The following is a 42,599-nucleotide window of genomic DNA, read 5'->3' on the forward strand; positions in this document are numbered from 1 at the left end:
AGACCTGGGAGCGGCTGCACTCCCTCGGAGTGGACGCGGTGCAGGGCTGGCTGGTCTCCGCCGCCCTCCCGGCGGACCAGGCCACCGCCTGGCTGATGGTCCATCGGACCGGTGCCCCCGAGGTCGAACTGCTCTAGCGGCACGGGGCGCCCGGGCCGGGACGAGCCCGGGCGCCCGGCGCTGCCCATAGGATGGGCCTGGAAAGATGGGCCGTCACACATGTCTCGTGGCGGTCTGACCAGAACTCACCCTTGAGGATCGCTGCATGCCTGGCATCACGCGCGAGGAGGTCGCCCACCTCGCCCGGCTGTCGCGTCTGGAGCTGCAGGCCGAAGAGTTGGACCACTTCGCCGAGCAGCTCGACGTGATCATCGGCGCGGTCGCCCGCGTTTCCGAGGTCGCCGGACAGGACGTCCCGCCGACCTCCCACCCGCTTCCGCTGACCAACGTCATGCGGGCGGACGAGGTGCGCCCGTCGCTCACCCCGGAGCAGGCCCTGGCCGGTGCGCCGGCCGCCGAGGAGCAGCGTTTCCGCGTCCCCCAGATCCTCGGGGAGGACTGATCCCGTGACCGAGCTCATCAAGAAGACCGCAGCCGAGACCGCCGCCGCCATCGCGGCCGGAGAGGTCTCCGCCGTCGAGGTCGCCCAGGCCCACCTGGACCGGATCGAGGCCACCGACAAGAAGGTCAACGCCTTCCTGCACGTGGACACCGAGGGCGCCCTGGCGGCCGCCCGCCGGGTGGACGCCAAGCGCGCGGCCGGCGAGCAGCTGAGCCCGCTGGCCGGCGTGCCGCTGGCGCTCAAGGACGTCTTCACCACCGAGGGCATCCCGACCACCTGCGGGTCGAAGATCCTCGAGGGCTGGGTGCCGCCGTACGACGCCACCCTGACGGCCCGTCTGAAGAACGCCGACGTGGTCATCCTCGGCAAGACCAACATGGACGAGTTCGCGATGGGCTCCTCCACCGAGAACTCCGCCTACGGCGTGACCGGGAACCCGTGGGACCTGTCCCGCATCCCCGGCGGCTCCGGCGGCGGCTCGGCCGCGGCGCTGGCCGCGTACCAGGCCCCGCTGGCCATCGGCACCGACACCGGCGGCTCGATCCGCCAGCCCGGCGCCGTCACCGGCACCGTGGGGGTGAAGCCGACCTACGGCTCGGTCTCCCGCTACGGCCTGATCGCGTTCTCCTCCTCGCTGGACCAGGGCGGCCCGTGCGCCCGCACCGTGCTGGACGCGGCGCTGCTGCACGAGGCCATCGCCGGGTACGACCCGCTGGACTCCACCTCCATCAACGCCCCGGTCCCGGCCGTGGTCGAGGCCGCCAAGCGGCGCGACGTCCGCGGCATGCGGATCGGCGTGGTCAAGGAGTTCGCCGGCGAGGGCTACCAGGCCGGCGTGATGCAGCGGTTCAACGAGTCCGTGGAGCTGCTCCGCGAGCTCGGCGCCGAGGTGGTCGAGGTCTCCTGCCCGTCCTTCACCCTCGCGCTCCCGGCCTACTACCTGATCGCCCCGAGCGAGGCCTCCTCCAACCTGGCCCGCTTCGACGCGATGCGGTACGGCCTGCGGGTCGGCGACGACGGCACCCGCTCGGCCGAGGAGGTCACCGCCCTCACCCGCGAGGCCGGCTTCGGCCCCGAGGTGAAGCGCCGCATCATCCTCGGCACCTACGCCCTCTCCTCGGGCTACTACGACGCCTACTACGGCTCGGCCCAGAAGGTCCGGACCCTGATCTCGCGCGACTTCGACGCGGCCTTCGCCGGCGTCGACGTGCTGGTCTCGCCGACCACCCCCACCACCGCCTTCCCGATCGGCGAGCGCGCCGACGACCCGATGGCGATGTACCTGGCCGACCTGTGCACCATCCCGTCCAACCTCGCCGGCAACGCGGCCATGTCGCTGCCCTGCGGCCTGGCCCCGGAGGACAATCTCCCGGTCGGCCTGCAGATCATCGCTCCCGCGATGGCGGACGACCGCCTGTACCGCGTGGGCGGCGCCGTCGAGGCCGCGCTCAACGACAAGTGGGGACACCCCCTGCTCGAGGAGGCACCGGTTCTGTGAGCAGCATCGCGAAGGCCAAGGGCTTCAAGAAGTCCAAGCCCGGTCTCTGGCTGTCCATCGGGACGAGCGCGTTCGGCGCGATCTCGATCTCCAAGGACATCCGCAAGGCCCGGACCGAGAACGACAACCTCCTGCTCCTCAACGCCCTGGTCGGTGCCGCCGCGCTGATCACCGGCACCGCGCTCCTCGTCCGTGAGCTCAAGCGGCTCGGGGACGACGACGTGCTGCTGGGCTGACGGACCGCCAAGACTCAAGTGAAGGGGACGCTGTGAGCGTCATTAGCCTGGTCTCGTACGAGGACGCACTCGCCTCGTACGACCCGGTGATGGGCCTTGAGGTCCATGTCGAGCTGGGTACCAAGACCAAGATGTTCTGCGGCTGCTCGACCGAGCTGGGCGCGGAGCCGAACACCCAGACCTGCCCGACCTGCCTCGGCCTGCCCGGCTCGCTGCCGGTGGTCAACGCCATCGGCGTGGAGTCGGCGATCAAGATCGGTCTCGCGCTGAACTGCGAGATCGCCGAGTGGTGCCGGTTCGCCCGGAAGAACTACTTCTACCCGGACATGCCGAAGAACTTCCAGACCTCGCAGTACGACGAGCCGATCGCCTTCAACGGCTACCTCGACGTGCAGCTGGAGGACGGCTCGACCTTCCGGGTGGAGATCGAGCGCGCCCACATGGAGGAGGACACCGGCAAGTCCAGCCACGTCGGTGGCGCGACCGGCCGCATCCACGGTGCGACCCACTCGCTGCTGGACTACAACCGGGCCGGCATCCCGCTGATCGAGATCGTCACCAAGCCGATCGAGGGCGCCGGCGAGCGCGCCCCCGAGGTGGCCAAGGCGTACGTGGCCGAGCTGCGCGAGCTGATCCGGGCGCTGGGCGTCTCCGAGGCCCGGATGGACAAGGGCCAGATGCGCTGCGACGTGAACCTGTCGCTGCGTCCGAACGGCACCGAGAAGTTCGGCACCCGCTCGGAGACCAAGAACGTCAACTCCCTGCGCAGCGTGGAGCGGGCCGCCCGGTTCGAGATCCAGCGGCACGCCACGGTGCTCACCGACGGCGGGACGATCGTCCAGGAGACCCGGCACTTCCACGAGGACAACGGCTCCACCACCTCGGGCCGGATCAAGGACAACGCCGAGGACTACCGGTACTTCCCGGAGCCCGACCTGGTCCCGATCGCCCCGAGCCGCGAGTGGGTCGAGGAGCTGCGGGCCGCTCTGCCCGAGCTGCCCCGGGTCCGCCGGGCCCGGCTGCAGGCCGAGTGGGGCGTGTCCGACCAGGACATGCAGTCCATCCTCAACGCCGGTGCGGTCGAGCCGATCCTGGACACCATCGCGGCCGGTGCGCCGGCCGACCAGGCCCGCAAGTGGTGGCTGGGCGAGCTGGCCCGCCGGGCCAACGAGACCGGCACCGAGCTGGCCGACCAGCCGATCACCCCGGCCCAGGTGGCCCGGGTCTGCGCGCTCGTCGCCGAGGGCAAGCTCAACGACAAGCTGGCCCGTCAGGTGATCGAGGCCGTGCTGGCCGGCGAGGGCGAGCCGGACGCCGTGATCGAGGCCCGCGGCCTCGCCGTGGTCTCCGACGACTCCGCGCTCAGCGCGGCGATCGACCAGGCCCTGGCGGACAACGCCGGCGTCGCGGACAAGATCCGCGGCGGCAAGGTGGCCGCCGTCGGCGCCCTGGTGGGCGCGGTCATGAAGGCCACCCGCGGCCAGGCCGACGCCGCGAAGGTCAAGGACATGATCTTCGAGAAGCTCGGCGTCTCGCCCGAGTAGGACGCCCTAGGCACGACGAGGACCGCCCGCTCCGTCCCTACGGAGCGGGCGGTCCTCGTCTAAGGACCTGACGCCCCGGGAGATGCGGCATGCTCCCGATGTGGCCACCCCCCTTACCGGAGGAAGCTCTTACCCAGGACGAAGAGCCCGCAAGGGAAAACAAGGGGAGACCACGATGTTCGAGTACGAGCTCATCCAGGCCCGCTCGCAGGAGCTGCAGCGCCAGGCCCGCCACGACGCGCTGGTCCGGGAGGCCCTGGAGGCCGACCGGGAGGCCGCCCCGGCGCTGCGCCTGGGCCTGCTGAGGGCGCTGCGACAGCGCCGGGTACGGGCCCTGAGTCCGCGCCCGCAGCTCAAGCACAGCTGAGCCAGTGCAAATGCTGACAGACCGTCACAGGCCGCCGGGGCCCGGTCCGAACCGCGAGATACTCGCTCGGACCGCGTCGGCGGCCTGTGGCATGCTCGGCGCCATGGAGCAGACATCGGTGAGCCCGGTCTTCGTCGGTCGCGGCACCGAGGTCGGTGCGCTGGAGGCCGCGCTGCGCCGGGCCGACGCCGGCCAGCCCCAGGCGGTGCTGATCGGCGGCGAGGCCGGGGTCGGCAAGACCCGGCTGATCGAGGAGTTCCTGGGCACCGCCTGCCGGGGCGGCGCGGTGACCACCATGGGCGGCTGCCTGGAGGTCGGCGCCGAGGGTCTGCCGTTCGCCCCGCTGGCCACCGCGCTGCGCCGGCTGCACCGCGGGCTGGGGGCCGAACTCGAACGGGCCGCCGAGGGGATGGAGGGCCACCTCACCCGCCTGCTGCCGGAGTTCGGGGCCGACGACGCCGAGCCCAACGACGAGTTCGGCCGGGCCCGGCTCTTCGAGCACACCGCCCGGCTGTTCGAGCGGCTGTCCGACGGGCAGACCATCGTGCTGGCGGTCGAGGACCTGCACTGGTCCGACCGCTCCACCCGCGAGCTGCTCGCCTACCTGATCCGCACCCTGCACCGGGCCCGGGTGCTGATCGTCGCCACCTACCGCACCGACGACCTGCACCGCCGTCACCCGCTGCGCCCGTTCCTGGCCGAGCTGGACCGGCTGCGCACCGTGCAGCGGCTGGAGCTGGCCCGGTTCGGCCGGGCCGAGGTGGCCGCCCAGCTGGCCGGCATCCTCGGCACCGAGGCCCCCGGCCGCTCGCTGGTGGACCGCATCCACGAACGCTCCGAGGGGAACCCGTTCTTCGTCGAGGAGCTGGCCACCGCCCACCAGGAGGGCTGCCACACCGGCCTCACCGAATCGCTGCGCGACCTGCTGCTGGTCCGGGTGGAGGCGCTGCCGGACGAGACCCAGCGCGTGCTGCGGATCGCCGCCGAGGGCGGCAGCTACGTCGAGCACGGCCTGCTGGAGGCGGTGCTGGACGAGGGGGAGGAGTCGCTCACCGAGGCGCTGCGCACGGCCGTCGGCGCCAACGTGCTCCGCCCGGACACCGACGGCGAGGGGTACCGCTTCCGGCACGCGCTGGTCCGCGAGGCGGTCTCCGACGACCTGCTGCCCGGCGAGCGCTACCGGATCAACCGCCGCTACGCCACCGTGCTGGAGCAGCAGGGCGAGCTGGTCTGCGGGAACGGGCTGGACGCCCGGCTGGCCAACTACTGGTACCACGCGCACGAGCCCGCCAAGGCCCTGCCGACCGCGCTGGAGGCGGCCCGGGCGGCCCGCCGCCGCAACGCCTTCGCCGAGCAACTGCGGATGCTGGAGCGCGCCCTGGAGCTCTGGGACGAGGTGCCGGAGGAGATCCGCGACACCAGCGTCCGGCCGCACGACTGGGCGGGCACCTTCCCGGCCTGCGGCTGCGACGGCGCGCACTGCGCCGGGCTGTACCTGGTCGACGTGCTGGCCGAGGCGGTCACCGCCGCCCGCCGCAGCGGGGACCGGGACCGCGGCCTGAGCCTGGCCAAGCGGGCGCTGAAGCTGGTGGACGAGGAGGCCGAGCCGGAGCGGGCCGCCTGGTTCATGATCCAGCGCGCGCAGATGTTCGGTCACCTGCGGCGCGGGGGAGCGCAGGAGGAGATCGACCGGGCCCAGCAGTTGGTGGCCGGGCTGCGGCCCTCACCGGTGCAGGCCGAGGTGCTGGCGCTGGCGGTGGGTCACGTGATGCTGCTGGACCCGTCGGCGGGGGACATGGCGATGGCCGAGCGGGCCGTCGAGCTGGCCCGGGAGGTGGACGCCCCGATGGTCGAGCTGCACGCGCTCACCACGCTCGGCACCCTGCGGGCCAACCTGGGTGACCCGGAGGCCGGGCTGGCGCTGCTGCACGAGGCGGTCGAGCGGGCCCGGCCGGCCGGTGTGGTGGACGTGCTCTGCCGGGCGCTCAACAACCTCTCCAGCATGGAGCTCAGCCTCGGCCGGGCCGAGGAGGCCGCGGCGCTGGCCCGGGAGGGCCTGGCGGTGGCGCAGGGCAACGGCCTGCTGGCCAACACCGGCGCCATCCTGGCGGGGAACCTGGTGGAGGCGCTGCTGGTGCTCGGCCGCCGCCAGGAGGCCGAGGAGCTGCTGGCCGAGTGGGACGACTCCCGGGCCGGCACCTTCCACGCCTTCCTGGACCGACTGCGCAGTGAACTCGCGCTGGACCGGGGCGACTTGGCGGCTGCCGAGGAGCACTTCCAGCGCGCTCGGCAGGCCGGGAAGGTGGTCCAGCAGCCGCAGCACGACCTGCCGGTGGCCCGGCTGGCGATCCGGCTGGCGATGCGCGCCGGGCGTCCGCTCGACGCCAGGGCCGAACTGCTCGCCGTGCTCGACGGCTTGGCCGACCGCCCGGCCGGGGACGGACTCTCCGACGGCTGCGTCAACGGACTGCTGCCGGTGCTGGTCGAGGGGGCGGCCGCGGAGGCCGACTCGCGCGGGGTCCCGAGCGCCGACCTCGGCCGCCCGGTGGTGCTGCGGCGGATCGCCGAGGTGGCCGCCGGGCTGCGGCCCGGCACCGAGCTGCACCGGGCCTGGAGCGAGCTGCTGGCGGCCGAACTCGCCCGCGCCGAGGGCGTCGACAGCCCCGGTCAGTGGGCGGCGGCGGTCGGTTCGCTGCGCGCGCTCGGGCTGGGCTGCCCGCTCGGCCAGGCGCTCTACCGGCAGGCCGAGGCGCTGCTGGCGGAGGGCCGCCGGGAGGAGGCCGCCGGGCTGCTGCGCGAGGTGGACGAACTGGTCACCTCCGGCCGCTACCTGCGGCAGGACGCGGCCCTGCTCACCGCCCGGGCCGGCCTGGCCGCCGCCCGCCCGGCCCCGGCTCCCCGGGCCGCCGAACCGGCCGACCCGGCCGAGGAGTTCGGTCTCACCCCGCGCGAGCGCGACGTGCTGGACCGGCTCGCGCTCGGCCGGACGAACCGTCAGATCGCCGAGGAGCTCTACATCTCGCCCAAGACCGCCAGCGTGCACGTCTCGAACATCCTGGCCAAGCTCTCGGTCGGCAGCCGCGGCGAGGCCGCCGCGCTGGCCCACCGGCTCCAACTCCTCGGCCAGGGGGCCTGAGAGGCGCTCCGGGCACCCGGGCGCACGGGGGCGCGGGGCTCAGTGCGCCCCCGTGCGCTGCGGCCAACCGGGGCGATCCGTCCCGAAACGAGACACGTCGTCACCCGCCACCATTACTCTAAGTGGAGTGTGCGTGTCATTGAGTGACGGAATTGGTGTAGGGTCCGGACCGGGAACACCGGTACGGCGTGGGGGAGAGGTCGAGTGAGCTTCCGCGCGGTCCGTCTCCCCGGAGCCCTGCTGGCGGTGCTCTGCCTCGGGTACGGGGTGGGTGCCGCCCTCGGCTGGGGCTCTCCCCGACTCGCCCAGTTCATGGGGGACTTCGGCCTGGCCGGCGCCGCCCTGGCCGCCGCGCTCTCCTGCCTGCTGCACGCCTGCACCACGGCCGGCCCGGCCCGCCCGGCCTGGCTGCTGTTCGGCCTCTCCTCCTCGATGGTCGCCCTCGGGAACGGCACCTGGGGCTGGTACGAGGTGGTGCTCCGCACCGACCTGCCGCAGGACTCCCCGGCCGAGTACGCCTTCCTGCTCTTCGCCCCGCTCGCCATCACCGGCCTGCTGGTGCTGGCCCAGCGCCCGCGCACCGCCGCCGGCTGGCTCTGCCTGCTGCTGGACGGCTGGCTGGTGGCCGGCTCGCTGTTCACCCTCAGCTGGAGCCTGGCGCTCGGCCGGGTCGCGGCGGGGGAGGGGGACGACCCGCTCCGGCTGGCCCTCGGCCTCGCCTACCCCGTGCTGGACATCCTGCTGGTCAGCCTGGTGGTCGGGCTGCGCTTCCGCCGCCGGGACGGCAACCGCGCGGCGGTGCACACCGCGATGGTCGGCCTGGCCGTCACGGTGGTCTGCGACGCCCTGTTCACCTCGCCCGAGCTGCGCAGCAGTTACCACTCCGGCGGTCTGCTGGACGCCGGCTGGTTCGCCGGCAGCGTGCTGCTCGCCTGGGCCCCCTGGGCACCCCGGGCCGCCAGCGCGCCCAGCCGCCAGCACCCCTCGGTCGGCGGCGCCCCGCGCCGCCGGGTCTCCACCACCTTCAGCGCGCTCACCCCGTACGTGGCGGCCGCCGTCTGCACCGTCGGCATCCTCTACAACGCGCTCGGGGGCCACCACCTGGACCGGGTGGTGGTGGCGGCGGCCTGCACCGTCGGCCTGGCGCTGATCCTCCGTCAGGGCGTCACCCTGCTGGACAACCTCTCGCTGGCCCAGGAGCTGGCCCAGAAGGAGGCGCACTTCCGCTCGCTGGTGCAGGGCTCCAGCGACGTCATCATGATCTCCGGCGGCACCGGGGTGCTCTCCTACGTCTCCCCGGCCGCGCTCGGCGTCTACGGCCGCGACCCGGAGGACCTGGTCGGCGGGAACCTGCTCAACCTGGTCCACCCGGAGGACGTCGACCGGGTACTGGCCGAGGTCAAGCGGCTGATGAAGGGCCTGCCGGACGGCATCGGCGAGCCCTCGGCCCGGGTCGAGTGCCGGGTCCGCTCCGGCGGCGGCGAGTGGCTGCACGTCGAGTCCACCGTCAACCGGTACCGGGACGGCCTGATCCTGAACAGCCGGGACGTCACCGAACGGGTCATGCTGCAGGCGCAGTTGCAGCACAACGCGTTCCACGACCCGCTGACCGACCTGCCGAACCGGGCGCTGTTCACCGAGCGCCTGGGTGCCGCCCTGACGGGTGGCCAGGAGGGCGAGACGGTCGCGGTGCTCTTCCTCGACCTGGACGGCTTCAAGGCGGTCAACGACTCCGCCGGGCACCAGGTCGGCGACGAGCTGCTGGTGCAGGCCGCCCGCCGGCTGCAGGGCGCCGTCCGGGCCGGGGACACCGTGGCCCGGTTCGGCGGGGACGAGTTCGCCGCGCTGGTCTCCGGGCGGCTCGGCCGCGTCCAGGTGCAGGAGCTGGCCGACCGGCTGCGCTCGGCGCTCTCCGAGCCGTACTGGATCGGCGGGGCCGAGCTCGGCGTGGCCGCCAGCATCGGCATCGCCTTCGCCTCCCCGTCCCGGGACGGTCGTGACCACGGGCAGGACGGCGCGCGGGCCGACGAGCTGATGCGCGACGCGGACCTCGCGATGTACCGGGCCAAGTCCGAGGGCAAGGGTCGCGTCGTGCTCTACCACCCGGCCATGCGGGCCGAGTTGGAGCGCCGCACCGAGCTGGAGGACCGGCTGCGGCTGGCCGTCCGGGAGGGCACCTTCACCCTGCTCCACCAGCCCCTGGTGGACCTCGCCACCGGCGCCGTGACGGGCGTCGAGGCCCAGGCCAGGTGGCGCTCCGCCCAGGGCCTGCTGCTGACCCCCGCCGAGTTCCTGCGCACCGCCGAGCAGGGCGACGCGGCCACCCGCTTCGCCCGCTGGATGCTGCACGAGACGGTCACCGCGGCGGCCCGCCGGGGCGGCCCCAGGATGGTCGCCGTCCCGGTCTCGGTCCGGCTCTCGGCCGAACGGCTCTGCGCCCCCGGCATGTACGAGGCGGTGGTCGCGGTGCTGCGCGAAACCGGCCTGCCCGCCCAGCAGTTGGTGATCGAGCTGGCCCGCACCGGGCCCGACGCGCAGGCCGACGAGCTCGGCCGCCGGCTCGACGCGCTGCGCCGGCACGGCGTCTCCACCGCGGTGGCCGGCTTCGGCGCGGGCGGCGGCTCGCTCGGCGCGCTGGCCCGGCTGCCGCTCGACGCGATCAAACTGGACCGCTCGCTGGTCCAGGACGTGGCCGACTCCACCCTCACCCGCGCACTGGCCGGGCACGCGCTGCGGCTGGGCCGCGACCTCGGCCTGGTGACCTCCGCCGAGGGGGTGGACCACCCGCGCCAGGTCGCCGTCCTGCAGGAGTTGGGCTGCCGCCAGGGGCAGGGCCTGGCCTTCGCCCAGCCGCTGGACGAGCACCGGCTGCGCCGGGCGCTGCTGCGCCGGGTCTACCCGCTGCCGAGGCCGCTGGGGCCGCTCTCCGCGCGCCGCGCCTACCTGGCCGCCGACGCCCGTTCGGGTGGCCACCCGGAGGTGGCCCAGGGCCGGCCCGCGCACCACCAGAACGTCTCCGACCTGCCCGGACGCCTCCCGCTGCCCGGTCCATGGGCACGTCCGCATGATGAGACCTCCGTCCCACCTGCTTGACACTTGACCCCGCCGAGGAGGAAGGTCGGTGCCATGCGCACCCGAATTCTCGTACTTGGCGGGCGCGTCGGCTAGAGCGGGCAGCACACGCCCCGCTCGGGAGAGACCGACGCGCCACCCCTCGCATGCCCTTGGCACGAGGGGTTTTTTGTTGCACTGGAACTGTTCGAAGAGGCAATACCCCGGCCGATTCGCCCACGTACGAGCCCCTCATGCGGGCCGGGTGGACGATGGAGGCAGGACCGGCGACCGCCACCAGGTCCCTCACCTGGCGGACGGCAGAACCCGAGAAGAGACAGGCAGATGACCGAGCACGCCGCCCCCCGCCGCGGGGACACCCCGGCCGCCCACGCTCCCGCGCCCAGCGCGGCCGAGACGATGACCGGTGCGCAGTCCCTCATCCGCTCGCTCGAGGCCGTGGGCGCGGACACCGTCTTCGGCATCCCGGGTGGCGCCATCCTCCCGGCCTACGACCCGCTGATGGACTCGCAGAAGGTCCGTCACATCCTGGTCCGCCACGAGCAGGGCGCGGGCCACGCCGCCACCGGCTACGCCCAGGCCACCGGCCGGGTCGGCGTCTGCATGGCGACCTCCGGCCCGGGCGCGACCAACCTGGTCACCCCGATCGCCGACGCCTACATGGACTCCGTCCCGATGGTCGCGATCACCGGGCAGGTCGCCTCCAAGGCGATCGGCACCGACGCCTTCCAGGAGGCGGACATCTGCGGCATCACGATGCCGATCACCAAGCACAACTTCCTGGTGACCGACCCGGCCGAGATCCCCCGGGTGATCGCCGAGGCCTTCCACATCGCCGCCACCGGCCGCCCCGGCCCGGTCCTGGTCGACATCGCCAAGGACGCGCTGCAGGCCACCACCACCTTCCGCTGGCCGGTGGAGACCTCGCTGCCCGGGTACCGCCCGGTCACCAAGCCGCACGCCAAGCAGATCCGCGAGGCCGCCAAGCTGCTGGTCAACTCCAAGCGCCCGGTCCTCTACGTCGGCGGCGGCGTGCTCAAGGCCCAGGCCAGCGCAGAGCTGCGGATCCTGGCCGAGCTGACCGGCGCCCCGGTGGTCACCACCCTGATGGCGCTGGGCGTCTTCCCGGACAGCCACCCGCAGCACCTGGGCATGCCCGGCATGCACGGCTCCGTCCCGGCCGTCACCGCGCTGCAGAAGGCGGACCTGCTCTTCACCCTGGGTGCCCGCTTCGACGACCGGGTCACCGGCAAGCTGGACAGCTTCGCGCCGTTCGCCAAGGTCGTGCACGCCGACATCGACCCGGCCGAGATCGGCAAGAACCGCCCGGCCGACGTCCCGATCGTCGGTGACGCCCGCGAGGTGATCGCCGATCTGATCGTCGCCGTCCAGGCCGAGTTCGACGCCGGCCACAAGGGCGACTACACCGCCTGGTGGGAGAAGCTCAACGAGTGGAAGACCACCTTCCCGCTGGGCTACGAGGCGGCCCCCGACGGCGGGTTGTCGCCGCAGCAGGTGATCGAGCGGATCGGTCAGCTGGTCGGCCCGGACGCCATCTACGCGGCGGGCGTCGGCCAGCACCAGATGTGGGCCTCGCAGTTCATCCAGTTCGAGAAGCCGGCCACCTGGCTCAACTCGGGCGGCGCGGGCACCATGGGCTACGCCGTCCCGGCAGCGATGGGCGCCAAGGCGGGCAAGCCGGACACCGCGGTCTGGGCGATCGACGGTGACGGCTGCTTCCAGATGACCAATCAGGAACTGGTCACCTGCGCGCTGAACAACATCCCGATCAAGGTGGCCGTCATCAACAACGGCTCGCTCGGCATGGTCCGCCAGTGGCAGACCCTCTTCTACAACCAGCGCTACTCCAACACCGTGCTGCACTCCGGCCCGGAGCACGACGGCATCGAGGCGCCGGCCCAGGGCACCCGGATCCCGGACTTCGTGATGCTCTCCGAGGCGATGGGCTGCGTCGGCCTGCGCTGCGAGCGTCCCGAGGACCTGGACAAGGTGATCGAGCAGGCGATGGCGATCGACGACCGCCCGGTGGTCATCGACTTCATCGTCCACCAGGACGCCATGGTCTGGCCGATGGTGGCCGCCGGCACCAGCAACGACGAGATCCTCGCAGCCCGGGACGTGCGCCCGGACTTCGGCGACGACCTCGACTGACTGCCCTGACCAACCGATAGAGAGTCCATGACCACCATGTCCAAGCACACCCTCTCCGTCCTGGTCGAGAACAAGCCCGGCGTGCTCGCCCGCATCGCCGCCCTGTTCTCCCGTCGGGGCTTCAACATCGACTCGCTCGCGGTCGGCCCGACCGAGCACCCGGACATCTCCCGGATGACCATCGTGGTCAACGTGGAGAGCCTCCCGCTGGAGCAGGTCACCAAGCAGCTCAACAAGCTGGTCAACGTGATAAAGATCGTCGAACTCGACCAGGCCGCCGCGGTCCAGCGCGAGCTGGTCCTGGTGAAGGTCCGGGCCGACGCCGAGTCGCGCTCGCAGATCGTCGAGATCGTCCAGCTGTTCCGCGCCAAGACGGTCGACGTCTCGCCGGACGCGGTGACCATCGAGGCCACCGGCAGCTCGGACAAGCTGGAGGCCATGCTCAAGATGCTGGAGCCGTACGGCATCAAGGAGTTGGTCCAGTCCGGTCTGGTGGCCATCGGCCGCGGCGCCCGTTCGATCACGGACCGCTCGCTCCGGGCCCTGGACCGCAGCGCCTGACGCGGGCCTGACGGCCTGTCGTCTCACACCCTGAAGCACCGCCCCACACCCCCGCCGGGTCCACGTACGGTAGGACCTGCAGGACCCGGCATCACCACCACGCAAGGAGATGTGCCCCCGTGGCCGAGCTGTTCTACGAAGACGACGCCGACCTCTCGATCATCCAGGGCCGCAAGGTCGCGATCATCGGCTACGGCAGCCAGGGCCACGCCCACGCGCTGTCGCTGCGCGACTCCGGCGTCGACGTCCGGGTCGGCCTGAAGGCGGGCTCCTCCTCGAAGGCCAAGGCGGAGGAGGAGGGCCTGCGCGTGGTCACCGCCGCCGAGGCCGCCGCCGAGGCCGACGTCATCATGATCCTGGTGCCGGACCCGATCCAGGCCGACGTCTACGAGGCGGACATCGCCCCGAACCTGAAGGCCGGCGACGCGCTGTTCTTCGGCCACGGCCTGAACATCCGCTTCGGCTTCATCAAGCCCCCGGCCGACGTCGACGTCTGCATGGTCGCCCCGAAGGGCCCGGGCCACCTGGTCCGCCGCCAGTACCAGGAGGGCCGCGGCGTCCCCGCCATCGTGGCCGTCGAGCAGGACGCCACCGGCAAGGCCTTCGACCTGGCGCTCTCCTACGCCAAGGGCATCGGCGCCACCAAGGCCGGCGTCATCAAGACCACCTTCACCGAGGAGACCGAGACCGACCTGTTCGGTGAGCAGGCCGTCCTCTGCGGTGGCACCGCCGCCCTGGTCAAGGCCGGTTTCGAGACCCTGGTCGAGGCCGGCTACCAGCCGGAGATCGCCTACTTCGAGTGCCTCCACGAGCTGAAGCTCATCGTCGACCTGATGTACGAGGGCGGCCTGGAGAAGATGCGCTGGTCCATCTCGGAGACCGCCGAGTGGGGCGACTACGTCACCGGCCCGCGCATCATCACCGCCGACACCAAGGCCGAGATGAAGAAGGTCCTCGCGGAGATCCAGGACGGCACCTTCGCCAACACCTGGATCGCCGAGTACAAGGCGGGCCTGCCGAAGTACAACGAGTACAAGAACGCCGACTCCGAGCACCTGCTGGAGACCACCGGCAAGAAGCTCCGCAAGCTGATGAGCTGGGTCGACGAGAACGCGTAACCCGCTTGTACACAACGGCTGTTCCCGTCCGGGTGATTTCGCCGGACGGGAGCAGCCGCGGCGCATCACCGTCGATACACTTCCGAGTGCGCGTCAGGCCCACAGCGTCGTGCGTCTACCTACGCGGCATGCCACCTTCCCCCGCCCTGCCACGCCACCTTCGTGAGGGCCTTCGGGAACCGGACAGTTAAGGACACTGTCGTGAGCAAATCCGTCGTTCTGATCGCCGAAGAGCTGTCCCCCGCCACCGTCGACGCACTGGGCCCGGACTTCGAGATCCGCCACTGCAACGGCGCGGACCGCACCGAGCTGCTGACCGCCATCGCGGACGTGGACGCCATCCTGATCCGCTCCGCCACCAAGGTGGACGCCGAGGCGCTGGCCGCCGCCAAGAAGCTCAAGGTGGTCGCCCGCGCGGGCGTCGGCCTGGACAACGTGGACGTCTCCGCCGCCACCAAGGCCGGCGTGATGGTCGTGAACGCCCCGACCTCCAACATCGTCACCGCCGCCGAGCTCGCCTGCGGTCTGCTGATCTCGGTCGCCCGCAACATCGCGCCCGCCAACGCCGCGCTCAAGCAGGGCGAGTGGAAGCGCAACAAGTACACCGGCGTCGAGCTGAGCGAGAAGACCCTCGGCGTGGTCGGCCTCGGCCGGATCGGCGTGCTGGTCGCCCAGCGGATGTCCGCCTTCGGCATGAAGATCGTCGCCTACGACCCCTACATCCAGGCCGCCCGCGCGGCCCAGATGGGCGTCAAGCTGCTCTCGCTCGAGGAGCTGCTGGAGGTCTCCGACTTCATCACCGTGCACCTCCCCAAGACCCCCGAGACGATCGGCCTGATCGGCGACGAGGCGCTGCACAAGGTCAAGCCGAGCGTGCGCATCGTCAACGCCGCCCGCGGCGGGATCGTGGACGAGGCCGCCCTGGCCTCCGCGCTGCGCGACGGCCGGGTGGCCGGCGCCGGCCTGGACGTCTACGCCAAGGAGCCGTGCACCGACTCCCCGCTGTTCGCCTTCGACAACGTGGTGGCCACCCCGCACCTGGGCGCCTCCACCGACGAGGCGCAGGAGAAGGCCGGCATCGCCGTCGCCAAGTCGGTCCGCCTGGCCCTCGCGGGCGAGCTGGTGCCGGACGCCGTCAACGTCCAGGGCGGCGTGATCGCCGAGGACGTCCGCCCGGGCCTGCCGCTGGCCGAGAAGCTCGGCCGGATCTTCACCGCGCTGGCCGGCGAGGTGGCCGTCCGCCTCGACGTCGAGGTCCGCGGCGAGATCACCCAGCACGACGTCAAGGTGCTCGAACTCTCCGCCCTGAAGGGCGTGTTCGAGGACGTGGTGGCGGAGACGGTGTCCTACGTCAACGCCCCGCTGTTCGCCCAGGAGCGTGGCGTCGAGGTCCGCCTCACCACCTCCAGCGAGTCCCCCGAGCACCGCAACGTGATCACCGTGCGCGGCACCCTCTCGGACGGCTCGGAGATCGCCATCTCCGGCACCCTCTCCGGTCCGAAGCAGACCCAGAAGATCGTCGGCGTGGACGCCTTCGACGTGGACGTGGCGCTCACCGACCACATGGCCTTCTTCAAGTACGAGGACCGCCCCGGCGTGGTCGGCACCCTCGGCCGCATCCTCGGCGACGCCGGCATCAACATCGCGGGCATGCAGGTCGCCCGCGACGGCTCCGAGGCGCTCGCCTCGATCACCGTGGACAGCGAGGTCTCGCAGGAGGTCCTGACCGAGATCTCCAAGGCGATCGGCGCCCAGTTCTCCCGCGCCGTGAACCTCGGCTGACAGCGCGTCAGAGGGCCCGGTCCGCCTCGGCGGACCGGGCCCTCTTGCGTCTCCCGGGTGAGTCCCGTCTCAGATACTAGGAAATCCAACTATCCGTGCAGACAGGACCCGCCCGGCGTCGTACCGTGAAGGAGTCATACGGTGTGCCACCCCTCCAACGAGGGCGCGTGGCCCGTGTGCCCGTACGCACCATGGCAGGCGACCCCTGGCCGGCGTACCCGAAATCCCTCACCCCACGCGCACGTCCCAAGGAGTTCGGTATGCCCGCCACCGCAGACCGCCACGCCCCCGCCGCCGAGACCGCCGCCCCCCGCCGCCGTCGCCGTGCCCAGTCCGACCCCCGTGCCAACGCCGCCCTGCAGCGCTCGCTGGACCGCCGCGACAACGGCGGCTCGACCGGGCACTGAGCCGGTTGGTGCGCCGGGTCGCGCCGCAGGTCACGGGCGCTGCGCCGAACGCCTGACGATCCGTCACCCACAGGAGTGCAACAGCGACTCCAAGGGGGGACGGTGCTCGCCGGACCCGGCGCGATGATCCTAATTTGGTGCCTCCGGAAGGGTGATCGAGCTCCGCACGGCGCGGGCCTACCGCAACCCCTGCCGGGGGAGACAGGCCCTTGCGCACCAGCACCCTCGTCCGGCTCGGCACCCTGCTGCTGACCGGCTCGCTCGCCCTCGCCGCCGTACCGCTCTCCGGTGCGGCGGCCGAGCGCGCTTCGACCGACCCCGACCCGGCGGGCCGCCGCAGCGTCCTGCTGGAACTCGACACCGAGACCGCCGCCACCGCCTGGCAGCAGGCCACCGAGCAGGCCAGGCGGCAGCTCCGCAGCCCCGAGGCGGTCCGCCGGGCCGGGGCCGAGGCCGGCGCCGAACGGCGCCGGGCCACCGACCGGGCGGCCGGCCAACTCGCCGCCGCCCTAAGGCGTTCGGTCCCCGCCGCCCACGAGCTCTACCGCACCCACACCCTGCTCTCCGGGGTCGCGGTGAACGTGCCCGCCGCCGCGGTGCCCGGGCTCGCCCGGCTGCCCGGGGTACGGGCGGTGCACCCGATCGCGCTCAAGGAGCGGGTCAACTCGTACTCGGTGCCGCTGACCGGCGCCCCCGCGGTCTGGTCCGGAGCCGGGGCCACCGGCTCCACCGGACGGGGCGTCAGCATCGGCATCATCGACTCCGGCCTGGACTACACCCACGCCGACTTCGGCGGCCCCGGCACCGAGGAGGCCTTCAAGGCCGTCGACGGCGCCAAGCCCGCGCCGGCCGGCCTCTTCCCGACCGAGAAGGTCTTCGGCGGCAAGGACCTGGTCGGCGACGCCTACGACCCCTCCTCGGACGAGGGCAGCCACCCGGTGCCCGACGACAACCCGCTGGACTGCGCGCTCAACGGCCACGGCACCCACGTGGCCGGCACCGCCGCCGGCCTCGGCGTCACCTCCTCCGGCGCCACCTACCGCGGCCCGTACCGGCCCGGGCTGGACCCGGCCGGCTTCAAGGTCGGCCCCGGCGCGGCCCCCGAGGCCCGGCTCTACCCGATCCGGGTGTTCGGCTGCTCCGGCTCCACCGACCAGCTCACCGAGGCGCTCGACTTGGCCGCCGACCCGGACCAGGACGGCGACCTGACGGACCGTCTGGACGTCGTCAACCTCTCGCTCGGCAGCCCCTTCGGCGGCCCCGACGACGCCGACGCCCTCACCGCCGACCGGCTCGCCGCACTCGGCACCGTGGTGGTCGCGGCGGCCGGCAACGAGGGTGACGTCCACGCCATCGGCGGCAGCCCCCGGCACCGCCCCCCGGGTGCTCACCGTGGCCGCCTCGGTCGACCCGCACGGCGACGCCGACGGCCTGCGGGTGCTGGCCCCCGAGGCCCTGGCCGGACTCGTCCCCGCGCACTGGAGCGCCAAGTACCAGCACTGGGACGACCGCGAGGTGCAGGGCCTGCTCGCCCTGCCCGCCGACCAGTCGGACGGCTGCAAGCCCTTCTCCGCCGCCGACGCCGCCCGGCTCAAGGACCGGATCGCGGTCCTCGCCTGGAGCACCCGCGAGCCCGACCGGGCCTGCGGATCGGCGCCCCGGGCCAACAACGCCGCCGACGCCGGAGCCGTCGGCACCCTGTTCGCCGCCGACGGCGACCACCTCGGCGAGATCGCCGGGAACGACCGGATCCCGGCCGCCATCCTGGCCAGGGCCGACGGCGAGCGCCTGCGCAAGGCCGCCCAGGCCGGCCCCGTCACGGTCCAACTGGCCACCCCCGGCAACCCCCTGCACGGGGCGGTGGCGCAGGACCAGCCGCAGCGCACCGACACCCTGACCTCGTTCACCTCCCGCGGCATCGGCCTGCCCGGCCTGGTCAAGCCCGACCTCGCCGCCCCCGGCGAGACCATCTGGTCCGCCAAGGTCGGCTCCGGCTCCGGCGGCATGCGCGAGGACGGCACCTCGATGGCCTCCCCGCACGTGGCCGGCCTGGCCGCCCTGGTCCGCGGCGCGCACCCCGACTGGACGGCGGCCCAGGTCAAGGCCGCGCTGATGAACACCGCGGGGGACACCTGGCTGAACGACGGTCAGCGCGGCCCGGTGTACGGCCCCGAGCGCACCGGCGCCGGACGGGCCCGGGTGGACCGGGCCGTCGCCACCCCCGTGGTCGCCTACGCGGCCGGGGAGGCGGTGGACGGCGTGGTCGGCCTCTCCTTCGGCCCCGTCCCGGTCACCGGCCCCACCGAGCTCACCCGCGAGGTGGAGCTGCGCAGCTTCGCCGACCGCCCGCTGGAGTACCGCACCGGGCTACGCCGCGGCCACCGAAGTGCCCGGCGCCGCCTTCGAACTGACCCCGGGCCGGGTGACCGTCCCGGCCGGAGGCACCGCCCGGGTCAAGGTCACCCTCCGGGTGCCGGGCAGCTGGACCGCGCACCGGACCCGACCCTGGACCTGGTGCAGGGCGGCAAGGCCCGCAGCTACCGCGGCGAGCTCTCCGGCCGCCTGCTGCTCACCCCCGCCGACACCACGGCCGGCGAACTGCGGGTGCCGCTGTTCGCCGCGCCGCGCGCCGCCTCCGACCTGACGGCCGGTCAGCAGGCCCGGCTCGGCCGGAGCAGCTCGCTGCTCACCCTCACCGGCACCGCCGCACCCTCCGCGGCGGGCGGCCTGCTCTCCGCCTTCGCCCTCGGAGGCGAGGCCCCGCGCTGGCCGGACTGCCCGCCGGGCACCGCCGCCGAGCAGGACAAGACACCTGACCTCTGCGTCACCCGCCCCGGCGACCGGGCGGCCAACCTCCGGGCCGCCGGGGCCGCCAGCGACGCCCCTGCGGTCGGCGGTGAACCCCTGGAGAACGGCACCCTCTACCTGGCCGCCTCGCTCTGGGCCCCGGCGCCCACCCCCGTCGGCCAGTTCGCCGTCCGGGCCTCGCTGGACACCGACGGGGACCAGAAGGCCGACGTGGTGGTGGCCGCCGACCGGCTCAAGGGCAGCGACGTCCTGGTCGCCCGGACGCTGGACGCCAAGACCGGCGAGGAGCTGGACGTCCAGCCGCTGAACGCCCGGTGGGGCGACACCGATACCGACCTGCTCGACAGCGACACCCTGGTCCTCCCGGTCCGGCTGAACAAGCTGCCCGGCCTGCGGCAGTCCACCTCCCGGATCCGCTACGCCCTCTGGACCGGCTTCGCCGTTCCCGGCCTGCCGGACGCCAAGGAGGCGCTCTCCTCGGTCGGCCTGAAGGACGGGAAGCCCACCCTGGTGCTCGACGTCCTCAACCCGGCGCTGGACATCCGCAACGGAGCAGCCGGCCCGGCCGCCGTCGCCACCCCCGAACAGCCCGGCACCGCCCTGGAGATCCGCCGCCGCAACCCCGCCGCGGACCGGCTCCTCCTGGTCCACCACCTCAACCCGGACGGCCGCCGCAGCGAGGTGGTCCGCCTCCGCTAGGGCCCTCCGGGCGCTTCGGATCGGCAGGGCAGCTGCCCAGGGGCGCGGGGAACTGCGCGCATCGGAAGACAGCGACCCGTGTGCCGGGTACGGACAGCCACTTGCACGTGAGCCTCCGTACCCGGCACACGGGTCTCGTCCTTCCGCAGCGAGGTGGTCCGGCTTCGGTAGGGCCCTTCGGGCGACCGGCAGGGCAGCTGCCCAGGGGCGCGGGGAACTGCGCGCATCGGAAGACAGCGACCCGTGTGCCGGGTACGGACAGTCACTTGCACGTGAGCCTCCGTACCCGGCACACGGGTCTCGTCCTTCCGCCTCGCGCAGTTCCTCGCGCCCCTAACCGCCCTCCGGGCGGTTACGGTGCGGCCGCCGGCGGGCGAGCGACAGCAGGACCACGGCGGCCAGCACGGCCAGGGCCGCCGCGCTGACGGCCAGGCCGTCGGTGAGGCCCGGTGGGCGGTAGGAGCACGCGACGTCGGTGGCGGCGTCGCCGAGGGGGACGGCGATCAGGCCGAGGAGGGAGCCGGGGGCGCGTTCGGGCCCGCCGTTCACCCGGCAGGTCCAGCCCTCCACCGCCGGGGCGGCGACGACCGCGGTGCCGGCGGCCCCGACCGGCAGCTCGGCCGTCAGCGTGTGCCCGCCGGCCGTCACCCGCTCCGCCGGGGTCAGCCCCGCCACCGCCCGTTCCAGTGCCCCCGGCGCCAGACAGCCGAGCGGCAGCGCCGGCACCTGGCTCACCGCCCCGGCCCGCAGCCACACCCGGATCCGCCCGTCACCCGGCACGGCCCCGAGCAGGTGCACCGGCTCCGAGACCACCGGCTGCTGCCCCGCGCTGACGTAGGAACTCCCGAGCGCCTCCACCGTCCCGGCGAACCAGGGCCCGTAGAAGTACGCCGCCGACCCGGGGGAGCAGCTCGCCTCGAAGCCCGCCCCGCCCGCCGGCACCGACCACCCGCTGCTGCCGTGCGAGGTCGGTGCTGCGGGGCCGCCCTGAACCGGCGTCACCTGTGGCACCTCGTACAGCCCCCGCGCGTCGAGCACCGAGGCCTGCCGCGCCCACACCGAGGAGCCGTCCACCACCGGCACCCCGGCCCGCACCGTGACCAGCGGCGCCGCGGCCGTGGCCCGCTCCACCACGAACCCGCCGGCGCCGTCCGCCAGGAAGGTCCGCACGCCGAACACCGCCCGCCCCACCGGATCCGCCGGGCTGAGGGTCTGCCGCCCGCCGGCGGACCAGCCGGCCCCCAGGTCGTGCAGCAGCTCCGCCGTCACCCGCGGCAGCCGCCCGGAGCGGTAGCCGCCGCCCTGGCCGTCCAGCAGCATCGGGTCGTTGTCGGTGAAGACGTGCGGCCCGGGATCGGCCCGCCCGTCCGGCCAGTCGGCGCCCGCCCGCAGGGCCCGGTACGCCTCGCGCACCTGTCCCGCGTCGAGCTGTGACCCACCCGCCGGCGCACCCGCGTAGGCCGCGTACGCGGCCCCGGCGAGCACCGCCGCCGTGAGCCCGGCCGCCACCGGCCGTTCGGCCCGGCCCCGACCGAGCAGCCACACGCCGCCGGCCACCACCGCCCCGCCCACCGCGACCAGCAGCCAGGCGGCCCCGGTCAGCCCGCCGCCCCAGATCTGAGCGACCGTCACCACCACCGCGACCAGCGCCGCCCCGCCCGCCAGCGCGGCCGGGCCGGGCGGCCGGGAGAGCGAGACCCAGGCCGCCGTCACCAGCAGTCCGCTGAGCACGAAGGCCGCCAGGTACGGGGTGCCGGTGCCGGTGGTCAGCCCGGGGTCGTGCCAGAGCAGCACCTCCGGGCGCCAGACCAGCCCGACCCCGGTCAGGACCACCAGCACCGGCCAGCCGATCCGCTCCCGCACCGTGACCCGCCGGTTGAACGGCAGGGTGGCCACCAGGAGCAGCCCGAGCATCCCCACCGAGACGTCCGGCAGCGGCAGCCCCGGCCGTCCGCCGGGCAGCAGTTGGCCCAGGTACTCGGCGACTCCGGGCGCGCCCTGGTACCCGGTGAGCGGCCCCGGCTGGGCGGTCCGGGCAGCCTTCAGGCCCACCGTCACCACGGGGGCGGCCAGCAGTGCCCCGAGCAGTCCGGCCGAGCCGGCCCGCCAGAGCGCGCCGAGCCGGGCCCGGGCCGGACGGTCCGTCAGCACCAGCCGGAGCACCAGCACCAGCCCGGCGCCCGCCATGGCGGCCACCCCGGTCACCAGGTTCCCGGCCAGGGCGGCGGCCACCGCCAGGATGCCGACCAGCCGGTGCCGGCCGCGCAGGCACCAGTCCCCGGCCAGGCAGAGCAGCGGCAGCGAGACGGTGCCCCAGAGCCAGGCCGGCGTGGTCACCCCGTCCTGCACCACCCAGGCGCAGAGCCCGTACCCGACGCCGAGCAGCGCCCGCTGCCAGCCGGGCCCGGGGTGCAGCCGGCCGAGCAGACGGGTCATCAGGGCGGCGGCCAGGCCCAGGCTGAGCAGCGGCACCAGGAAGGCGGCGAGCGCGATCGAGCCCCGGGGGAGCACGGCGGCGGCGGGCCAGGAGAACGGGTTGGCCAGGTAGGCGGCGAGGTCGGGCAGGAACGGGGCGCCGTAGCCACTGCCCCAGTTGAACAGCAGGTCCCCGGTGGTGCCGCCGTGCAGCAGGTCCCGCAGGTGCGCGTGGTACGGCACCGACTCCGCCCCGGCCACCGCCACTGGGCCGAACGGGTACTCCTGCCGCGCGGCCACGGCGGCGGTGTAGGCCGCCGTCGTCAGCCCCGTGGACCCCAGCTCCGCACGGCGCCCGTGCGCCGATGTCCAGCCGCTCACCGACCAGGTACCCCTGACGTTCCGTCACCATTTGTCCGGATCCGAGCATAGGGTGGCGGAGGCCGGCTCCGGCCCGCCAAGCGCCGTCCGAATGGTGGACATCGGATGTCACCGCTTGGGACGCGGAGTACTGTCGGCCGCATGTCTCGCAGCCTTCGTCTCGCAGTGATCCCCGGTGACGGCATCGGCCAGGAAGTCGTGGCCGAGGGCCTCAAGGTGCTCGCCGCCGCCCTCCCCGCCGACGTCAAGGTGGAGACCACCGAGTACGACCTCGGTGCCCGCCTCTACCACCGCACCGGCGAGACCCTCCCGGACGCCGTGCTGGAGGAGCTCAAGGGCGCCGACGCGATCCTGCTCGGCGCGATCGGTGACCCGAGCGTCCCGTCCGGCGTGCTGGAGCGCGGTCTGCTGCTGAAGCTCCGCTTCGCCTTCGACCACCACATCAACCTCCGCCCGGGCAAGCTCTTCCCGGGTGTCCAGGGCCCGCTGGCCGGCGCCCCGGAGATCGACTTCGTGGTGGTCCGCGAGGGCACCGAGGGCCCGTACGTCGGCAACGGCGGCACCCTGCGCACCGGCACCGAGCACGAGGTGGCCACCGAGGTCAGCCTGAACACCGCGTTCGGCATCGAGCGCGTGGTCCGCGACGCCTACAAGCGCGCCGCCGCCCGCCCGCGCAAGAAGCTCACCCTGGTGCACAAGAACAACGTGCTGGTGCACGCCGGCCACCTCTGGTCGCGGATCTTCGCCGAGGTCGGCCAAGAGTTCCCCGAGGTCACCACCGACTACCTGCACGTGGACGCGGCGACGATCTTCTTCGTCACCCAGCCCGAGCGCTTCGACGTGATCGTCACCGACAACCTGTTCGGCGACATCCTCACCGACCTGGCCGCGGCCGTCACCGGCGGCATCGGCCTGGCCGCCTCGGGCAACATCAACCCGACCGGCGCCTTCCCGTCGATGTTCGAGCCGGTGCACGGCTCCGCCCCGGACATCGCCGGCCAGGGCAAGGCCGACCCGACCGCCACCGTGCTCTCGGTCGCCATGCTGCTGGACCACCTCGGCTTCGCCGAGGAGGCCGCCAAGGTCGAGGCCGCCGTCGCCGCCGACCTGACCGAGCGCTCCGGCGCCCGGTCCACCTCCGAGGTCGGCGACGCGCTCGCCGCCCGAGTATCCGGCTGACGGGCCGGTAGCAGCAGGACTGCACCTCCGGCCCGCGGGCCGGAACCAGACGAACCACAGCCCGACCGGCTGTTCGGCACGGCCCTCTGGATGCGAGTATCGACAGTGGGCCGTGCCTTCGTGCGTTCATTCACAGGGGGGCACCGGCCCGGACCAACCCCACGGTGAAGGACAGACAGTCATGAGTACGCCCACCCAGGCGCCCATCACGTTCGACCTCAAGCCCTCCGCGCACCCGCTCTCCGACGGTGAGCGCGCGGCCCGGCTGACCAACCCCGGTTTCGGACGGGTCTTCACCGACCACATGGTCACCATCCGGTGGACCGAGGGCCGGGGTTGGCACGACGCCCAGCTGACGCCGTACGCGCCGCTGGAGATCGACCCGGCCAACATGACCCTGCACTACGGCCAGGCGATCTTCGAGGGCATGAAGGCCTACCGCCAGCCCGACGGCTCGGTGGCCTCCTTCCGCCCGACCGCCAACGCCGAGCGCTTCGCCGCCTCCGCCCGCCGCCTGGCCATGCCCGAGCTCCCGGTCGAGGCCTTCGTCGAGGCCGTCGACCTGCTGGTCCGCGCGGACGAGGCCTGGGTCCCCCCAGGAGGCCGAGCAGAGCCTCTACCTGCGGCCCTTCATGTTCGCGACCGAGGTCGGCCTCGGCGTCCGCCCGGCCAACGAGTACCTCTTCATGGTCATCGCCTCCCCGGCCGGCGCCTACTTCCCCGGTGGCGTGAAGCCGGTCTCCGTCTGGCTCTCCGAGGAGTACGTCCGGGCCGCGCCCGGCGGCACCGGCGCCGCGAAGTGCGCGGGCAACTACGCCGCCTCGCTGGTCGCCCAGGCCCAGGCCGCCGAGAAGGGCTGCGACCAGGTCGTCTGGCTCGACGCCGCCGAGCACCGGTGGATCGAGGAGATGGGCGGCATGAACCTGTACTTCGTCTTCGGCGAGGGCAAGGACGCGAAGATCGTCACCCCCGAGCTCTCCGGCGCCCTCCTCCCCGGCATCACCCGCGCCTCCCTGCTCACCCTCGCCTCCGACCTCGGCTACACCGTCGAGGAGCGGAAGATCTCCACCGACGAGTGGCGCGAGGCCAACGCCGACGGCACCCTCACCGAGGTCTTCGCCTGCGGCACCGCCGCCGTCATCACCCCCGTCGGCTCGGTCAAGTCCGCCCGCGCCGACTGGACCGTCGGCAAGGGCGAGCCCGGCCCGGTCACCATGGAGCTCCGCAAGACCCTGCTCGCCCTCCAGGGCGGCCAGCTCCCCGACACCCACGGCTGGCTCCACAAGATCCTCTGACCCACCCTCAGGGCGCCCCCTCCCCGGGGCGCCCTGACCCGGTGAGCTCGCGCGAGCCCGGACGGGACCGCGAAGCAGAGCGCCGGGGATGCGGGGCGGCCCGGATCCCGCTCGACCGAGCGGCTGACCTGACACGTCCCGGATGGCGAGACGCGGGGGCCGGATCGCGGATGGTGTGCCAGACTGCGAGCGTGTCCTCGCTTTCGCTGATTATTAGCAGCAGGCGCGCCGGTCCGCAGTGACCGCTCCCGTACCACCGATACGCGGAGCGACCACCAGCGTCCAGACCCGCGCGCAGACCTCTCGCATCCGCGAGGGGTCTTTTCGTTTTCCCGGACCGGCCACCGGCCCCTCACGAGGGGGCTCGGGGACACCGGGAGGCGCGCGGGATGCTGGACAGTGGAGCCGGATTCGTATCCCGGCAACCAACCGAGAAGTACCTCCCCGAAACGGAGAACCGACGGCCATGACCGAGGCCAGCAGCCGACCCCACGACAGCTTCCACGTCTTCGACACCACGCTGCGCGACGGCGCCCAGCGCGAGGGCATCAACCTCAGCGTCGCCGACAAGCTGACCATCGCCCGGCACCTGGACGAGTTCGGCGTCGGCTTCATCGAGGGCGGCTGGCCCGGGGCCAACCCGCGGGACACCGAGTTCTTCGCCCGCGCCGCCACCGAGCTCGACCTCCAGCACGCCCAGCTGGTCGCCTTCGGCGCCACCCGCCGGGCGGGCGGCCGGGCCGCCGACGACCCGCAGCTGGCCGCGCTGGTCAACAGCGGCGCCCCGGTGGTCACCCTGGTGGCCAAGTCGCACGACCGGCACGTCGAGCTGGCCCTGCGCACCACCCTGGACGAGAACCTGGAGATGGTCCGGGACAGCGTCGAGCACCTCAAGGCCCAGGGCCGCCGGGTGTTCATCGACTGCGAGCACTTCTTCGACGGGTACAAGGCCAACCGGGACTACGCGCTCGCCGTGGTCCGCACCGCCCACGCGGCCGGCGCCGACGTGGTCGTGCTCTGCGACACCAACGGCGGCATGCTGCCCGGCGGCGTCCGGGAGATCGTCGCCGACGTGATCGCCGAGACCGGCGCCCGGCTCGGCATCCACGCCCAGGACGACACCGGCTGCGCGGTGGCCAACACGCTGGCCGCCGTGGACGCGGGCGCCACCCACGTGCAGTGCACCGCCAACGGCTACGGCGAGCGGGTCGGCAACGCCAACCTCTTCCCGGTGGTCGGCGCGCTGGAGCTGAAGTACGACCGCCGGGTGCTGCCCGCCGGGAAGCTGCCCGAGATGACCCGGATCTCGCACGCGATCGCCGAGGTGGTCAACCTCGCGCCCTCCACCCACCAGCCGTACGTGGGCTTCTCGGCCTTCGCGCACAAGGCCGGCCTGCACGCCTCCGCGATCAAGGTGGACCCGGACCTCTACCAGCACATCGACCCCGAGCTGGTCGGCAACACCATGCGGATGCTGGTCTCCGACATGGCCGGCCGGGCCTCGATCGAGCTCAAGGGCAAGGAGCTCGGCTACGACCTCTCCGCCGACCGCGACCTGGTCGGCCGGGTGGTGGCCAAGGTGAAGGAGCAGGAGAACCTCGGCTTCACCTACGAGGCCGCCGACGCCTCGTTCGAGCTGCTGCTCCGCGACGAGGTGCGCGGCAGCAAGGCGCGGTTCTTCAGCCTGGAGTCCTGGCGGACCATCAGCGAGCAGCTGGCGGACGGCAGTCCGGGCAACGAGGCCACCGTGAAGCTCTGGGCCCAGGGCGAGCGGCGGATCGCCACCGGCGAGGGGAACGGCCCGGTGCACGCGCTGGACCAGGCGCTGCGCACGGCGCTGGAGCACATCTACCCGCCGCTGGCCAAGATGGAGCTGGTGGACTACAAGGTCCGCATCATGGAGGGCGCGCACGGCACCAGCTCGCGCACCCGGGTGCTGATCGAGTCCACCGACGGGGTGGCCACCTGGTCCACCGTGGGCGTGGCGGACAACGTGATCGGCGCCTCCTGGCTGGCCCTGGAGGACGCCTACACCTACGGCCTGATCCGGGCCGGTCTCGATCCGGAGAGCTGACCGGACGTCAGGGAGTCGGAAAGGGCCCGCCACGGGGGTGGTGGGCCCTTTTCCGTTCTGGTACTCGCCCGCTCGGGCGGAGCCATCAGCGGAGTCGGGCGAGGAGGGCGTGTTCGACGAGGGTGATGAGGGCGCTCTTGGCGCTGTCCCGGCGGCGTGCGTCGAGGGTGATGATGGGGGTGTCGGGGCCGAGTTGGAGTGCTTCTCGGACTTCGTCGGGGGTGTGGGGCTGGTGTCCGTCGAAGCCGTTGAGGGCGACGACGAAGGGGAGGCCCGAGTTCTCGAAGTAGTCGAGGGGCGGGGAAGCAGTCGGCGAGGCGGCGGGTGTCGACGAGGACGACGGCGCCGATGGCGCCGCGGACGAGGTCGTCCCACATGAACCAGAAGCGGTCCTGGCCGGGGGTGCCGAAGAGGTAGAGGATGAGGTCTTCGTCGAGGGTGATTCGGCCGAAGTCCATGGCGACGGTGGTGGTGGTCTTGCCCGCGGTGTGGGTGAGGTCGTCGATGCCGGCGCTGGCGCTGGTCATGACGGCTTCGGTGCGCAGGGGGTTGATCTCGGAGACGGCGCCGACGAGGGTCGTCTTGCCGACGCCGAAGCCGCCGGCGACGACGATCTTCGCGGAGGTGGTGGCGCGGCTGGGGGCGGCCGCGTTAGAGCTTGCGAAGTCCACTGAGGACCCTTTCGAGCAGCGTGACGTCCGGCGTTCCGCCCGACTTCTCCGGCGGCGGCGGGCTGGTGGATGGCGACGAGACCGGCGCTCGGCCAGGTCGGCGACCAGGATGCGGGCGACCCCGAGCGGCAACCACGGCCAGCGCGAGAGATCTCCGCCACGGACTTGACGTCCGGCACAGGTTGAGCGATGCGGCGTGCTCCGTCAGCGAGACCGCCGGTGCGCTCGGCGGCCGTGGTGGTGGAGATCAGGGCCTCGATCGCCAGGCTGGTACACGCGGCGGGTGCGGCCGCCGGTCATCGCGTACGGGCGGACCAGCGGCTGCTGCTCGTACGTCGGACTGGCCCGCCGTAGCCGCTGCCGTACCCGTTGCTGCCGTAGGAGCCGCCGGGTGTCGGGGGCGGGGTCATGAGGGTCCTCCTGGATGCTCTGGTCAGTTTGCCGCGCTTCGGGGTGACGGTCCGTCAGTGCAGCAGGCTGCCCTGGAGTTCGGCGCGCAGCGCGGGGGTGAGAACGGCTCCGGCGCGGTCCACCAGGAGGGCCATCTCGTAGCCCACCAGACCGATGTCGGAGTCCGGGGCCGCGAGCACGGCCAGGAAGAGCCGTCGCTGATGGCCATCAGGAAGAGGAAGCCGCGCTCCATCTCCACGACGGTCTGGTTGACCTCGCCGCCCTCGAAGATCCGGCTGGCGCCGGAGGTGAGGGAGGTGAGGCGGAGGCGACGGCGGCGAGCTGGTCGGCGCGGTCGCGGGGGAAGCCCTCGGACATGGCGAGCAGGAGCCCGTCGGCGGAGACCACCACGGTGTGGGACACCCCGGGGGTGCTGTCCACGAAGCTGGTGATCAGCCAGTTCAGGTTCTGTGCGGCCTGGCTCATCTGGGTCAACTCAACGCTCTGCTGGTTCGAGCCGTAACCGGGGTTGTCCTGCGCGCCGTGCCCCTGCGGGCCGAAGCCGTCGAAGCGCGGCGGACGGGTCGGCATGCCGCCGCCCTGCGAGCGGCGTCCGCGCCGGCCTGGCGGCCCTGCTGGATGCCGCGGCGCAGGTTGGTCAGCCGGCCGCGCACCTCCTCGGGCTGCGGGAGACCTGCGGGCCGGTCAGCGGCGACGCCTCGGCGGTGCCGGAGACCAGGTTGGCCTGCGGGGTCCGGCGGGGGAGGCCGGACAGGGTCAGCCCGTCGCTGGAGGGCTCGCGGACCTGCTCCGCGCGGCGCCAGCGCTCGTCGTTGGCGGACGGGCGCCACGGCGCGTCACCCGGGCCCTCCTGGCCGGGCTGGCCCGGCTGCGGGCGGCCCTGGGGCTGCCCCTGCGGCTGGGCCTGGGCCTGCTGCGGGGCCTGCGGGCGCTGGGCCTGCGGCTGGGCCGGAGCCTGCTGCGGGGCCTGGGCCTGGGCCTGGGCCTGGGGCGCCCGGGCCTGGGATGGCGCCTGCGGGGCCTCGGGCCGCTGGGCGGTCCTGGCCGGCTCGCCGAAGCCCGGAGCGGAGGTGCCGGGGCGCTGCGGCTGGTACCCGCGCGGACGGGCCTCCTCGCGGCCGCGGCCCGGCAACTCCTGCCCGGGGGCGGGCTGCTGACGGGGCGTCCGCTGCGGAGCCGGGGCGCCGAAGCCGTCCTCGGGCCGCTGCCACTGCACGGTGTCGTCGAGACCGGGGCCGGTCGGCAGCGCCATCGGCTGGGCCTGCGGGGCCACCTGCTGCTGGGGCTGCTGGACGTGCTGCTGCCCCTGCTGCTGGAACGAGGGCTGCTGCGGCACCGGGTTGGGCACGCTCGGCAGCACCGGCTCGACCAGACCGAGGCCCAGCGGGTCGCGCGGGTCGATCTCGCTGGCCTCGAAGCGCGGACGGGCGAACTGCGCGGTGGACTCCGCCGGAGCCTCCAGCGGGGCCGGGGCCTGCTGCTGGAACATCTGCGGCTGGGCCTGCTGCGGGGCGGGCGCCTGCTGCTGACCGGGGCCGGACGGACGGCCCTGCGGCTGCGGACGGCGTCCGGCCTCGGGGTGGCCGGCCCGGCCGTGCTGCGGCTGCTCGTTCCAGCCCTGGGCACCCTGGCCGGCCGGCTCGGGGCGCGGACGCTCCTGGCCGAAGCCCGGCTGCGGCTGGCCCTGGCCCGGACCGCGGCGGGGGAGCCCCGCACCCGGAGCGCCCTGGCCCGGCACGCGCCCTGAGCGGGAGCGCCCTGACCGGGAGCACCGGCGCCCGGGGCACCCGAGGCGCCCGGAGTACGGCGCGGCATCAGGCCCTCGGCCGGGTTCTCCCGGGAGGGCTGGCCCGCGTCGCGGGTGGGCAGGCCGCCCGCGGGGGCGCCGGCGGCGGGGCCGCCGAAGAGGTTGGGGGAGCCACCGGGCGCACCGGCCGGGGCACCCGGACGGCCTCCGCCCTGCGGACCCTGGCCGAGCTGCGGCCGGCCGGCCGGAGCACCGCCGGGGCGGCCCTGCGAGCCTGCGGGCCCTGGCCGAGCGCGGCCGCGCCACGGCCGGCCAGCGCCTCGGCGGCACCGGGACGGCCCTGCTGACGCGGCGTCGGACCGACCCCGCGCTGCGGCGCCTTGCCCGGCCCGCCCGGACGGCCGCCGCCCCGGCGGTCGCCGGAGGTGGTGACGTCGAGCGGGAGCATGACGAGGGCGGTGGTGCCGCCGGAGTCGCTGGGGCGCAGCTGGATGCGGATGCCGTGTCGCAGGGACAGGCGGCCGACCACGAAGAGGCCCATGCGGCGGGAGACCGAGACGTCGACGACCGGGGGGTTGGCGAGGCGCTCGTTGATGTCCGCGAGGTCGTCGGGGGAGAGGCCGATGCCGGTGTCGTGGATCTCGATCAGCACCCGGCCGTCCGGCAGCGCGTGGCCGGTCACCCGGACGCGGGTCTGCGGGCTGGAGAACGAGGTCGCGTTCTCGAGCAGCTCGGCGAGCAGGTGGACGAGGTCGTTGACGACGCGGCCGGCCACCTCGGCCGACGGCACCGAGGCCAGCTCGATGCGCTCGTACTGCTCCACCTCGGAGGCGGCGGCGCGGAGCACGTCGACCAGCGGGACGGGGCGGGTCCAGCGGCGGCCCGGGTCCTCGCCCGCGAGGACGAGGAGGTTCTCGCCGTTGCGGCGCATGCGGGTGGCGAGGTGGTCCAGCTTGAACAGCGAGGCCAGCTGGTCCGGGTCGGCCTCGCGGCTCTCCAGCTCGGAGATGAGCGAGAGCTGACGCTGGATCAGGCCCTGGCTGCGGCGCGAGAGGTTGGTGAACATCGCGTTGATGTTGCCTCGCAGCAGCGCCTGCTCGGCGGCGAGGCGGACGGCCTCGCGGTGCACCATGTCGAAGGCGTGCGCCACGTGGCCGATCTCGTCCGCCGAGTCGACGCCGACGGGTTCGACGGTGACGTCGACGTCGTGCGGGTCGCTCTCGGAGAGGGTCTTGACCAGCTCGGGCAGCCGCCGCTCGGCGACGTCCTCGGCGGCGACCTGCAGACGGGTCAGCGAGCGCACCATCGAGCGGGCCACCAGGGCCGCGCCGGCGATGGCGACGATGAGCACGACCGCGATCAGCGCGCCGTTGACCAGCGCCTGGGTGTCGGCCTCGTCCTGGAGGTCGCCGGCCCGGCCGTCGAGGTCCTCGAGCAGCTTCTTCTCGATCTTCTGCTCGGCGGTGATCTTCGCCGTGGCGCTGTCGTACCAGTCCTTGTAGCCGCGGGACTCGGTCTGCTTGATGCCGTTCGGGTTGAGGACGGCCTTGCTGTACCGGTCCGCGTTGGCGATCTCCTGGTTGCGGGTCAGGCCCTGGCGCAGCACCTGCGCCTCGGAGTCGCCGTAGATGGCGGTGAAGTTGGTGAGGGCGTTGTCCTCGGAGGTCTTCAGGCGGATGCCGAAGGTCTCGTCGGAGGAGGACAGGTCCGGCCCGAGCGGGTTGGCGAGCGCCGCGCTGATCAGCGCGCGCTGCATCGAGGTGTTCTCCTTGGCCAGCGAGAACTGGTAGAGCGCACGGGTGATCTTGACCAGCTCGGTCGAGTTGGACGCGATCGCGATGTCCTGCGTGATGGAGAGCAGGTTCTTGATGATCACGTCGTAGTTGGTGATCGTCGCCTGGATGTTCTTGTGGTCCGTGTAGGCGTTGCTACGGGCCTCGGAGAGCTGGTTGAGGTCACGGCGGACCTGGAGCAGCAGGGCCTTGCCACCGGCGAGGTCGAGGTCGTCGAAGTTGTCCGCGCTGGCCGCGAAGGCCTTGCTCAGGGTGTCCGAGACCTTGCGGGCGTTGGCGACGTCGTCGTCCTTGGCGCGCTCGGGACCGCCGTTGGTCAGCGGGCCGGCGCTGAGGTCGCGCTCGGTCTGCAGGGCGTTCGCCAGGTCGGTGGCCTTGCGGGCCAGGTCGGCCAGGTTGGCCATCTGCGAGAGCTGGTGCGAGTTGTCCAGCGAGGACTGCACGCGCAGACCGCCGAGCGCGAGGGCGACCACCACGGGGAGGAGCAGCAGCGCGATCAGGCGCGTGCGGATCTTCCAGTTGCGCATGGCGAACCGGCTCAGACCGGTGGCCCGGCGGCGGGTCAACGAGGTGCGCAGGCGGGAGCGACCGCTCGGCTTCTCGTTCTGATCGGTGCCTTCGGCACCGTCCTGCGGCTCGGGCTCGCCGCCGCCGACTATCTGCTCACCGGGGCCCGTGAGCGGCGCTGCCTGGTGGGGGCCTGCCACGGGCTCACGCGACTCCGGGTCTCCCGCGGCGCCGCTGCCCCTCTTGAAACGTCCCTGCACTGGCGTCGCAACCTCTGGACCGGGCGCCCCTTCCCGCTGGCACGGTCAGGGGCGGTGTCGAGTTTTTCCGTCGCATTCCAGCACAGCGTGGGAACTCCAACAAGGGGCGTTACCTGTCGGTGTCCTAGACCACCCAGCGCGCGCACCGTCTCACTGACTGTGCGGTAACAGGCCGGGAATACGGCGCTTTTCGGACACTCGCCCGATACATGCCAAGTCAGCCCTCGATGGCGCGATGCGGAGGAGCTCCCGAAATGTCCGAGATACGGATTTTGAGGCGATCTCCGCAGGCCCGTGAAATGTCCATGATGCGGCATTTCCCCGGCAATTTGTGAGCAAAATCACAGCGGAATGTATAGCTAAGATCACGGCGCCTGTGGAAGAAGATCGGCTCCCCTCCGGGGTGGACCGTCTACCCTTGTGCGCTGTGCCAGGCGTCAGCCTGCCCGGAATCACCCCCGCCGACTCCTGTGGATCGGCCCCGAACCCAAGGTGTGACGCAATGTCCCAGCTCCCGAACGGCTCGACCGCCAACCCGCGCCGGACCACGCTGGCCTCGGTCGCCGACTTCGGCCAGCTGCTCGGCTCCCCGGCCGACCGCGCGGTCGAGTACGCCTCCGAGCTGCCCGCCAGCACGGCCAACCCGCGCCGCACCGTGCTGATGACCGCCCCGGCCCCGCGCCTGCCGCAGGACTGACGAGCGCTCACTCCCGACCCGAGGGGCGCCGGACCGCCATCAGGCGGTCCGGCGCCCCTCGCGTCATATCCTGGGAGCCGTTCCAGACAGGGCCCGGTCAGGCCGGTGCCCGACCGACCGAGAGGCTCTCCACCGTGCGCATTGCCAGGTTCTCCGTCCGGGAAGGCAGCCCTGCCGCCGGCAGCGTCTCCTTCGGTGTGGTCGAGGGCGATCCGGCCCAGCCCGAAACCCTGGTGGTGCACGCCCTGGCCGGCCACCCGATCGTCTCGCTCCAACTGAGCGGCGAGAGCTACCGGATGCAGGACATCCGCCTGCTCTCCCCGATCCTCCCCAACAAGGTGGTCGCGGTCGGCCGCAACTACGCGGCGCACGCGGCCGAGCTGGGCCACGAGGTCCCGGACGTCCCGCTGACCTTCTTCAAGCCGTCCACCTCCGTGATCGGCCCCACCGAGGCGATCGCGTACCCGCCGTTCTCCTCCGACGTCCAGCACGAGGCAGAACTGGCCGTGGTGATCGGCCGGATGGGCCGCGAGGTCCCGGTGGACCGGGTCCCCGAGGTGATCTTCGGCTACACCTGCGCCAACGACGTGACCGCCCGCGACGTCCAGCAGCGCGAGGGCCAGTGGGCCCGCGCCAAGGGCTTCGACACCTCCTGCCCGCTCGGCCCGTGGATCGAGACCGAGCTGGACCCGAGCGACCTGGCGATCACCTGCACCGTCAACGGCGAGCTCAAGCAGGCCGGCCGCACCTCCCAGATGGTCCGCTCGATCGCCGAGCTGATCGCGCACATCTCCGAGGCCATGACCCTGCTCCCCGGCGACGTCATCCTCACCGGTACCCCGGCCGGGGTCGGTCCGATCCAGGTCGGCGACGAGGTCGCCGTCACCGTCGAGGGCATCGGCACCCTCTCCAACAAGGTGGTCAAGCGTGGCTGACACCGCCCTGGACCCGACCGTCCGGGTCCGCTTCTGCCCCTCGCCGACCGGCAACCCGCACGTCGGCCTGGTCCGCACCGCCCTCTTCAACTGGGCCTTCGCCCGCCACCACGGCGGCACCCTGGTCTTCCGGATCGAGGACACCGACGCGGCCCGCGACTCCGAGGAGTCCTACGAGCAGCTGCTGGACGCCATGCGCTGGCTCGGCTTCGACTGGAACGAGGGCCCCGAGGTTGGCGGCCCGCACGCCCCCTACCGGCAGTCCCAGCGGATGGGCATCTACGCCGAGGTGGCCGACAAGCTGCTGGCCGGCGGCCACGCCTACCGCTGCTACTGCTCCACCGAGGAGCTGGACGCCCGCCGCGAGGCCGCCCGCGCGGCCGGCAAGCCCTCCGGCTACGACGGCCACTGCCGGGAGCTGACGCAGGAGCAGACCGCCGCCTTCCTCGCCGAGGGCCGCGCGCCGATCGTCCGCTTCCGGATGCCCGACCGCACCATCGCCTTCGACGACCTGGTCCGCGGCACCCTCAGCTTCGAGCCCGAGAACGTGCCCGACTACGGCATCGTCCGGGCCAACGGCGCCCCGCTCTACACCCTGGTCAACCCGGTGGACGACGCCCTGATGGGCATCACCCACGTGCTCCGCGGCGAGGACCTGCTCTCCTCGACGCCCCGTCAGATCGCCCTCTACGCCGCCCTGGCCGAGATCGGCGTCGGCAACGGCACCACCCCGCGCTTCGGCCACCTGCCGTACGTGATGGGCGAGGGCAACAAGAAGCTCTCCAAGCGCGACCCGCAGGCCAGCCTCAACCTCTACCGGGAGCGCGGCTTCCTCCCCGAGGGCCTGCTCAACTACCTCTCCCTGCTGGGCTGGTCGCTGGCCGAGGACCGGGACCTGTTCTCGATGGACGAGCTGGTCGCCAACTTCGACATCGCCAAGGTGAACTCCAACCCGGCCCGCTTCGACCTCAAGAAGTGCGAGGCGATCAACGCGCACCACCTGCGCGAGCTGGCCCCCGAGGACTTCGTCCGCCGCCTGGTGCCCTACCTCCAGGCCCCCGGCCTGCTCCCGGCCGAGCCCACTCCCGCCCAGCTCGACCTGCTGGCGAAGGTGGCCCCGCTCACCCAGGAGCGGATGGTGGTGCTCTCCGAGATCGTCACCATGGCCGGCTTCCTCTTCGTCGACCCGGCCGACTTCGCGCTCGACCCGGACGACGCCGCCAAGGTGCTGACCCCGGACGCCCGCCCGGTGCTGGAGGCGAGCATCGCGGCCCTGACCGCGCTGCCCGACTTCACCCCCGACCCGATCCAGGCCGCCCTGCGGGAGGCCCTGGTGGACGGGCTGGGCATCAAGCCCAAGTTCGCCTTCACCCCGCTGCGCGTCGCGGTCACCGGCCGCCGGGTCTCCCCGCCGCTCTTCGAGTCGATGGAGCTGCTCGGCCGCGAGGAGACGCTGCGCCGTCTGGGAGCCGCCCTGGACGCCGTCCCGACGGCCTGACCGGCCGGTGCCGGGGGGCTGCGTGACCAGCCGCGCAGCCCTCCGGCACCCTGCCTGCGGTTATGGATTTTGGAGCAGGGCCGGGAGTCGGGTAATGTTCTTTCTGCGCCGCCCGGGAGGGACAGGGCGAGGGACCAGAAGCCTCGTCAGGAAGCAACCAAGCGGCCGCAACGCCGAGTGAAACCCCGTCAGGGGCTCAACTCTGGTGGGGTATGGTGTAATTGGCAGCACGAGTGATTCTGGTTCATTTAGTCTAGGTTCGAGTCCTGGTACCCCAGCGCAGTACGAGCAAGACCCAGCAGTACAAGCCCCCGTTGTGTAGCGGCCTAGCACGCTGCCCTCTCACGGCAGTAGCGCCGGTTCGAATCCGGTCGGGGGTACGCACCACAAGAGAACAAGCCCCCGTTGTGTAGCGGCCTAGCACGCTGCCCTCTCACGGCAGTAGCGCCGGTTCGAATCCGGTCGGGGGTACCAGATCCTCTCCACTGTCCCCGTCGGACGAGTTCGCAACCCCGGCACGGACGAAGCACAGGATCGCCAGTTTGCCCCCGTTGTGTAGCGGCCTAGCACGCTGCCCTCTCACGGCAGTAGCGCCGGTTCGAATCCGGTCGGGGGTACCAGAGCGAAAGGCCGGTGGGCTTCACAGCCCACTGGCCCGATGCTTTGTTGGGGTATGGTGTAATTGGCAGCACGAGTGATTCTGGTTCATTTAGTCTAGGTTCGAGTCCTGGTACCCCAGCCAGTGAGAAGCCCCGGATATCCGGGGCTTTTTTGCATTTCCGGGCGAATGCGCGGACGAAACGAGAACGGCCCCCTTCCGGGGGCCGTTCTGCATTTCGGACGGATGCTCGGCGGTCAGCCTCTGCGGAGGGCTTCGGTGAGGCGGTTGGCGGCCTCGATGATGGCCTGGGCGTGCAGGCGGCCGGGGTGGCGGGTGAGGCGCTCGATCGGGCCGGAGACCGAGACGGCGGCCACCACGCGGTTGGAGGGGCCGCGCACGGGCGCGGAGACGGAGGCCACGCCGGGCTCCCGCTCGCCGATGGACTGGGCCCAGCCGCGGCGCCGGACGCCGCTGAGCGCCGTCGCGGTGAACCGGGCGCCCTGGAGGCCGCGGTGCAGGCGCTCGGGCTCCTCCCAGGCCAGCAGGACCTGGGCGGCGGAGCCGGCCTTCATCGGCAGTGTGGAGCCGACCGGGACGGTGTCCCGCAGGCCGGACAGCCGCTCGGCGGCGGCCACGCAGATCCGCATCTCGCCCTGGCGGCGGTAGAGCTGGGCGCTCTCGCCGGTGACGTCGCGCAGGTGCGTCAGCACCGGCCCGGCGGTGGCGAGCAGGCGGTCCTCGCCCGCCGCTGCGGAGAGTTCGGCGAGCCGGGGGCCGAGGATGAACCGGCCCTGCATGTCCCTGGTGACCAGGCGGTGGTGTTCGAGTGCGACGGCGAGACGGTGGGCCGTGGGGCGCGCCAGACCGGTGGCGGCGACCAGCCCCGCCAACGTGGCGGGGCCCGACTCCAGTGCGCTGAGCACCAGAGCGGCCTTGTCGAGAACGCCGACGCCGCTAGTGTTGTCCATGCCCTAAGACTGCAGTCTCAGTCCGCGAGACGCAAGTTCAATTTCCCGAGAAACGCGCCACTCTTGGTGGAGCAGCCCGGAAGACACCCAGGATCCAGCCTTACCAGGCTGTCCACATCCTGGACAACAGAGACGAGCGGCCGGCAACGCGGCCGGCTGGAGGGAATCCGATGGGACGGACACTTGCGGAGAAGGTCTGGGACGACCACGTCGTCCGGCGCGCGGAGGGCGAGCCCGACCTGCTCTACATCGACCTGCACCTGCTCCACGAGGTGACCAGCCCGCAGGCCTTCGACGGCCTCCGGCTGGCCGGTCGCAAGGTCCGCCGGACGGATCTCACGATCGCCACCGAGGACCACAACACCCCGACGCTGGACATCGACAAGCCGATCGCCGACCCGGTCTCCCGGGTCCAGCTGGAGACGCTGCGGAAGAACGCCGAGGAGTTCGGCGTCCGCATCCACTCGCTGGGCGACGTCGAGCAGGGCGTGGTGCACGTGGTCGGCCCGCAGCTGGGCCTGACCCAGCCGGGCACCACCGTGGTCTGCGGCGACTCGCACACCTCGACCCACGGCGCCTTCGGCGCGCTGGCGTTCGGCATCGGCACCAGCCAGGTCGAGCACGTGCTGGCCACCCAGACGCTGCCGCTGGCCCCGTTCAAGACCATGGCGATCACGGTCGAGGGCGAGCTGCCCGAGGGCGTCACCGCCAAGGACCTGATCCTGGCCATCATCACCAAGATCGGCACCGGCGGCGGCCAGGGCTACGTCCTGGAGTACCGCGGCTCGGCGATCCGCAGCCTCTCCATGGAGGCCCGGATGACCATCTGCAACATGTCGATCGAGGCCGGCGCCCGGGCGGGCATGATCGCCCCGGACCGCACCACCTTCGACTACCTGGAGGGCCGTCCGCACGCCCCGAAGGGCGCCGACTGGGACGCCGCGGTGGAGTACTGGTCCACCCTGGCCACCGACGAGGACGCGGTCTTCGACGCCGAGGTGTTCATCGACGCCGCCGCGCTGACCCCCTTCGTCACCTGGGGCACCAACCCGGGCCAGGGCGCGCCGCTGGGCGCCAACGTGCCCAACCCGGAGGACTTCGAGGACCCGCAGGAGCGGACCGCCGCGGAGAACGCCCTCAAGTACATGGGCCTGGAGGCCGGCACCCCGCTGCGCGAGGTCAAGGTGGACGCCGTCTTCGTCGGCTCCTGCACCAACGGCCGGATCGAGGACCTGCGGGCCGCCGCGGCCATCCTGGACGGCCGTCAGATCGCCGACGGGGTAAGGATGCTGGTCGTCCCCGGCTCCGTCCGGGTCGCGCTGCAGGCGGTCGAGGAGGGCCTGGACAAGGTCTTCACCGCGGCCGGCGCCGAGTGGCGGCACGCCGGGTGCTCGATGTGCCTGGGCATGAACCCCGACCAGCTGGCTCCCGGCGAGCGCTGCGCCTCCACCTCGAACCGCAACTTCGAGGGCCGGCAGGGCAAGGGCGGCCGCACCCACCTGGTCTCCCCGCAGGTCGCCGCGGCGACCGCCCTGGTGGGCCGCCTGGCCGCGCCGTCCGACCTGTCCGACCGCGCTTCTGTGGAGGTCTGAGCGCCATGGAGAAGTTCACCACGCACACCGGCCGGGCCGTCCCGCTGCGCCGCAGCAACGTCGACACCGACCAGATCATCCCGGCGCACTGGCTGAAGAAGGTCACCCGCTCCGGCTTCGAGGACGGCCTGTTCGAGGCCTGGCGCAAGGACGAGACCTTCGTCCTCAACCTGCCCGAGCGCCAGGGCGCCTCGGTGCTGGTGGCCGGCCCCGAGTTCGGCACCGGCTCCTCCCGCGAGCACGCGGTCTGGGCGCTCCAGAACTACGGCTTCCAGGCCGTGATCTCCTCGCGCTTCGCCGACATCTTCCGGGGCAACTCGCTGAAGAACGGCCTGCTCACCGTGGTCCTGCCGCAGGAGACGGTCGAGCGGCTGTGGGCGCTGACCGAGGCCGACCCGACGGCCGAGATCACCGTCGACCTGGAGGCCAGGGAGGTCCGCGCCGAGGGCGTGACCGCCTCCTTCGAGTTGGACGACAACGTCCGCTGGCGCCTGCTCAACGGCCTGGACGACATCAGCATCACGCTCCAGAACGAGGGGGACATCTCCGAGTTCGAGGCGACCCGACCCTCCTTCAAGCCGCGTACCCTGCCGGTCGCCTGAGGCTCCGAAACCTGACGCTCCACCGGATGGCCCACCCCTCTCGAGGGGTGGGCCATCCGTCTGTTCCGGGCCCGAGTTGAGCTCCGGATAAACCCCCGCGCAGCGCAACTCCGCACAGATGGCACAATCGTTGCATGCACCGGCACCATGAACCTCCGTACGGGGATGGCGAACCCGCCGCCTCGGAGGGGATGGACACCCCGGAAGTCGCCGCGCTGTACGCGCTGGTGGCCGAGCGGTTGAAGCTGGCACACGACCGCGTTCATGCGCTGAACGTGTCAACCGAGGCAAAGACCGCTCTCACTCGTCAGCTCTTGATCGTCACCGAGACCGCCAAGCGTGATCTCCCGGGGGCGGCAAGGAGGTTGGCGCGCTTTGTCCAAGACCTCGACGAGGGGCACCCGCCGCTCGGATGAGGCGCCGAACGCGCAAATCCATTGCGACACTAGGGTGATTCGCGCGTTTGGTAATTGAAACTCCGCAGATACATACCTAACGTGCGAAAAGAACGGATGGAATCATCCGGCGCCCGTTTCCGAAGGGGAAGACGTGAACAAGGCTCAGCTTGTCGAAGCGGTGGCCGAGCAGCTGGGCGGTCGCAAGGCTGCCGCAGAGGCCGTCGACGCAGTGCTCGACACCATGGTGCGTGCCGTCGTGGCGGGTGACCGCGTGTCGGTCACCGGCTTCGGCACCTTCGAGAAGGTCGACCGCTCCGCGCGGTTCGCCCGCAACCCGCAGACCGGCGAGCGCGTCAAGGTCAAGAAGACCGCCGTCCCGCGCTTCCGCCCGGGCCAGGGCTTCAAGGACCTCGTCGCCGGCAGCAAGAAGCTGCCGAAGGACGGTCCGTCGGTGAAGAAGGCCCCCAAGGGCTCCCTCACCCCGGGCAAGACCGGCACCACCGCCGCGGTCAAGCGCGCCGCCACCAAGCGCGCCACCACCGCCGCTGCCGCCGCTCCGGCCAAGCGCACCGCCGCCAAGAAGACCACGGCGGCCGCCGCCGCTCCGGCCAAGAAGACCGTGGCCAAGAAGACCACCGCCACGGTCGCCAAGAAGGCCACCGCGGTCAAGAAGACGGCTGCCGCCACCAAGGCCGCCGCGACCAAGGCCACCGCCACCAAGACCGCTGCGGCCAAGAAGGCCACCCCGGTCAAGAAGACCACCGCGGCCAAGGCCACCCCGGCGAAGAAGACCACCGCCGCGGCCAAGAAGACCACCGCGACCGCGAAGAAGACCGCGCCGGCGAAGAAGACCACCGCGCGCAAGACCACCTCGCGCCGTTCCACCGCCAAGTAATTCCTGGCGGAAGGTCAGCCGACGGCGGGTCAACTGCCGTGAGCCGTGGCGGCTCGCATCCGGGGAATCCCCGGAAGCGGGCCGCCACGGCTCTTTCGTGCCCGGAGGCGGCTACGACTCAGGATTCCTGACGGACGATCGGGAGTTCGTAGGTGATCTCCCAGCGCGAGTCCGGGATGACCAGGTCGGCGGTCTCCACGGCCCGGCCGTCGCCGTCGAGGTGGGTGCGCTCGATCAGCGTCACCAGGTCCCCGGCCGAGACGCCGAGCAGGACCGCCTGCTGCGCGGTGGCCCGGGCCGGGCGCGTTCGCTCCACCGCGCGCTCCACGTTCACCCCGATCGCCGCCATCCGCCGCACCACGCCCTGGCCGGCCAGCGGGCCGTACTCGGGGCAGATCACCGGCGAGCCCTCGGTGACGGACATCGGCTCCCAGCTGTCGGCCAGCAGCACGGGCTGACCACCGATCAGGTACTCGTAGGCGGTGTGCACCGTCGGGGCTCCGGGTTCGACCCCGAGGCGGGCGGCGGTCGTGGGCGGGGCCGGGACGTTGGTGGAGGTGCTGGACTCCCAGCTGCCCTCCTCGCCGGTCTCCCCGAGCTGGGCGCGGAACGAGACCGGGGCGCCGACCCGGGAGCGGAGCATCGGACGCCGCACCACCGGCTGCCGGACGTAGGTGCCGGAGCCCGCGCGGCCGGCCAGCAGCCCCTCGGTGATCAGCACCTCCTGGGCCCGCTGCAGCACGTTCTCGCCGACGTCGTACTCGACCGCGAGCTTGGCGCGGGACGGCAACCGCTCGCCGACCTGCCACTCTCTCCGGCCGACGCGGGCGCGCAGGTCGTCGGCGACGCGCTGGTACTGGCGCTCAGCAGGTGACATCCGGACGCTCCCCGGCGGCAGGCACGACCCTGCCGGTTCGACAGGGCGGGTGAATCAGCGTTGACAATCTAATGCATCAGGTGGAATCTAATTGTTTAGATTTACTTTGCGTGACCAGCTGCTCGCGGGGAGAGTCGTTGCGTGCGAACCACCAGGGTGTTCGACCTCGCCCATCGCCTGGCCGTGACCACGGGGGCCCGGGCGAGGGTCCGCCTGCGGGACGGTGGTTGGCGGGTGTCCGTGGTGCTGCCCGGGGACCTCGGCGTCGAGGCGCAGCTCGCGGTGCTGGACCTGTTGGCCACCGCCGACCGGTTCGGTCACGACCGCACGGACGAGGCCCAGGGGGTCTGGGCCGAGATCGACCACGAGCAGGGGAGCACCACGTGACCGGCCCGACGCCGTCGTACACCGTCGAGATCGAGGACGTCACCGCACCCGCCGTCTTCGCGCGGCTCCCGGACGCCCTGGCGGCGCTCTGGGAGGCGCTCAGGGTGCTGCCGCTGGGGTGGACCCAGTACGAGGCGTACCGGTACTTCCTCGGGCCGGGGGCGGTCGATCGGGTGACCGAAAGCCTGGAGCGGGACGGTGAGTTGAGGCTCAGCTTCGCGATGGGCGGGCGCTCGCACCTGGTGTCGGTCGGGGTGCTGCGGGACTGAGCGTCAGGCCTGACCCTCGACGGGGTCCGGGAAGGTCTGGAGGGTGAGGAAGACGACGCGGCGGGTTGTCGCCGGTGCCCTCGGTGCGGATGCGCAGGCGCTGGCCGGGGCGGAGCAGGCGCAGGCCGCCGGCGTCGAAGGCGGCGGCGTCGAAGGGGACCGGGGTGCCGTCGTCGAGGAGGACG

The 42,599-nt window shown here is 72.7% G+C and carries 31 protein-coding genes, 5 tRNA genes and 6 pseudogenes (1 of these 42 cut by a window edge); 32 read left to right on the top strand and 10 right to left on the bottom strand.

What is annotated here, in order from left to right:
- The 13 genes from ABD946_RS37440 to ABD946_RS37500 form a co-directional block, all read left to right on the top strand.
- Positions 1 to 137, top strand: partial view of a putative bifunctional diguanylate cyclase/phosphodiesterase gene (locus ABD946_RS37440; RefSeq protein ID WP_345290215.1) — the end only. The gene continues 1,456 nt to the left of window position 1, outside the view; only the last 137 of its 1,593 coding nucleotides appear in the window; the start codon falls outside the window, past its left edge; the stop codon is at positions 135 to 137.
- A gap of 128 nt (positions 138 to 265) precedes the next feature.
- Entirely contained in the window at positions 266 to 562 is a 297-nt protein-coding gene (gene gatC, locus ABD946_RS37445; RefSeq protein ID WP_035845952.1) for an Asp-tRNA(Asn)/Glu-tRNA(Gln) amidotransferase subunit GatC, read from the top strand.
- Between the two features lie 4 nt (positions 563 to 566).
- Complete coding sequence (gatA, locus tag ABD946_RS37450; protein WP_345290217.1) at positions 567 to 2,060, top strand: Asp-tRNA(Asn)/Glu-tRNA(Gln) amidotransferase subunit GatA; 1,494 nt, start codon at positions 567 to 569, stop codon at positions 2,058 to 2,060.
- Positions 2,057 to 2,296 (top strand): hypothetical protein, encoded by a 240-nt coding sequence (locus tag ABD946_RS37455; RefSeq protein ID WP_345290218.1) that lies wholly within the window; start codon positions 2,057 to 2,059, stop codon positions 2,294 to 2,296. Before gatA ends, ABD946_RS37455 begins: the two co-directional genes overlap by 4 nt.
- 32 nt (positions 2,297 to 2,328) lie before the next feature.
- A complete protein-coding gene (gatB, locus tag ABD946_RS37460; protein WP_345290220.1) occupies positions 2,329 to 3,840 on the top strand; it encodes an Asp-tRNA(Asn)/Glu-tRNA(Gln) amidotransferase subunit GatB in 1,512 nt (503 codons plus the stop codon).
- Between the two features lie 175 nt (positions 3,841 to 4,015).
- The gene (locus ABD946_RS37465; RefSeq protein ID WP_345290221.1) at positions 4,016 to 4,207 is read left to right on the top strand and encodes a hypothetical protein; all 192 of its coding nucleotides are present in this window, start codon (positions 4,016 to 4,018) and stop codon (positions 4,205 to 4,207) included.
- A gap of 103 nt (positions 4,208 to 4,310) precedes the next feature.
- Complete coding sequence (locus tag ABD946_RS37470; protein ID WP_345290222.1) at positions 4,311 to 7,343, top strand: helix-turn-helix transcriptional regulator; 3,033 nt, start codon at positions 4,311 to 4,313, stop codon at positions 7,341 to 7,343.
- Between the two features lie 204 nt (positions 7,344 to 7,547).
- Positions 7,548 to 10,436, top strand: a complete 2,889-nt coding sequence (locus ABD946_RS37475; RefSeq protein WP_345290224.1) for a putative bifunctional diguanylate cyclase/phosphodiesterase — start codon at positions 7,548 to 7,550, stop codon at positions 10,434 to 10,436.
- Between the two features lie 303 nt (positions 10,437 to 10,739).
- Entirely contained in the window at positions 10,740 to 12,587 is a 1,848-nt protein-coding gene (locus ABD946_RS37480; RefSeq protein WP_345290225.1) for an acetolactate synthase large subunit, read from the top strand.
- Positions 12,588 to 12,623: 36 nt separating this feature from the next.
- Positions 12,624 to 13,148 carry an acetolactate synthase small subunit gene (ilvN, locus tag ABD946_RS37485; protein WP_345290226.1) on the top strand — a complete coding sequence of 175 codons (525 nt, stop codon included), beginning with the start codon at positions 12,624 to 12,626 and terminating at the stop codon, positions 13,146 to 13,148.
- Between the two features lie 119 nt (positions 13,149 to 13,267).
- Positions 13,268 to 14,266, top strand: coding sequence for a ketol-acid reductoisomerase (gene ilvC / locus ABD946_RS37490; protein WP_345290227.1), 999 nt, complete (start codon positions 13,268 to 13,270; stop codon positions 14,264 to 14,266).
- A 201-nt stretch (positions 14,267 to 14,467) separates the two neighbouring features.
- Positions 14,468 to 16,048, top strand: a complete 1,581-nt coding sequence (serA, locus tag ABD946_RS37495; protein WP_345290228.1) for a phosphoglycerate dehydrogenase — start codon at positions 14,468 to 14,470, stop codon at positions 16,046 to 16,048.
- 260 nt (positions 16,049 to 16,308) lie between these two features.
- Positions 16,309 to 16,455, top strand: coding sequence for a hypothetical protein (locus tag ABD946_RS37500; RefSeq protein ID WP_345290229.1), 147 nt, complete (start codon positions 16,309 to 16,311; stop codon positions 16,453 to 16,455).
- Between the two features lie 541 nt (positions 16,456 to 16,996).
- Here ABD946_RS37500 and ABD946_RS37505 read toward each other — a convergent pair.
- Positions 16,997 to 17,203 carry a hypothetical protein gene (locus ABD946_RS37505; protein WP_345290230.1) on the bottom strand — a complete coding sequence of 69 codons (207 nt, stop codon included), beginning with the start codon at positions 17,201 to 17,203 and terminating at the stop codon, positions 16,997 to 16,999.
- Between ABD946_RS37505 and ABD946_RS43205 the strand changes: the two are divergent.
- Positions 17,130 to 17,735, top strand: a pseudogene (locus ABD946_RS43205) (S8 family serine peptidase); the annotation flags it as partial. The gene ABD946_RS37505 and the pseudogene ABD946_RS43205 sit on opposite strands and share 74 nt — an antisense overlap.
- Before the next feature lie 58 nt (positions 17,736 to 17,793).
- The gene (locus ABD946_RS37510; protein WP_345290232.1) at positions 17,794 to 19,962 is read left to right on the top strand and encodes a S8 family serine peptidase; all 2,169 of its coding nucleotides are present in this window, start codon (positions 17,794 to 17,796) and stop codon (positions 19,960 to 19,962) included.
- 333 nt (positions 19,963 to 20,295) lie between these two features.
- On the opposite strand, the gene ABD946_RS37515 is transcribed toward ABD946_RS37510, so the two are convergent.
- A complete protein-coding gene (locus ABD946_RS37515; protein WP_345290233.1) occupies positions 20,296 to 22,758 on the bottom strand; it encodes a YfhO family protein in 2,463 nt (820 codons plus the stop codon).
- Between the two features lie 141 nt (positions 22,759 to 22,899).
- On the opposite strand from ABD946_RS37515, the gene ABD946_RS37520 reads away from it, so the two are divergent.
- The 3 genes and pseudogenes from ABD946_RS37520 (at position 22,900) to cimA (ending at position 27,306) form a co-directional block, all read left to right on the top strand.
- On the top strand, positions 22,900 to 23,937 hold the full coding sequence (locus ABD946_RS37520; protein ID WP_345290234.1) for a 3-isopropylmalate dehydrogenase: 1,038 nt from the start codon (positions 22,900 to 22,902) through the stop codon (positions 23,935 to 23,937).
- A 181-nt stretch (positions 23,938 to 24,118) separates the two neighbouring features.
- A pseudogene (locus ABD946_RS37525) lies at positions 24,119 to 25,232 on the top strand (branched-chain amino acid aminotransferase).
- A gap of 466 nt (positions 25,233 to 25,698) precedes the next feature.
- On the top strand, positions 25,699 to 27,306 hold the full coding sequence (gene cimA, locus ABD946_RS37530) for a citramalate synthase (RefSeq protein ID WP_345290235.1): 1,608 nt from the start codon (positions 25,699 to 25,701) through the stop codon (positions 27,304 to 27,306).
- Between the two features lie 85 nt (positions 27,307 to 27,391).
- Here cimA and ABD946_RS37535 read toward each other — a convergent pair.
- From ABD946_RS37535 to ABD946_RS37555, 5 genes and pseudogenes are all read right to left on the bottom strand, one after another.
- Positions 27,392 to 27,977: pseudogene (locus ABD946_RS37535) on the bottom strand (GTP-binding protein).
- Positions 27,958 to 28,387 (bottom strand): annotated as a pseudogene (locus ABD946_RS37540) (DUF742 domain-containing protein). Before ABD946_RS37540 ends, ABD946_RS37535 begins: the two co-directional pseudogenes overlap by 20 nt.
- 54 nt (positions 28,388 to 28,441) lie before the next feature.
- A pseudogene (locus ABD946_RS37545) lies at positions 28,442 to 28,853 on the bottom strand (roadblock/LC7 domain-containing protein).
- Positions 28,854 to 29,025: 172 nt separating this feature from the next.
- Positions 29,026 to 30,126: a hypothetical protein gene (locus tag ABD946_RS37550; protein ID WP_345290236.1), complete on the bottom strand. Its 1,101-nt coding sequence runs from the start codon at positions 30,124 to 30,126 to the stop codon at positions 29,026 to 29,028.
- 76 nt (positions 30,127 to 30,202) lie between these two features.
- The gene (locus tag ABD946_RS37555; protein WP_425558801.1) at positions 30,203 to 32,455 is read right to left on the bottom strand and encodes a sensor histidine kinase; all 2,253 of its coding nucleotides are present in this window, start codon (positions 32,453 to 32,455) and stop codon (positions 30,203 to 30,205) included.
- Positions 32,456 to 33,197: 742 nt separating this feature from the next.
- On the opposite strand from ABD946_RS37555, the gene ABD946_RS37560 reads away from it, so the two are divergent.
- The 8 genes from ABD946_RS37560 (at position 33,198) to ABD946_RS37595 (ending at position 36,567) form a co-directional block, all read left to right on the top strand.
- Positions 33,198 to 33,392, top strand: a complete 195-nt coding sequence (locus ABD946_RS37560) for a hypothetical protein (protein ID WP_345289562.1) — start codon at positions 33,198 to 33,200, stop codon at positions 33,390 to 33,392.
- Between the two features lie 134 nt (positions 33,393 to 33,526).
- Positions 33,527 to 34,327 carry a fumarylacetoacetate hydrolase family protein gene (locus ABD946_RS37565; protein WP_345289563.1) on the top strand — a complete coding sequence of 267 codons (801 nt, stop codon included), beginning with the start codon at positions 33,527 to 33,529 and terminating at the stop codon, positions 34,325 to 34,327.
- On the top strand, positions 34,320 to 35,825 hold the full coding sequence (gltX, locus tag ABD946_RS37570) for a glutamate--tRNA ligase (RefSeq protein ID WP_345289564.1): 1,506 nt from the start codon (positions 34,320 to 34,322) through the stop codon (positions 35,823 to 35,825). Before ABD946_RS37565 ends, gltX begins: the two co-directional genes overlap by 8 nt.
- 206 nt (positions 35,826 to 36,031) lie before the next feature.
- Positions 36,032 to 36,103: transfer RNA gene (locus tag ABD946_RS37575), tRNA-Gln, on the top strand.
- 29 nt (positions 36,104 to 36,132) lie between these two features.
- Positions 36,133 to 36,205: transfer RNA gene (locus ABD946_RS37580), tRNA-Glu, on the top strand.
- An 18-nt stretch (positions 36,206 to 36,223) separates the two neighbouring features.
- Positions 36,224 to 36,299, top strand: a tRNA-Glu gene (locus ABD946_RS37585).
- 70 nt (positions 36,300 to 36,369) lie between these two features.
- A tRNA-Glu gene (locus ABD946_RS37590) sits at positions 36,370 to 36,445 on the top strand.
- Positions 36,446 to 36,492: 47 nt separating this feature from the next.
- Positions 36,493 to 36,567 (top strand) — tRNA-Gln (locus ABD946_RS37595).
- A gap of 113 nt (positions 36,568 to 36,680) precedes the next feature.
- Here ABD946_RS37595 and ndgR read toward each other — a convergent pair.
- Complete coding sequence (ndgR, locus tag ABD946_RS37600; protein WP_030275730.1) at positions 36,681 to 37,394, bottom strand: IclR family transcriptional regulator NdgR; 714 nt, start codon at positions 37,392 to 37,394, stop codon at positions 36,681 to 36,683.
- 170 nt (positions 37,395 to 37,564) lie between these two features.
- Here ndgR and leuC point away from each other — a divergent pair, with 170 nt between their 5' ends.
- The 4 genes from leuC (at position 37,565) to ABD946_RS37620 (ending at position 40,881) form a co-directional block, all read left to right on the top strand.
- The gene (gene leuC / locus ABD946_RS37605) at positions 37,565 to 38,986 is read left to right on the top strand and encodes a 3-isopropylmalate dehydratase large subunit (protein WP_345289565.1); all 1,422 of its coding nucleotides are present in this window, start codon (positions 37,565 to 37,567) and stop codon (positions 38,984 to 38,986) included.
- Between the two features lie 5 nt (positions 38,987 to 38,991).
- Positions 38,992 to 39,588, top strand: coding sequence for a 3-isopropylmalate dehydratase small subunit (gene leuD, locus ABD946_RS37610; RefSeq protein ID WP_345289566.1), 597 nt, complete (start codon positions 38,992 to 38,994; stop codon positions 39,586 to 39,588).
- Positions 39,589 to 39,779: 191 nt separating this feature from the next.
- Positions 39,780 to 40,004: an SCO5555 family protein gene (locus ABD946_RS37615; protein WP_345290238.1), complete on the top strand. Its 225-nt coding sequence runs from the start codon at positions 39,780 to 39,782 to the stop codon at positions 40,002 to 40,004.
- A 133-nt stretch (positions 40,005 to 40,137) separates the two neighbouring features.
- Positions 40,138 to 40,881 (top strand): HU family DNA-binding protein, encoded by a 744-nt coding sequence (locus ABD946_RS37620; RefSeq protein WP_345290239.1) that lies wholly within the window; start codon positions 40,138 to 40,140, stop codon positions 40,879 to 40,881.
- Between the two features lie 118 nt (positions 40,882 to 40,999).
- On the opposite strand, the gene ABD946_RS37625 is transcribed toward ABD946_RS37620, so the two are convergent.
- On the bottom strand, positions 41,000 to 41,758 hold the full coding sequence (locus ABD946_RS37625; RefSeq protein ID WP_345290241.1) for a GntR family transcriptional regulator: 759 nt from the start codon (positions 41,756 to 41,758) through the stop codon (positions 41,000 to 41,002).
- 141 nt (positions 41,759 to 41,899) lie between these two features.
- Between ABD946_RS37625 and ABD946_RS37630 the strand changes: the two genes are divergently transcribed.
- Together ABD946_RS37630 and ABD946_RS37635 are read left to right on the top strand one after the other, a co-directional pair.
- Entirely contained in the window at positions 41,900 to 42,145 is a 246-nt protein-coding gene (locus tag ABD946_RS37630; RefSeq protein WP_345285472.1) for a hypothetical protein, read from the top strand.
- Positions 42,142 to 42,414 (top strand): hypothetical protein, encoded by a 273-nt coding sequence (locus tag ABD946_RS37635; RefSeq protein ID WP_345285474.1) that lies wholly within the window; start codon positions 42,142 to 42,144, stop codon positions 42,412 to 42,414. Before ABD946_RS37630 ends, ABD946_RS37635 begins: the two co-directional genes overlap by 4 nt.
- Positions 42,415 to 42,417: 3 nt before the next feature.
- Here the strand turns inward: ABD946_RS37635 and ABD946_RS37640 are convergent.
- Positions 42,418 to 42,599, bottom strand: a pseudogene (locus tag ABD946_RS37640) (hypothetical protein); the annotation flags it as partial.

Source organism: Kitasatospora albolonga (genome assembly GCF_039535905.1).
GTDB classification, from domain to species: domain Bacteria; phylum Actinomycetota; class Actinomycetes; order Streptomycetales; family Streptomycetaceae; genus Kitasatospora; species Kitasatospora albolonga.

Bases quoted from the DNA above. Each gene is read 5' to 3' on its own strand.
- ABD946_RS37520 (WP_345290234.1), top strand. From the start codon at position 22,900: ATGTCTCGCAGCCTTCGTCTCGCAGTGATCCCCGGTGACGGCATCGGC.
- ABD946_RS37500 (WP_345290229.1), top strand. From the start codon at position 16,309: ATGCCCGCCACCGCAGACCGCCACGCCCCCGCCGCCGAGACCGCCGCC.
- leuD (WP_345289566.1), top strand. From the start codon at position 38,992: ATGGAGAAGTTCACCACGCACACCGGCCGGGCCGTCCCGCTGCGCCGC.
- ABD946_RS37470 (WP_345290222.1), top strand. From the start codon at position 4,311: ATGGAGCAGACATCGGTGAGCCCGGTCTTCGTCGGTCGCGGCACCGAG.
- ndgR (WP_030275730.1), bottom strand. From the start codon at position 37,394: ATGGACAACACTAGCGGCGTCGGCGTTCTCGACAAGGCCGCTCTGGTG.
- ABD946_RS37555 (WP_425558801.1), bottom strand. From the start codon at position 32,455: ATGCGCAACTGGAAGATCCGCACGCGCCTGATCGCGCTGCTGCTCCTC.
- cimA (WP_345290235.1), top strand. From the start codon at position 25,699: ATGACCGAGGCCAGCAGCCGACCCCACGACAGCTTCCACGTCTTCGAC.
- ABD946_RS37615 (WP_345290238.1), top strand. From the start codon at position 39,780: ATGGACACCCCGGAAGTCGCCGCGCTGTACGCGCTGGTGGCCGAGCGG.
- ABD946_RS37560 (WP_345289562.1), top strand. From the start codon at position 33,198: ATGTCCCAGCTCCCGAACGGCTCGACCGCCAACCCGCGCCGGACCACG.
- ABD946_RS37505 (WP_345290230.1), bottom strand. From the start codon at position 17,203: ATGCTGACGCCCCGTCCGGTGGAGCCGGTGGCCCCGGCTCCGGACCAG.
- ABD946_RS37465 (WP_345290221.1), top strand. From the start codon at position 4,016: ATGTTCGAGTACGAGCTCATCCAGGCCCGCTCGCAGGAGCTGCAGCGC.
- ABD946_RS37625 (WP_345290241.1), bottom strand. From the start codon at position 41,758: ATGTCACCTGCTGAGCGCCAGTACCAGCGCGTCGCCGACGACCTGCGC.
- ilvN (WP_345290226.1), top strand. From the start codon at position 12,624: ATGTCCAAGCACACCCTCTCCGTCCTGGTCGAGAACAAGCCCGGCGTG.
- leuC (WP_345289565.1), top strand. From the start codon at position 37,565: ATGGGACGGACACTTGCGGAGAAGGTCTGGGACGACCACGTCGTCCGG.
- gatC (WP_035845952.1), top strand. From the start codon at position 266: ATGCCTGGCATCACGCGCGAGGAGGTCGCCCACCTCGCCCGGCTGTCG.
- ABD946_RS37480 (WP_345290225.1), top strand. From the start codon at position 10,740: ATGACCGAGCACGCCGCCCCCCGCCGCGGGGACACCCCGGCCGCCCAC.